General features: G+C 61.1%; 60 protein-coding genes and 5 pseudogenes (1 of these 65 cut by a window edge). 29 read left to right on the top strand and 36 right to left on the bottom strand.

Annotation, left to right across the window (positions count from 1 at the left end; all coding sequences use genetic code 11):
* From AC0L16_RS05685 to AC0L16_RS05670, 4 genes and pseudogenes are all read right to left on the bottom strand, one after another.
* Window positions 1-444, bottom strand: partial view of an alpha/beta fold hydrolase gene (locus AC0L16_RS05685; RefSeq protein ID WP_473619521.1) — the 5' portion only. The gene continues 387 nt to the left of window position 1, outside the view; 444 of the gene's 831 nt are visible here — the first part of the coding sequence; its start codon is at window positions 442-444; its stop codon lies off the left edge, out of view.
* 188 nt (window positions 445-632) lie between these two features.
* Window positions 633-1,403, bottom strand: a complete 771-nt coding sequence (locus tag AC0L16_RS05680; protein ID WP_473619520.1) for an SDR family oxidoreductase — start codon at window positions 1,401-1,403, stop codon at window positions 633-635.
* Window positions 1,404-1,739: 336 nt separating this feature from the next.
* Window positions 1,740-1,835: pseudogene (locus tag AC0L16_RS05675) on the bottom strand (NmrA family transcriptional regulator); the annotation flags it as partial.
* A gap of 60 nt (window positions 1,836-1,895) precedes the next feature.
* On the bottom strand, window positions 1,896-2,681 hold the full coding sequence (locus tag AC0L16_RS05670) for an alpha/beta fold hydrolase (protein ID WP_473619518.1): 786 nt from the start codon (window positions 2,679-2,681) through the stop codon (window positions 1,896-1,898).
* Between the two features lie 763 nt (window positions 2,682-3,444).
* On the opposite strand from AC0L16_RS05670, the gene AC0L16_RS05665 reads away from it, so the two are divergent.
* On the top strand, window positions 3,445-3,885 hold the full coding sequence (locus AC0L16_RS05665) for a sensor histidine kinase (protein ID WP_473619517.1): 441 nt from the start codon (window positions 3,445-3,447) through the stop codon (window positions 3,883-3,885).
* Between the two features lie 164 nt (window positions 3,886-4,049).
* On the opposite strand, the gene AC0L16_RS05660 is transcribed toward AC0L16_RS05665, so the two are convergent.
* The 5 genes and pseudogenes from AC0L16_RS05660 to AC0L16_RS05640 all read right to left on the bottom strand — a co-directional run bounded on the left by AC0L16_RS05660 (window position 4,050) and on the right by AC0L16_RS05640 (window position 8,772).
* Entirely contained in the window at window positions 4,050-5,606 is a 1,557-nt protein-coding gene (locus AC0L16_RS05660) for a mechanosensitive ion channel family protein (RefSeq protein ID WP_473619515.1), read from the bottom strand.
* 60 nt (window positions 5,607-5,666) lie between these two features.
* Window positions 5,667-6,919, bottom strand: a pseudogene (locus tag AC0L16_RS05655) (cytochrome b).
* Window positions 6,920-7,014: 95 nt separating this feature from the next.
* Window positions 7,015-7,173 (bottom strand): hypothetical protein, encoded by a 159-nt coding sequence (locus AC0L16_RS05650; RefSeq protein WP_292188157.1) that lies wholly within the window; start codon window positions 7,171-7,173, stop codon window positions 7,015-7,017.
* A 413-nt stretch (window positions 7,174-7,586) separates the two neighbouring features.
* Window positions 7,587-7,775: pseudogene (locus tag AC0L16_RS05645) on the bottom strand ((2Fe-2S)-binding protein); the annotation flags it as partial.
* Between the two features lie 40 nt (window positions 7,776-7,815).
* Entirely contained in the window at window positions 7,816-8,772 is a 957-nt protein-coding gene (locus AC0L16_RS05640; protein ID WP_413468574.1) for an MBL fold metallo-hydrolase, read from the bottom strand.
* A 1,083-nt stretch (window positions 8,773-9,855) separates the two neighbouring features.
* Here AC0L16_RS05640 and AC0L16_RS05635 point away from each other — a divergent pair.
* Together AC0L16_RS05635 and AC0L16_RS05630 are read left to right on the top strand one after the other, a co-directional pair.
* Window positions 9,856-10,272 (top strand): hypothetical protein, encoded by a 417-nt coding sequence (locus AC0L16_RS05635; RefSeq protein ID WP_473619513.1) that lies wholly within the window; start codon window positions 9,856-9,858, stop codon window positions 10,270-10,272.
* Between the two features lie 4 nt (window positions 10,273-10,276).
* Window positions 10,277-10,771 carry a glycosyltransferase gene (locus AC0L16_RS05630; RefSeq protein ID WP_473619756.1) on the top strand — a complete coding sequence of 165 codons (495 nt, stop codon included), beginning with the start codon at window positions 10,277-10,279 and terminating at the stop codon, window positions 10,769-10,771.
* A 2-nt stretch (window positions 10,772-10,773) separates the two neighbouring features.
* Here the strand turns inward: AC0L16_RS05630 and AC0L16_RS05625 are convergent.
* Window positions 10,774-10,911: pseudogene (locus AC0L16_RS05625) on the bottom strand (pyocin activator PrtN family protein); the annotation flags it as partial.
* Window positions 10,912-11,033: 122 nt separating this feature from the next.
* Between AC0L16_RS05625 and dusA the strand changes: the two are divergent.
* On the top strand, window positions 11,034-12,029 hold the full coding sequence (gene dusA / locus AC0L16_RS05620) for a tRNA dihydrouridine(20/20a) synthase DusA (protein ID WP_473619512.1): 996 nt from the start codon (window positions 11,034-11,036) through the stop codon (window positions 12,027-12,029).
* A 4-nt stretch (window positions 12,030-12,033) separates the two neighbouring features.
* Here the strand turns inward: dusA and AC0L16_RS05615 are convergent, their stop codons facing one another.
* Window positions 12,034-12,738 (bottom strand): TIGR02281 family clan AA aspartic protease, encoded by a 705-nt coding sequence (locus AC0L16_RS05615; protein WP_473619510.1) that lies wholly within the window; start codon window positions 12,736-12,738, stop codon window positions 12,034-12,036.
* Between the two features lie 7 nt (window positions 12,739-12,745).
* The gene (locus AC0L16_RS05610) at window positions 12,746-12,979 is read right to left on the bottom strand and encodes a DUF1289 domain-containing protein (RefSeq protein WP_027151770.1); all 234 of its coding nucleotides are present in this window, start codon (window positions 12,977-12,979) and stop codon (window positions 12,746-12,748) included.
* Window positions 12,980-13,160: 181 nt separating this feature from the next.
* On the opposite strand from AC0L16_RS05610, the gene AC0L16_RS05605 reads away from it, so the two are divergent.
* Window positions 13,161-14,156: a nicotinate-nucleotide--dimethylbenzimidazole phosphoribosyltransferase gene (locus AC0L16_RS05605; protein WP_473619509.1), complete on the top strand. Its 996-nt coding sequence runs from the start codon at window positions 13,161-13,163 to the stop codon at window positions 14,154-14,156.
* 5 nt (window positions 14,157-14,161) lie between these two features.
* Here the strand turns inward: AC0L16_RS05605 and AC0L16_RS05600 are convergent, their stop codons facing one another.
* Window positions 14,162-15,679, bottom strand: coding sequence for a sensor histidine kinase (locus AC0L16_RS05600; RefSeq protein WP_473619508.1), 1,518 nt, complete (start codon window positions 15,677-15,679; stop codon window positions 14,162-14,164).
* A gap of 75 nt (window positions 15,680-15,754) precedes the next feature.
* On the opposite strand from AC0L16_RS05600, the gene AC0L16_RS05595 reads away from it, so the two are divergent.
* The 4 genes from AC0L16_RS05595 (at window position 15,755) to AC0L16_RS05580 (ending at window position 18,389) form a co-directional block, all read left to right on the top strand.
* Entirely contained in the window at window positions 15,755-16,378 is a 624-nt protein-coding gene (locus tag AC0L16_RS05595; RefSeq protein WP_473619506.1) for a thermonuclease family protein, read from the top strand.
* A gap of 154 nt (window positions 16,379-16,532) precedes the next feature.
* On the top strand, window positions 16,533-17,144 hold the full coding sequence (locus AC0L16_RS05590) for a glutathione S-transferase (protein ID WP_473619505.1): 612 nt from the start codon (window positions 16,533-16,535) through the stop codon (window positions 17,142-17,144).
* Between the two features lie 15 nt (window positions 17,145-17,159).
* Complete coding sequence (locus AC0L16_RS05585; protein ID WP_473619503.1) at window positions 17,160-17,777, top strand: uracil-DNA glycosylase family protein; 618 nt, start codon at window positions 17,160-17,162, stop codon at window positions 17,775-17,777.
* A gap of 120 nt (window positions 17,778-17,897) precedes the next feature.
* On the top strand, window positions 17,898-18,389 hold the full coding sequence (locus tag AC0L16_RS05580) for an Lrp/AsnC family transcriptional regulator (protein WP_006333679.1): 492 nt from the start codon (window positions 17,898-17,900) through the stop codon (window positions 18,387-18,389).
* Between the two features lie 11 nt (window positions 18,390-18,400).
* Here AC0L16_RS05580 and AC0L16_RS05575 read toward each other — a convergent pair whose 3' ends face one another.
* Complete coding sequence (locus tag AC0L16_RS05575; RefSeq protein WP_473619740.1) at window positions 18,401-18,967, bottom strand: DUF3299 domain-containing protein; 567 nt, start codon at window positions 18,965-18,967, stop codon at window positions 18,401-18,403.
* A gap of 303 nt (window positions 18,968-19,270) precedes the next feature.
* On the opposite strand from AC0L16_RS05575, the gene AC0L16_RS05570 reads away from it, so the two are divergent.
* Window positions 19,271-20,626, top strand: a complete 1,356-nt coding sequence (locus AC0L16_RS05570; protein WP_473619501.1) for a DUF7986 domain-containing protein — start codon at window positions 19,271-19,273, stop codon at window positions 20,624-20,626.
* 12 nt (window positions 20,627-20,638) lie between these two features.
* Here the strand turns inward: AC0L16_RS05570 and AC0L16_RS05565 are convergent, their stop codons facing one another.
* The 9 genes and pseudogenes from AC0L16_RS05565 to moaA form a co-directional block, all read right to left on the bottom strand.
* Complete coding sequence (locus AC0L16_RS05565; RefSeq protein ID WP_473619499.1) at window positions 20,639-21,217, bottom strand: GNAT family N-acetyltransferase; 579 nt, start codon at window positions 21,215-21,217, stop codon at window positions 20,639-20,641.
* Window positions 21,180-21,881: a DNA alkylation repair protein gene (locus AC0L16_RS05560; protein ID WP_473619498.1), complete on the bottom strand. Its 702-nt coding sequence runs from the start codon at window positions 21,879-21,881 to the stop codon at window positions 21,180-21,182. The genes AC0L16_RS05565 and AC0L16_RS05560 overlap by 38 nt, the downstream gene beginning before the upstream one ends.
* Before the next feature lie 8 nt (window positions 21,882-21,889).
* Window positions 21,890-22,765 (bottom strand): annotated as a pseudogene (locus AC0L16_RS05555) (NAD(P)-dependent oxidoreductase); the annotation flags it as partial.
* Window positions 22,766-22,822: 57 nt separating this feature from the next.
* Window positions 22,823-23,656 carry an ABC transporter permease gene (locus AC0L16_RS05550; RefSeq protein ID WP_473619497.1) on the bottom strand — a complete coding sequence of 278 codons (834 nt, stop codon included), beginning with the start codon at window positions 23,654-23,656 and terminating at the stop codon, window positions 22,823-22,825.
* Entirely contained in the window at window positions 23,653-24,366 is a 714-nt protein-coding gene (locus AC0L16_RS05545; RefSeq protein ID WP_473619496.1) for an ABC transporter permease, read from the bottom strand. The genes AC0L16_RS05550 and AC0L16_RS05545 overlap by 4 nt, the downstream gene beginning before the upstream one ends.
* 113 nt (window positions 24,367-24,479) lie before the next feature.
* Window positions 24,480-25,262, bottom strand: coding sequence for an ABC transporter substrate-binding protein (locus AC0L16_RS05540; protein WP_473619494.1), 783 nt, complete (start codon window positions 25,260-25,262; stop codon window positions 24,480-24,482).
* A 233-nt stretch (window positions 25,263-25,495) separates the two neighbouring features.
* Complete coding sequence (gene mobB, locus AC0L16_RS05535) at window positions 25,496-26,005, bottom strand: molybdopterin-guanine dinucleotide biosynthesis protein B (RefSeq protein WP_077378075.1); 510 nt, start codon at window positions 26,003-26,005, stop codon at window positions 25,496-25,498.
* Window positions 26,006-26,110: 105 nt separating this feature from the next.
* Entirely contained in the window at window positions 26,111-27,031 is a 921-nt protein-coding gene (locus AC0L16_RS05530) for a DMT family transporter (protein ID WP_473619493.1), read from the bottom strand.
* 146 nt (window positions 27,032-27,177) lie between these two features.
* A complete protein-coding gene (moaA, locus tag AC0L16_RS05525; RefSeq protein WP_473619491.1) occupies window positions 27,178-28,173 on the bottom strand; it encodes a GTP 3',8-cyclase MoaA in 996 nt (331 codons plus the stop codon).
* A 195-nt stretch (window positions 28,174-28,368) separates the two neighbouring features.
* Here moaA and AC0L16_RS05520 point away from each other — a divergent pair, with 195 nt between their 5' ends.
* Window positions 28,369-28,722, top strand: a complete 354-nt coding sequence (locus AC0L16_RS05520) for a gamma-butyrobetaine hydroxylase family protein (protein ID WP_473619490.1) — start codon at window positions 28,369-28,371, stop codon at window positions 28,720-28,722.
* Between the two features lie 106 nt (window positions 28,723-28,828).
* Here the strand turns inward: AC0L16_RS05520 and AC0L16_RS05515 are convergent, their stop codons facing one another.
* Window positions 28,829-29,281 carry a MarR family winged helix-turn-helix transcriptional regulator gene (locus AC0L16_RS05515; protein ID WP_473619489.1) on the bottom strand — a complete coding sequence of 151 codons (453 nt, stop codon included), beginning with the start codon at window positions 29,279-29,281 and terminating at the stop codon, window positions 28,829-28,831.
* A 47-nt stretch (window positions 29,282-29,328) separates the two neighbouring features.
* Here AC0L16_RS05515 and AC0L16_RS05510 point away from each other — a divergent pair, with 47 nt between their 5' ends.
* Both AC0L16_RS05510 and AC0L16_RS05505 read left to right on the top strand, forming a co-directional pair.
* Window positions 29,329-30,240, top strand: coding sequence for an alpha/beta hydrolase (locus AC0L16_RS05510; protein WP_473619487.1), 912 nt, complete (start codon window positions 29,329-29,331; stop codon window positions 30,238-30,240).
* 336 nt (window positions 30,241-30,576) lie between these two features.
* Window positions 30,577-32,469, top strand: a complete 1,893-nt coding sequence (locus AC0L16_RS05505; RefSeq protein ID WP_473619486.1) for a L,D-transpeptidase family protein — start codon at window positions 30,577-30,579, stop codon at window positions 32,467-32,469.
* A 61-nt stretch (window positions 32,470-32,530) separates the two neighbouring features.
* Here the strand turns inward: AC0L16_RS05505 and AC0L16_RS05500 are convergent, their stop codons facing one another.
* The 5 genes from AC0L16_RS05500 to AC0L16_RS05480 all read right to left on the bottom strand — a co-directional run bounded on the left by AC0L16_RS05500 (window position 32,531) and on the right by AC0L16_RS05480 (window position 37,315).
* On the bottom strand, window positions 32,531-32,788 hold the full coding sequence (locus AC0L16_RS05500) for a PepSY domain-containing protein (protein WP_473619485.1): 258 nt from the start codon (window positions 32,786-32,788) through the stop codon (window positions 32,531-32,533).
* Between the two features lie 128 nt (window positions 32,789-32,916).
* Window positions 32,917-34,002, bottom strand: a complete 1,086-nt coding sequence (locus tag AC0L16_RS05495; protein ID WP_473619484.1) for an ABC transporter ATP-binding protein — start codon at window positions 34,000-34,002, stop codon at window positions 32,917-32,919.
* Window positions 34,003-34,038: 36 nt separating this feature from the next.
* Window positions 34,039-34,914 carry a carbohydrate ABC transporter permease gene (locus tag AC0L16_RS05490; protein ID WP_473619483.1) on the bottom strand — a complete coding sequence of 292 codons (876 nt, stop codon included), beginning with the start codon at window positions 34,912-34,914 and terminating at the stop codon, window positions 34,039-34,041.
* A 1-nt stretch (window position 34,915) separates the two neighbouring features.
* Window positions 34,916-35,983, bottom strand: a complete 1,068-nt coding sequence (locus AC0L16_RS05485; protein WP_473619481.1) for a carbohydrate ABC transporter permease — start codon at window positions 35,981-35,983, stop codon at window positions 34,916-34,918.
* Between the two features lie 69 nt (window positions 35,984-36,052).
* Window positions 36,053-37,315: an ABC transporter substrate-binding protein gene (locus AC0L16_RS05480; RefSeq protein WP_473619480.1), complete on the bottom strand. Its 1,263-nt coding sequence runs from the start codon at window positions 37,313-37,315 to the stop codon at window positions 36,053-36,055.
* A 506-nt stretch (window positions 37,316-37,821) separates the two neighbouring features.
* On the opposite strand from AC0L16_RS05480, the gene AC0L16_RS05475 reads away from it, so the two are divergent.
* The 3 genes from AC0L16_RS05475 (at window position 37,822) to AC0L16_RS05465 (ending at window position 39,245) form a co-directional block, all read left to right on the top strand.
* Window positions 37,822-38,178, top strand: coding sequence for a hypothetical protein (locus AC0L16_RS05475; RefSeq protein ID WP_473619479.1), 357 nt, complete (start codon window positions 37,822-37,824; stop codon window positions 38,176-38,178).
* A gap of 180 nt (window positions 38,179-38,358) precedes the next feature.
* A complete protein-coding gene (locus AC0L16_RS05470; RefSeq protein WP_473619477.1) occupies window positions 38,359-38,574 on the top strand; it encodes a hypothetical protein in 216 nt (71 codons plus the stop codon).
* Window positions 38,575-39,017: 443 nt separating this feature from the next.
* Window positions 39,018-39,245 (top strand): hypothetical protein, encoded by a 228-nt coding sequence (locus AC0L16_RS05465; RefSeq protein WP_023803181.1) that lies wholly within the window; start codon window positions 39,018-39,020, stop codon window positions 39,243-39,245.
* 581 nt (window positions 39,246-39,826) lie between these two features.
* On the opposite strand, the gene AC0L16_RS05460 is transcribed toward AC0L16_RS05465, so the two are convergent.
* Both AC0L16_RS05460 and AC0L16_RS05455 read right to left on the bottom strand, forming a co-directional pair.
* Window positions 39,827-40,192, bottom strand: a complete 366-nt coding sequence (locus AC0L16_RS05460; RefSeq protein ID WP_473619476.1) for a VOC family protein — start codon at window positions 40,190-40,192, stop codon at window positions 39,827-39,829.
* Between the two features lie 140 nt (window positions 40,193-40,332).
* Window positions 40,333-40,701 carry an HAD family hydrolase gene (locus AC0L16_RS05455; protein ID WP_473619475.1) on the bottom strand — a complete coding sequence of 123 codons (369 nt, stop codon included), beginning with the start codon at window positions 40,699-40,701 and terminating at the stop codon, window positions 40,333-40,335.
* A gap of 344 nt (window positions 40,702-41,045) precedes the next feature.
* Here AC0L16_RS05455 and AC0L16_RS05450 point away from each other — a divergent pair, with 344 nt between their 5' ends.
* Both AC0L16_RS05450 and AC0L16_RS05445 read left to right on the top strand, forming a co-directional pair.
* Window positions 41,046-42,320, top strand: a complete 1,275-nt coding sequence (locus tag AC0L16_RS05450) for a hypothetical protein (RefSeq protein WP_473619473.1) — start codon at window positions 41,046-41,048, stop codon at window positions 42,318-42,320.
* A gap of 53 nt (window positions 42,321-42,373) precedes the next feature.
* Window positions 42,374-42,700, top strand: coding sequence for a twin-arginine translocation signal domain-containing protein (locus AC0L16_RS05445; protein WP_473619472.1), 327 nt, complete (start codon window positions 42,374-42,376; stop codon window positions 42,698-42,700).
* A 354-nt stretch (window positions 42,701-43,054) separates the two neighbouring features.
* Here AC0L16_RS05445 and AC0L16_RS05440 read toward each other — a convergent pair whose 3' ends face one another.
* Together AC0L16_RS05440 and AC0L16_RS05435 are read right to left on the bottom strand one after the other, a co-directional pair.
* The gene (locus AC0L16_RS05440; protein ID WP_473619739.1) at window positions 43,055-43,216 is read right to left on the bottom strand and encodes an excalibur calcium-binding domain-containing protein; all 162 of its coding nucleotides are present in this window, start codon (window positions 43,214-43,216) and stop codon (window positions 43,055-43,057) included.
* A 90-nt stretch (window positions 43,217-43,306) separates the two neighbouring features.
* Window positions 43,307-43,603 (bottom strand): hypothetical protein, encoded by a 297-nt coding sequence (locus AC0L16_RS05435; protein ID WP_473619471.1) that lies wholly within the window; start codon window positions 43,601-43,603, stop codon window positions 43,307-43,309.
* Between the two features lie 216 nt (window positions 43,604-43,819).
* On the opposite strand from AC0L16_RS05435, the gene AC0L16_RS05430 reads away from it, so the two are divergent.
* The 4 genes from AC0L16_RS05430 to AC0L16_RS05415 all read left to right on the top strand — a co-directional run bounded on the left by AC0L16_RS05430 (window position 43,820) and on the right by AC0L16_RS05415 (window position 47,781).
* Window positions 43,820-44,041, top strand: a complete 222-nt coding sequence (locus AC0L16_RS05430; protein WP_473619470.1) for a hypothetical protein — start codon at window positions 43,820-43,822, stop codon at window positions 44,039-44,041.
* A 1,187-nt stretch (window positions 44,042-45,228) separates the two neighbouring features.
* Window positions 45,229-45,624, top strand: a complete 396-nt coding sequence (locus AC0L16_RS05425) for a hypothetical protein (protein WP_292408494.1) — start codon at window positions 45,229-45,231, stop codon at window positions 45,622-45,624.
* Between the two features lie 1,581 nt (window positions 45,625-47,205).
* On the top strand, window positions 47,206-47,505 hold the full coding sequence (locus AC0L16_RS05420; RefSeq protein ID WP_473619457.1) for a DUF1236 domain-containing protein: 300 nt from the start codon (window positions 47,206-47,208) through the stop codon (window positions 47,503-47,505).
* Between the two features lie 75 nt (window positions 47,506-47,580).
* Entirely contained in the window at window positions 47,581-47,781 is a 201-nt protein-coding gene (locus tag AC0L16_RS05415; RefSeq protein ID WP_473619469.1) for a hypothetical protein, read from the top strand.
* 334 nt (window positions 47,782-48,115) lie between these two features.
* On the opposite strand, the gene AC0L16_RS05410 is transcribed toward AC0L16_RS05415, so the two are convergent.
* The gene (locus tag AC0L16_RS05410; protein WP_473619467.1) at window positions 48,116-48,352 is read right to left on the bottom strand and encodes a hypothetical protein; all 237 of its coding nucleotides are present in this window, start codon (window positions 48,350-48,352) and stop codon (window positions 48,116-48,118) included.
* 263 nt (window positions 48,353-48,615) lie between these two features.
* On the opposite strand from AC0L16_RS05410, the gene AC0L16_RS05405 reads away from it, so the two are divergent.
* Both AC0L16_RS05405 and AC0L16_RS05400 read left to right on the top strand, forming a co-directional pair.
* Entirely contained in the window at window positions 48,616-48,906 is a 291-nt protein-coding gene (locus AC0L16_RS05405; RefSeq protein WP_473619466.1) for a hypothetical protein, read from the top strand.
* A 364-nt stretch (window positions 48,907-49,270) separates the two neighbouring features.
* Complete coding sequence (locus AC0L16_RS05400) at window positions 49,271-49,576, top strand: hypothetical protein (protein ID WP_473619464.1); 306 nt, start codon at window positions 49,271-49,273, stop codon at window positions 49,574-49,576.
* Window positions 49,577-49,649: 73 nt separating this feature from the next.
* Here AC0L16_RS05400 and AC0L16_RS05395 read toward each other — a convergent pair whose 3' ends face one another.
* On the bottom strand, window positions 49,650-49,817 hold the full coding sequence (locus AC0L16_RS05395; protein WP_473619463.1) for a DUF3606 domain-containing protein: 168 nt from the start codon (window positions 49,815-49,817) through the stop codon (window positions 49,650-49,652).
* Between the two features lie 270 nt (window positions 49,818-50,087).
* Between AC0L16_RS05395 and AC0L16_RS05390 the strand changes: the two genes are divergently transcribed.
* The 5 genes from AC0L16_RS05390 (at window position 50,088) to AC0L16_RS05370 (ending at window position 53,294) form a co-directional block, all read left to right on the top strand.
* Window positions 50,088-50,255: a hypothetical protein gene (locus AC0L16_RS05390; RefSeq protein ID WP_473619462.1), complete on the top strand. Its 168-nt coding sequence runs from the start codon at window positions 50,088-50,090 to the stop codon at window positions 50,253-50,255.
* A 207-nt stretch (window positions 50,256-50,462) separates the two neighbouring features.
* Window positions 50,463-50,945, top strand: coding sequence for an SRPBCC family protein (locus AC0L16_RS05385; protein WP_473619460.1), 483 nt, complete (start codon window positions 50,463-50,465; stop codon window positions 50,943-50,945).
* A gap of 763 nt (window positions 50,946-51,708) precedes the next feature.
* A complete protein-coding gene (locus AC0L16_RS05380; RefSeq protein WP_473619459.1) occupies window positions 51,709-52,245 on the top strand; it encodes a DUF982 domain-containing protein in 537 nt (178 codons plus the stop codon).
* Between the two features lie 473 nt (window positions 52,246-52,718).
* Window positions 52,719-53,018: a DUF1236 domain-containing protein gene (locus AC0L16_RS05375; protein ID WP_473619457.1), complete on the top strand. Its 300-nt coding sequence runs from the start codon at window positions 52,719-52,721 to the stop codon at window positions 53,016-53,018.
* Between the two features lie 75 nt (window positions 53,019-53,093).
* The gene (locus AC0L16_RS05370) at window positions 53,094-53,294 is read left to right on the top strand and encodes a hypothetical protein (RefSeq protein ID WP_473619737.1); all 201 of its coding nucleotides are present in this window, start codon (window positions 53,094-53,096) and stop codon (window positions 53,292-53,294) included.
* A gap of 350 nt (window positions 53,295-53,644) precedes the next feature.
* On the opposite strand, the gene AC0L16_RS05365 is transcribed toward AC0L16_RS05370, so the two are convergent.
* Window positions 53,645-53,881 (bottom strand): hypothetical protein, encoded by a 237-nt coding sequence (locus AC0L16_RS05365; RefSeq protein ID WP_473619456.1) that lies wholly within the window; start codon window positions 53,879-53,881, stop codon window positions 53,645-53,647.
* Window positions 53,882-54,070: the final 189 nt, after the last annotated feature.

The raw sequence follows: 54,070 nt of genomic DNA, 5'->3' as shown, positions 1-54,070 counted from the left end.
CTTGCGCAGCCCGTCGAACACTTCGATCGGAAGGCCGCCAGGATTGGCCGGCGTCTTCACCATGATTGGCGGCACCGCGCCGATGAGGACGAGCTTCGCGGTGCGTTCGTTGCCGTGGCGGGCGACGTAATGAGCGGCTTCGCCGCCGCCGGTCGAGTGGCCGATGTGGATTGCGTCGCTCAGGCCGAGATGCTCGACCACCGCCGCCGCGTCGGCGGCATAGTGATCCATGTCGTGGCCGTCGCTCACCTGCGCGGAACGGCCGTGCCCGCGCCGGTCATGGGCGATGGTGCGATATCCATGCCCGACGAAGAAAAGCATCTGCGTGTCCCAGTCGTCGGCGCTGAGCGGCCAGCCGTGGTGGAAGACGATCGGTTGGGCGTCCTTCGGACCCCAGTCCTTGTAGTAGATCTCGGTGCCGTCCTTGGTGGTGATAGTGCTCATATCCTTCGATCCTTCTTGAGAGATTGATGAGTTCGATTCCTGGCCGGCTGTCCCTTGCGCGAGCGCATATTTGGGCAGGCCGGTTGCAATGCCGGCGGCAGCCGCGCCGAGGAGGAGGGTCCGGCGACTTGCCTGAGGCGCAGTGGGCAGCTTATGGTCCATCGTCGTTTCCTCGTCAGATGACGCCGTTACGCCGCAACACCGCTTCGCCGAGGCGGGGCGTGGTCGAACCAGTCTTCGAACGACGTCGAACCGATCCGGGCGCCCGCGCCAGGGACAAGCGAGCGGTCGTCTAGCTCGGTCCCGAAATAGAGCGCATGAGGATCGCCGATCACCTTCCTGGAATCGTTGGCGAGCTGCAGAAAACGCGCGACCAGCTCGTTCATGCGGAAAGGCTCGGGGCCGCCGATCTCCATCACGCCGTTAATCGGCTGGGAGAGCGCCACGTCAGCCATGACATCCGCGACGTCGTCGGAGGCGATGGGCTGGAAGTAGGCCGACGATACCGAGGCGGTGTCGCCGACGGTTGCCGACTGCGCAATGCCGCCAAGGAACTCGAAGAACTGGGTCGAGTGAACGATCGTGTAGGGAATTCCCGACTCCCTGATCAGCTTCTCCTGAGCCATCTTGGCGCGCAGGTAGCCGCTGCGGGGCAGGCGCTCCGCCCCGACGATCGAGAGCGCAATGTGATGCTTCACGCCGGCGGCCTTCTCCGCCGCGAGCAGGTTCTTTCCGGCTGTTTCGAAGAACTCGAGAACGGCCTTGTCCTCGAACGACGGCGAATTGGCGAGGTCGATGACAACCTCTGCCCCGGCAAGAGCCTTATCCAATCCTTCACCGGTGAAGGTGTTGACGCCGCCACTTGGCGACGCCGCCAACACGTCGTGGCCCTTCACGCTCAGCCTTGCGACGGTCTTGGAGCCGATAAGCCCGGTGCCGCCGATGATTACGATTTTCATGTCATTCTCCTGTTCTGACTTCGAAAAGATCTACTTGGAACAACGCCGGCGGCTCTAACCGTGCCGGCCCTGAATTCCTCGATGAGAGCGACGCGCGTCCGCGACTCGCTCGACCGCCAGCAGAAGGGCTTGGCTCAAGCGACACTGTCTTCGCAGCCTTCCCTCGCTTGGCCCCGACCCACGACCTCCGAGGCGCTGCCGTAGTAGCCCAAGCCAAAGATCTCGGCCGTGCCATAGGTGGCGCAGGACGGAGGCGGTGTTCTCGAGGAATTCCCGAAGAGGTTTGCCAGCGTGGCCGGGATCACGAGGTGCCGCTGTTGTGAGGGCAGGACGTTGCGGCGACGCCGCCACGACGTCGTGCCCCTGTTGACGCAACCTTTCGACAGTCGCTAACCGGACGTACCGAGTGCCGCCAATGACCACGATTTTCATGTCGATGTCTCCTGGGGCTTGCACTTGCTGAATGCAGCCGGCGCGAGGCGGCCGGTTTCGTCACTGTGCCGATGCGGCTTCCTCTATGAGCAAGGCGATCGCTTCTGGACGCGAGACCATCAGCGCGTGCGACCCGCCCTCGACGACGATGGTCTTCACCGAATGCGCGCGCTCGGCCATGAACTTCATGACCGCCGGCGGGATATTCCGATCCGCCGAGCCGTAGATCGCGTAGGATGGAATTGTCTTCCAAGAAGGCGCGCCGGAGGGCTCTGCCAGGGCGGCGTCAGCCACCGGGCGTTGTGTCGCCGCCATCAGGCTGGCCTGCGCTGCCGGCACATCGGCCGCGAACTGCTCGTGAACCTTTTCCGGCTGGATGTAGAGGTCCTGTCCTCCATCCGGCCGCGCCACCGGCAGGAGCGCCTCGCCAAGCGTGCTGCCTGGGAACTTCCCCGAAAGCGTGAGACTGGACTCGCCTTTGTCCGGGGAGAATCCGGCCACATAGACCAGCGCTTTCACATTGTTCTTCCCGTTGGCTGCCTCGGTGATGACCGGCCCGCCATAAGAATGGCCTACCAGGACGACCGGTCCGCCGATGGATCCGATGACGGCCGATACGGCGGCCGCATCGCTTGCAACGCCGCGAAGTGGGTTGGCCGCGGCGATGGTCCGGAAACCGTCCCTGTTGAGCTCGGCGATGACGCCGTTCCAGCTCGACGATTCAGCAAAGGCCCCGTGCACCAGCACGATCGTCGGTTTTGCCTGATGGTCCGTGGCCTGCGCCGTCGGGCTGTCCGACACGCTACATGCGTAAACAAGGGCCAGAGCTCTGATGATCTTGTGCACGTGTCTTCTCCTGTGCGGCGGGTCGTCCGATACCGAGAAGAATGCGCCCACTTGGCGCGCGAAAATATTCGACGGACGGCTCGGTCAGGCGATCCGAAAGTCTAGGACGATGCACCCGGGGGAGTGGCAGCTGTAGCCGGTGGTCGGCGCACGGGTAAGTTCCCGACGTCGATCGAACGCATCGCCGGGGTAAGACCGCGCCGACGTTCTCAGGCAGCGCGCCCAAGGCTGGCAGGGAGTGCGCGGCCGACTGGCGTCGGCTGTCAGTGTCTCCCTTCACCGGTCTCGTGCCATGACGATCAATCGGGCGGAAACTGCAGCGAGACATATACCGCCGTATGGCTCACCCTCGTCCTCCATCCAATCGACCCGAAAATGCTCCTTAATATAGTGTCCTCACACGACCGGATTGCCAGGTGTCGACCGAACAAAAGAGGGCACGAAAATGTCAGGCGCGGAAACAAGATCAGGCACGGCCGACAATCATGTCTTTGACCGGACTACTGATGTTTTCCTGTCCGATCCGACGGCGGAGCAGTCGACGGCCGGCATTGTTCTTGATCTGGGCAATCTTATTCAGGTCGCTTCATCTGCACTGAATCGGGTCGCCCGCGACCCGAGCGTCTCGACGGCTCCAGCACTCGACCCCGTAATCGCCAGCACCAGGACCGCCCTGCAGCAAGCCGGCGCGCTCGTGAGGGAGACGGTCGGCCGGGCCGCGGCAAGTCATCGAGCGCCGGAACATGCAAGCGTGGGCGCCTGCTTGGCCGAGGTCGAAAACCTTGTCCGAAGCGCATGGGAGACGAACGTTCGTCTCGAAATTCGCGTTGGGCGCGATCTACCCGCTGCGAAATGCGATCCGCTGGGTTTGCAGAACGCGGTCTTGAATCTCGTATTCAACGCGCGCGACGCGATGCCGGACGGCGGGTTGATCTCGATAAACGCCGCCGCGGTGGTTCAGGACCCCGGCACTGTCGTCGAGCTCCGTATCGAAGACAGTGGAATCGGAATGACGCGAGAGACCGTGCTCCGCGCCTTCGATCCCTTTTTCACCACCAAGGGCACAGGCCTCGGCGGCGTCGGCCTGCCGATGGTGAAGCATTTTGCCGAGCGCCACGGCGGGCGCGTCGACATCGAGAGCGCCTTCGGGTCGGGCACAACGGTGATATTGCGGCTACCCGCCATGCAGGCCCGGCAGGATTAACTGCAAGCCAATAGGGTGCCGGCTCACAGCGCCCAGTCATTCATGCCTGCAACCGCCCTCTGCAGACAGACGCGGCACAGTCGAGGATCTAAAATGAACGCTCGCCGGTTCACTGGGCACCGGCAAAACGATATCTGTGACGCCGGATTGTCGGATGCTCATGGCTACCTCCCTTCTTGTGCGCCTGGTCTGCCGGCGCTCAAACCACGCCGGAACGGCACTGGGTGAAAGATCGTCTGCATGGCTTTGAGCAGCGCGAATTTCGAATTCGTGTGCTCTTGTCCGGCGCCATTGCTACCGCCGAGGGACACCTTGGCTGAGAGGACGGCCGCAAGATCTTCGGCCATTTCGGGCCGGTCGAGCAGCAGGGGCGCGAAGCTTTGCTGGTCAATCTCGTAGACAACGACGTGGCTCATTGCGCGCAAGGTCGAAGTCTCGCCAACGCCCGCGAGCAGACCCGTTTCTCCGAAAAAGTCGCCGGGAGCAAGGTGGCCGATCTCCTGCGCATGAGCGTCATCTTCGCCGCGCTCTCGGACAATGATGCCCGTCCGAACAATCATGAGGGACGGCAGCATCTCTCCCTGTCGTGCTATGATGTCGCCCTTGCGATAGGTGCGCACCGCAACAGTTGCCGCGAGGGCTTCTTTTTCGTTGTCCGTCAACGCCGAGAAGACTGGTATGGCATTTATAAGCTTGATCGGCGTGACTTCTGGGAGACTTCCCGTCTCATCGCTCGGCAAGTCATTCATGAGAATCGCAGAGGAGGGTGGCGGCGCCAGCCGCAAACCCGCGGACTTGGAATGACGGTAGACGAGATCGAAGATTTCATTCTTCGCTGGAATTCGCTGGCCAACATTTGCGACGCGAAAAAACAGATCGACCTCGATCGCCGTCGCATCCAGAGCTTTGATAGCGACCACCGGTGGGGGCTCCCTCAGTATTGTGTTGCTGCTTTGTAAGGCCGCGTTCATGACGTCCGCGACGATCGCCGGCATCTTGGTCGGCGCCAATCTTATCGTGACGGACAGCCCATGGCTCTCCTCAGGGCTGCTGACATTGGTCAGCCCGAGCTTCGCGAGGAAGCTGTTCGGCAGCGCCACCACGTTGTGGGCCAAAGTGAGAAGGTGGGTCGATCGCCAGTTGGTCTCGACAACGCGCCCTTCGGTTCCGTCGCTGAGGACGATCCAGTCCCCAAGCACATAAGGTCGGCCGAGGTTGAGCGCGATGCCCGAAAAGACGTCGCTCAGCGTATTCTGGAGCGCCAGTCCAAGTACGATGGCAAAGACGCCCGAGGTGGCGATCAGCGTTCCGATCGGCGCGCCGAAGACAAAGGCCAGGATCGACAGCAGCATCCCAACGTAGACGCCACCGACGACGAGGTCCTGCAGAAGGCGCGCCTCGCGCGGCTTTCGTTCGAACACGAGATAGATGCGGACAAACCCGATCAGCGCCCAGGCGAGGTGAACCCACCACAGCAACTTGGCCGAACCGACGAGGATTGCGCTAGCGGTTGTCTCGGTGCCCCGTGTCGGCTCGTAGGGGAGCACAGCTCCGTCAAGCAGCAGGACCGACATGGTAAGGAAGAATGCGATCTGGACAATCAGTCTGGTGGTGGAGAGCCGCCGAGGAATGACGTGCCAAACGACTATGCCGGCGAGACCGACCAGCACCATGTAGAGATGGGGAGAATTCCACCAGTTCATTACCGTATCCGGATCCATAAAAATCCTCACACAATCCTCGCCTCGGGGCACGGCGACCGGGCAGGCGATCCTTCGGTGTTATTCCTTGCCTTTCTCCAGGATCGCTTCGGTTATCGAGTTCGGCAGCCGGCGCGGCGTCTCGATCACGCCCAGCAGCGGCATGACGACCAGAATGAACGCGAAGTAGTAGAGGGTCGATGCCTGCATGGCGGGGATGTACCAGCCTTCCGCCGGCTTGGACCCCAGCCAGCCAAGGAAGAGGGCGTTGATGACAAAGAGCCAGAAAAAACGCCTGTACCAGGGCCGGTAGAGGGCCGAGCGCACCTTCGACGTGTCGAGCCAAGGCACGAAGAACAACACGGCGATGGCGCCGAACATGGCGAGCACGCCGCCGAGCTTCGAGTCGACCGGCCCGATGTTGAAGGTGACAGCGCGCAGGATCGCGTAGAAGGGCAGAAAGTACCACTCGGGCACGATATGCGCCGGCGTCTTCAGCGGGTCGGCGGCGGTGTAATTGTCTGGATGCCCGAGATAGTTCGGCACGTAGAAGACGAAGTACGCAAAGGCGAGCAGGAACACCACGGCCCCGAGCACGTCCTTCATCGTAGCATGGGGCGTGAAGTCCACGACGTCGGTTTGCGACTTCACGTCTATACCCGCCGGATTGGTCTGGCCGGCGACGTGAAGCGCCCAAATGTGCAGGATGACGACGCCGTCAGCATGAACGGCAGCAGGTAATGCAGCGCAAAGAAGCGGTTTAGAGTCGGATTGTCCACCGCAAAGCCGCCGAGCAGCAATTGCTGCACCCAGTTGCCGACCAGCGGAATGGCGCTGAAGAAGCCGGTGATGACGGTCGCGCCCCAGAACGACATTTGTCCCCAGGGCAGCACGTAACCCATGAACGCCGTCGCCGTCATCAACAGTAGGTTGGTGCGGCCGAGGACCCACAGCAGTTCGCGCGGCGCCTTGTAGGAGCCGTAATAGAGTCCACGGGAGACATGGACGTAGACCGCGATGAAGAAGAACGACGCGCCGTTGGAGTGCAGGTAGCGCAACAGCCAGCCGGAATTCACGTCGCGCATGATCTTGTCTACGGAATTGAAGGCCAGTGTCGTGTCGGCCGCGTAGTGCATGGCCAGCACGACGCCGGTCACGATCTGCGCGGCCAGCATCATCGACAGGATGCCGCCGAACGAATAGGCGTAGTTCAGGTTGCGTGGAACCGGATAGACGATGAACTGATCATGCACTAGGCGCGGCACCGGCAGGCGGGCGTCGAACCAGCGTCCGATCCTGGTCTTGGGAATATAGGTGGAATGCCCACCGCTCATCGGAGTGCCTCTGGTTTTGAAATTGCCGGTATCGATATCGGCCGGCGCTCCTTGGCCGGCCGCCCTTTAACACGGATGAGCGGGTTCACTCGCGGTCACGAACCTTCCTCGACGGGACAGCGTAAGTAGATCGGCCGGACCATCGCGCGAGCAAACCCGTTGCCGCCGCGCCTAACCGGCTGCGCCGTCGTGTCGACGGCCCAGACCCTCAGGAAGATCTGCAGCATCCTCGAAAGAACGAATCCGAGCGTCATTTCCGATGCTCCTTGGTTGGGTTGTGGAGGACCCAAGCATGCCAGCCTTTCCAGTGTTCGAACTATCATGCCGAGGACGCATGCGTCCGATACGTTGGTCTATGGGTTCCTGACTGAAAGGCTGCGCCGGACGGCCGAGGCGCAACCTTGCCGCCGCGCCTTCACGATTGGTAAAGCGCGCATGCGCGTGGGGGCGGACCGGTCGGCCTCCGGCCCCCAGCGCCGCGCGGCCGCTCGTCGTGAACTACTGCGCCTCTTCCATGGCCGTGCCTCGTTGACCGCGACCAATGACCCGAGGTCAAACGAATGCCGTGTGGGCGCGGTACCAAACCGGTCCAGGAAGGCCATGGAGGATGGCAAGCAGTCGGTGTTAGCCGGCGGGCGAATAAGGATTACAAGGACTGCCCGCGGGCGTTGCAGGATGCCGCACGGGCGCTGCCGAGCGCCTCGTCAATGATGCGGCGGATGGTGCGCGCGCAGCGGCCGCACTTCGGGCTGCAGCCGAGACAGCCATAGACCTGGCTGGTCGAGCGCGGCCGCTCCGCCTCGACGGCGGAGCGGACATCCTGATCGCTCAACACATTGCACGAACAGACGATCATGGCGCGATGGTCCTCGACTGCGACCTAACCCAACAAACGGTCAGTACTCCCAGGGACCTGGTACCCAACGAAAGACGTCGCCGTCGACCGCCACATGGCAGACGGACGGGAATGACAGGTGAGTGGCCAACAGCGACTCGCGGTTCGCCGCCATCTCCCGCAGGAGACTAACGCGGACGCGGGCCGCTTCCTCGGGGTCGTGCTCGAAGCCGTTGTACCAGTCGGGGTGCTCGAACCCGACTTGGAACACGGCGTCGCCGGCGAACGTCAGCCGGTCGCCGCCGGACGCCAGGCGGACCACGCTATGCCCGGGAGTGTGGCCGCCGGTGCGTTGGACGCGCACTCCCGGCGCCACCTCGTGCTCGTCCTCGAACGGCCGTAGCTGGTTGCGGTACTCCTTGAGGAACCGCTTGGCCGACTCCCGAAGCGCGTCCGGGAAGCCCGGCGGCATGGAGACGTGGGAGAAATCCGGCGCCTCCCAGAACTTGATCTCGGCGGCCGCCACGTGGATTCGCAGATCGGGACGCAGCACTTCCTTCACCCCGTCGACGAGCAGCCCGCCAATATGGTCCATGTGCAGGTGGGTCAGCACCACGTCGGTCACGGATGAGAGATCGATGCCGGCGTCGTCCAGTCGCCGGACCAACTGCCCGGCCCGCTTCAAATCCGGGAACTCCGCCCCTATGCCAGCGTCGACGAGTATCGTCCGGCCGCCGCTACGCACCACGACCACGTTCAGCGCCCATTCGAGCACGTCCGGCGGCAGAAACTTGTCCTCTAGCCAGGCCTCCCGGACGGCCGGGTCAGCATTGTGGCCTAGCATAGCGCCTGGCAGCGACAGCACCCCATCGCTGACCACCGTCACTTCAATCGTGCCGACCTTCAGCACGTAGCGCGACGGAACCAACTCGTGATCCGGCCTACCGTGAGTGTACCTCGCGTTCACCGTGTCAGTGCAGTGCTTGACCGAGGGGTGTGGGGTGTTGTCCAAGCTCATGCTTTTCGCCTGTTGCTCTGCTAGGCTCATGTTTATCTCCTGTTGATCGCCTTACACACGGCCGTATCGGCCACCTCCGCCGCTGGCGCCCGTGGATTTGGCATGCGCCTCCATGGACCGCCACCTGGCGTCGGCGGAGGAGATTGCACCGCCTCCGCCCAGGCGGCCATCGAACGGAAGCGTCGGTCAGGCAATACGAAGGTCTATGGCAGACCCGTTGTGCGCAGGGGGTGATCTGGCGCGAACGTCGAAGGCGCCGCTTCGAGCAGCGGACTGCGACCGTGCTCCTTGACTGTCGGCGGTCCGCCCTGCGTGTGAAAGGTCCTGTACTGCGGTATCAGTCGTTCACGGCTTTCATGCAGTCGACGGCACGCGCGCCCTCAGCATAGCGTTCTGCGCATGTCTTTGGTCGGCACGCTGGTCGAACGAATAGAAGTTAGCTGTGCCGAACATATCCACGAGCAAGTGACCGTCCTCCCCGCTGGTGACGGGGCAGGGCGCTTGCATATGCCGCTGCGGCGACGAAGCACGCATTAGTGGCAAGTTCCGATCGACTGAGCAATACAACGCACGACCGGATCGACCGGAAAGGAAAAAGCATCAATGAGCCGGATAGCTATATTTGTTGCAATGGGCCTTCTCGCCAGTCACGCAGCAGCAATCGAGAGGCACAACGTATCGCAAATGTCGGGCGAGGCGGTCGGTAGAGCCCTTCAATCGGAGCACCGATCCATCCTCCGATACCACTCAGCACGCGTAGATAAATTGATGCTCTACGACATTTATGTGCGTGATCATCGCTGTGGGGCCGATTTCAGGGGATAGTTGCCTTTGGGCAACCACCTCAACTTAGGTGTGCTCGTTGTGGCTATCTTGGTCTTAGCCGTCGCAGGAGACCAGGCCGAGCGTCCTACAGGGAGATCATAGTCCCCATACTTCGGCATCGTCCAACCAATCCTTCCGTTTGATAGGCTCGCGCTCCGGGATCCACGAACATTGCCTGCATCGGGAGGTGGTCCTTGCCGGATTGGCAGGCGAGGTGTGTCCAGCCCCCGCCTTGAACCGACCACCCGGAGGCCGTCGATGAGCACCGTCTCGTTCCTCAACATCGGCATGCACGGGTACATCAACCCGACGCTCCCGGTCGTGGCAGAGCTCGCCCGGCGTGGTCACACGGTGACCTACCACACCTCCCGCGCGTTTGCGGCCCAGATTGAGGCCGCCGGTGCGAAGGTCCACCTCTACTCCGGGGCCGACCTGCCCCTGCCGGATCCGCCGATCCCCCTAGCGATGCTGGAAGAGCTCGCGCGGGCCGCCCTCGGCTTGCTGCCCGGCGTGCTCTCAGACCTCCGCGGCATCAGGCCCGACCTGATCGTGCACGGGGCGGCCTGTCCATGGGGCGCGGTGGCCGCGCATGAGCTCGGTGTGCCGGCGGCCGCCACGTTCACCACGTTCGCGTTCAACGGGCAGGTGCCCCAGCCCCACCGGCCTCTCGCGTGAGTTGGTGGCCGCCGCGGCCGCCCGTCCTCGCATCGGCTGGAGCTACGTTTGCGCGCGCTGGGCGCTGCAATGCGGCTACGACACCGGCGGGCTGCCCCTGATCGACCTGATGAACGCGCGCGAGCCACTGAACCTGGTCTTCACCTCTAGCGCGTTCCAGCCTGGAGCCGACGCGTTCGACCCCTCGTACCGGTTCGTCGGGGCGAGCGTCGGTTCCCGCCTGACCGATCCGGGATTCGACACGGTCCGGCTGGAGGACCCCGTGCTGTACGCGTCGCTGGGCACGGTGTTCGATACGCGGCCCGCCCTGCTGCGGACCTTCGCGACCGCGCTGGCACCGCTGGGCGGCACCGTTGTCGTCTCGACTGGGCACACGGAACCGTCAGATCTGGGTCCGCTGCCAGCCAACGTGCTGGCCCGCCGATCCGTACCTCTGGGCCACCTGTTATCAAGGCAGTCTGCCAAATCCTGCAAATGGACACCCTTGGCACATTTCTGACTTGTTTCTATTCGCATGAGCGGCAGGGCAATGGCGTCTGAACTGAGCTTGCGAAGAAATTTCGGGAGCGTCAGGTGCGAAAAGAAATCGCGACGGACCTCATCGAGCGGAATGATGGCCTTACCATTATATTGTGCCATGAGCAGAAAGCGGTGTTGAGTGAAATCGATGGTTACGCTTTGAAAAATGGGATGAAATGAGTCACATATCGGCCGGCAATGTCCGTCCGTCCAATCTCAGTGTGGTTTAAAACCGTGTATAAATGATTGAAAAATATAGTAAATTCGCCATCGCACCCATGATGGATTGGACGGACCGGCATTGCCGGTTCCTGCATCGCCAGTTGACGCGCCGGGCCTTCCTCTACACCGAGATGGTCGTCGCCGACGCGGTCATCCACGGCGAGCGCGAGCGCTTGCTCGGCTTCGATGATACGGAACATCCGGTCGCGTTGCAGCTCGGCGGCTCCGATGCGCAGAAGCTTGCCGAGGCGGCGCGCATCGGCGAAGTCTTTGGCTATAATGAGATCAACCTCAATGTCGGCTGCCCGTCCGACCGCGTCCAGTCGGGTACGTTCGGGGCCTGCCTGATGAAAGCACCGGACCTAGTCGCCGATTGCGTCGCGGCGATGAAGGCTTCTGTCGGCATTCCGGTTACCGTCAAATGCCGCATCGGCGTCGACGAGCAGGATCCTGAGCCGGCGCTCGATGCGTTGGCGGACGGCGTTTTCGCGGCCGGCGCAGACGCACTGTGGGTGCATGCTCGCAGGGCGTGGCTGGAAGGGCTGAGCCCGAAGGAAAACCGCGACATCCCGCCACTCGACTACAACAGGGTCTATCGGCTGAAGGCCAAAAATCAAAACAAATTCATTGGCATCAACGGCGGTATTCAATCTCTTGATGAGGCGATTGACCACATTGATCATGTCGACGGCGCCATGCTCGGCCGCGCCGCCTATCACACGCCGGGCATTCTGGCAGGCGTCGACGCGGTGTTTTACGGCGACAAACCCCAAACGTTCGATTTTGCCGCGCTGATCGATGCCATGGCGGATTATGCGGCACGCCATATCGAGCGGGGCGGGCGGCTTGGCCACGTCACCCGTCACATGGTCGGCCTCTTCCACGGTCTGCCTGGTGCGCGCCGTTACCGGCAAATCCTTTCGACCGATGCGACAAGGCCCGGCGCCGGACCCGATGTGCTGAAGGCGGCCTTCGCCGCCGTCGATTTTAGCGGGACGGACGCCGAAGCAGCCTGACTGTTCAATCGCGCAAGATCATGCGGTCGCCGCGCACGTCGAAACCGGACAGTGAGCCGATGAAATTCATGCCGAGCAGGCTCTGGCCGAGCATGCCGGGCGCGGCGATCATGACCGGCATGTCCTTGCGCACGATCCCGCCGATCGCCAGTTCGTCGGTTCTCACGGCGGCGGCGCGCGCCATGCCGTTGGCAGTGGAAACCGGTATGCTGAAGTTGAGAACGGCTGGATTGAAGCCGGCCGCTTGCGCGTCCTGCGCGGTCAAGACGGTGCTGGTTGCGCCGGTATCGACCACAGCCCGGACCGGCGTGCCGTTGACCATGATGCGCGCCTCGAAATGGCCATTGCCGGCCTTGTCCAGGGTCACCGTGGCATGGCCGTCCTCAAGGCCCAACGCCAGCGGACTGCCGGGAACAAGGCCGGCCGTCACCCGGCTGGCGAAATCCTGCAATTCATAGCGGTACTGGTAGCCGGCGATCAATGCGAGCACGATGGCGGCCCAGGCGCCCAGGCTGCGGGCCATCGTGCCCAAGGGTCTGCCTGATCTGAGCAGGCCGGCGCCGATGAGCGCGACCAGGGCGCCAAGCCAGACCAGCCGGCTGAAATCGTAATTCTCGACGCCGAATGTGCTGCCGGCGGAATCGTTAGGCATGAGCAGGATAACGCCTGCCCCGATCAGGATCATCAAAAACCAGAAAAACCGGTTCATATGGGGCTCACGAGAGAGCGTCGCGTTCGCGCGCGAGGCGGGTGCGGCGGGTTTCGCGGCGCGGTCTGCGCTCAACCGTTTCCAGCCGGGCCGGCAGCTCGGCCATGACGCTGCGGCGGATTTCAGGGGTCATCTCGATCCAGGCGCCGATTTCCTCGCGCGTGCGGCCGCAACCGAAGCAGAAGCCGGTTTTCATATCGATCGAACAGACCAGGACGCATGGGGATTCGATGGCCGTCATAGTGTTCTCTCAGGGTTCCGTCAGGATCCCTTGTCTCGCTTCCACATGGTGTAACGGCAAAGCCAATGCAAGCCCTCCGGAATGCGCCGCCGGCCGCCGCTTTCGCGTCAATGCAGGCAGTTGTGCCGGCCGAGCAAGGCGGCTATGCCGCTCACCAACTCCGGGAACGATCATCAACGACATGACCAGCGCGCTGCCCTTCGACGATTTTCGCAATCTTCTGGCGACCCTGCCGCGAGCCAACACGGCAGCCGAAGCCCGCGTCCGTGCGCTGTTTGCCAGGGCCGACAAACCCCAGGGTTCGCTCGGCCGCATCGAGGACATCGCCGCCTGGCTGGCCGCCTGGAGCGGCCGCGCGCCGCCGGCAGTGAACCGGCCTCTGGTGGCGATCTTCGCCGGCAATCACGGCGTCGCTCGCCACGGCATTTCGCCACGGCCTGTCGCTGCCACGGCGAACGCCGTCGAGCTTTGCGCCGCCGGGGGTGCGGCGATCAATCAGATCTGCATCGCCAATAATCTCGGGCTGAAAGTGTTCGATCTTGCGCTGCACATTGCAACCGCCGACATCACCGAGGATTCGGCACTTGACGAGCGCGGCTGTGCCGCCACCATGGCCTTCGGCATGGAGGCGATCGCCGGCGGCGCCGATCTGCTTTGCCTTGGCGACCTCGGCGTCGGCAATTCCACCGTTGCCGCGGCCCTGTTTGCCGCACTGTTCGGCGGCAGGGGCGCAGATTGGGTCGGATCCGGATCGGGTGCCGATGCATCGATGCGGACGCGCAAGGCGGACGTGGTCGATGCCGCGCTAGCCTTCCACGGCACAGGTCTCAGGGACCCGCTGGAAGCGTTGCGCCGGGTTGGCGGCCGTGAGTTCGCAGCGATTGCCGGCGCCATTCTCGCCGCCCGGACGCAGAAGATCCCCGTCCTGCTCGATGGATTGGTGGCGACAGCCGCTGCGGCGGCGCTGCATGCCGCCGAACCCACTGCGCTCGACCATTGCCTGCTTGCCAACCTGTCGCCAGAGCCTGCGCACGCTCGGGCTGCCGAGCGGCTCGGCTTGCGCCCGCTGCTTGATCTCGGCGTCAGCCACGGTGAGGGGGCAGGGGCGGCACTTGCGGCCGGCCTGGTCAAAGCCGCTGCGCTCACCGCCTCGGGCATGGCGGCGGCGGTTCATTAAAGCGTCTATCGCCGGCGTGCAGCAACGGCCCTGGTCGGCAGCGCCGGCAACTCTTCCATCACCCGGCTCAACGGAAAGATGGCGATCGCCTCGGTGCCTTCGCGCAGTTTGGAATGGAGTTCGAACTCGCCGCCATGCATGGCGAGCAGGCTTTGGACGATCGGCAGGCCAAGCCCGGTGCCTTGTTCGGCGCTCTTGATGGCGATGGAGCCCTGGCCGAAGGCGGACAGCACGACCGGAATCTCCTCTTCCGGTATGCCGGGCCCATTGTCCTTGACGGAGAAGTATTGGCCGCCGCCTGCCGTCCAGCCGACGCGCACGCGGATCTCGCCGCCAGTTCCGGTGAACTTGATGGCGTTCGACAGAAGATTGAGCGCGATCTGTCGCACCGCGCGTTCGTCGGCGAACAGGCGCGGCAAGGCGTTTTCGAAATCCTGGACGATACGGATGTCCTTGTTGCGCGCCTTCAACTCCATCATGTGGCAGCAATCCTCGACGACGGAAAGCAGCATCATCGGCTCTTCGTTGAGCTGGTAACGGCCTGCTTCGATGCGCGACAGGTCGAGGATTTCGTTGATCAGGTCGAGCAGGTGCTGGCCAGAGGCATGGACGTCGCGAGCATAGTCGCGATAGGTCGGATTGCTCATTGGTCCGAGCACCTCGTTCGCCATCACCTCGGAGAAACCGAGAATGGCGTTGAGCGGCGTCCGCAACTCATGGCTCATCGAGGCCAAAAACCGCGACTTTGCCAGATTGGCGTCCTCCGCGCGTCGGCGCGCTTCGTCCGACATCGATTTCGCCGTGTCCAATTCGGCTACCAGCGCGTCCTTTTCGGAGCGGAACGAGAGCAGCATCAAGGACGAGCGATTGAGGCGGCGCGCCACATAGGCGAAGAACGGCAGCGCGACAATCAGCAGCCCGGCCATGATCTCGATCGGCATCCACTGCCTGGCGCCGGCATAGGCATAGGCGGCCACCGGAACGGCGAAAGTCGCCAGCAACGCACCGCGCAACGATGACGCCGTGATCGCGGTCGCTGCCATGGCAAGCAGCAGCACCACCGCCTTGATCAACTGGAACTGGTCGACCTGGCAAGCGTCGCAACCGAGCCAGGCAAACCAGGCCCAGCCCAGGCCGCAAAGGAAATGGCCTATCAGGAAATCTCGGTGCGTTTGCAGCGGGTTGAGTTCGGCAGCTTCCGTTCGGTCGACGCGTCTCGCCATGAACACGACTGTGGCGTAGCAGATGAGTATGAAAAGCGCCCAGACGCCAATTGCCTTGCCGACGCCAGCAAACAGACCGGTCGCGGCGGTCGCCAGGACGAGAAGCGGAACAATGATCGCGCCGTCGATCATCGCACGGGCGTGGAGTTTCAACAGCTCGCGGTCGAAATCGGGATTTCCGGCCTGCTGCGAGAGACGGTCGCGCGTCTTGCGCACCGCGCGCGCCACATCGCTGTTGCGATGGGGTTTCCGGCGGTCCACAATAAACTTGTCCGCTGTGGTCGAGCGTTGCGAGGGCATGGAGACTTCAATTTATGCGGGCAGCGGTTTCAAATCGTTAAGCTACGGTCGAATGATTAACCAACGGTTTGCCATATGAGCCGATCGTGGTCGCGGCGGCCGCGACAGCAATACGTCCCGCCGCGGCCGCGAAGCCTTTGGCGCCGGCTGCTGGACTACGCACTGGCCGTGCTTGTCCTCGGTCTGCTGATCCTGCTGGCGGCGCGGCTTGACCGGATCGAGACGCGCAAGACCGAGGGTGCCGCCGTCGTCAATGATGGCGATACGATCACGCTCGGCACCGAGCGCATCCGCATGCGCGGCATTGATGCGCCAGAATATTCGCAAATCTGCCGCAGGGACGGCGCCGACTATCCCTGCGGCAAGCTGGCGCGGCAGTCGCTGGTACGTCTGATATCAGGCAAACCCGTCTCCTCCACCGGCTGGCAGCGCGACCGATACCGCCGGCTGCTCGGCGATTGCAACGCCGGCGGCAAGGATCTCAACCGAGCCCAGGTCGAGGCCGGCTGGGCAGTTGCCTATGGCGATTTCGAAACCGAGCAGGCCGCTGCCCGCATAGGCAAGGCCGGCATCTGGGCCGGCACTTTCGACGAGCCGCACGATTGGCGCGAGAGCCACGATCACGAAGTGGTCGAACGAAGGCACGGTCGTCTGGCTTCGATCGGCGATGGCTTGCGAGAAATTTTTCGCTTCTGGTGATGGTCGACCCGACCCTATAGTTGTTGCAACAGACCTGATCAGAGCGACGTGCGTCCATGCGGACGCACAAGCCATGCGCTAGGTTTTTTGATTCTCGCATCGTGCTTTCCGGAAATCGATTCCGGTTGTCGGGCCGATGCGAAAGGAGGATGGGATGAAACTCTTCGACGGCGGCCGGGCGCCCAATCCACGGCGAGTTCGCGTCTTCCTCGCCGAAAAGCGGCTTGAGGTTCCGCTGGTGCCCGTCGACATGGGCGCGATGGAGCACAGAGAGCAGCCGGTCAGTTCGCGCAACCCGCTGCAGCGTCTGCCGGTGCTCGAACTCGACGACGGCACAGTCATCACCGAATCCGTCGCCATCTGCCGCTATTTCGAGGAACTGCACCCGGAACCGGCGTTGTTCGGCCGCGGCGCGCTCGGCAAAGCGCTGGTCGAGATGTGGCAAAGACGGATGGAGCTCAACTTGCTCAATTGCGTCAGCGCTGCGTTCCGACACGTCCATCCGGCGATGAAGGAATGGGAGATTCCACAGATCCCCGAATGGGGCGAGGCCAACAAGCCGAAAGCTATTGGATTCCTGAGACTCCTAGACGACGAGTTGGCGAACCGCGAATTCGTTGCCGGCGACGCCTATTCGATCGCCGACATCACCGGGCTGATTGCCATCGACTTCATGAAGCCGGCGCGCATCAAGGTGCCGGAAGACTGCGCGAACGTGCTGCGCTGGCATCAGGCGATCTCCAGCCGGCCGAGCGCCGCTGCCTGAGGACGAGCCCCAGGCATGAGCGAAGAGCTGGAAAACTTCGCGGCGAGGGTACGCGCCTGCCGTATCTGCGTCGAAAACCCGGTCGGCCCGCCGCTGCCGCACGAGCCGCGCCCTGTGCTCAGGCCGTCTTCGAGCGCCCGTATCCTGATTGCCAGCCAGGCACCGGGCACCAAGGTGCATATGTCAGGCATGCCGTTCACCGACGCCTCCGGCGATCGGTTACGGAACTGGCTGGGGGTCAGCGCGGAAGAATTCTACGACACGACAAAATTCGCCATCGTGCCGATGGGCTTCTGCTTTCCCGGCCAGGATGCCAAGGGCGGCGACCTGCCGCCGCGCCGCGAATGTGCAGCGGCCTGGCGTGCGCCGCTGATGGCGCTGATGCCGCATATCGACCTGGTGCTGACGATCGGGCTCTATGCGCAATCCTGGCACATGGGCGCCGCGCGCCGCCCCTCGCTGACCGAGACGGTGATGGATTGGCGCACCATCTGGGATGCGCCCAGCGCCCCGAAAGTGCTGCCGCTACCGCATCCGTCATGGCGCAACACCGGCTGGCTGAAGCGCAATCCGTGGTTTGAAATGGATTTGCTGCCGTTTCTGAGATCGGAAATCCGCTATCGCCTCGGCTGACGCGTAAGCAAGAAATCACTCGCTTTTGTGCTATCTCACAGAATTTCTTTCTTGTGAATGGCCCAAATAAGAAGGACTATAGCCAATCTATTCCTGATCTATCCCCGTGGGAGCACCCAAATGGACCGCCTTGACAGAAAAATCCTTCGCCTCTTGCAGGAGGACGCGACGCTCGCGGTCGCCGATGTCGCCAAGAAAGTCGGACTGTCGACCACGCCCTGCTGGCGGCGCATTCAGAAGCTCGAGGAGGAAGGCGTCATCAAGCGGCGCGTCGCCATCCTCGATCATGAAAAGGTCAATGTGCGCGTCACCGTGTTCGTGTCGATCCGCACCAATTCGCACAGCCATGAATGGCTGCGGCGCTTTTCGGAGGTCATCCAGGAATTTCCGGAAGTCGTCGAGTTCTACCGGATGAGCGGCGACGTCGACTATCTCTTGCGTGTGGTGGTGCCCGACATCGCTGCTTACGACGCCTTCTACAAGCGGCTGATCGCCAAGATCGAGATCCGCGACGTCTCGTCGTCGTTTGCCATGGAACAGATCAAATACACGACCGAAATGCCGCTCGACTACATGGTTCTGGACAAGGAATCGGGTGCCAACGCTGCCTGAGGATTTTTTGCTTAATTGTTCTTTTTGTTGAGGAAAATCCAAGGCGAGTTTGCCGGTAGCGTGATCGTGTCCGGCACGCGATCGACATCCGCCACCTCCGCCTTGCGCACTGTGTAACCCGACTGGATCACGCTGACACCGTCGAGGATGAAGAGCTGACTTTTCTCCATGCCCGGCTGCAGCGCACCGGTCACGGAAACCGGCTGATAGGCTTGCGACATCCTGTAGGGGCGGGCGGGCGTGACGAGGACGATCTGATTGGGCGGCGGCGTCGGCATGTGGCTGCACGCACCTGTCCACGGCACCAGCAGGAACTGATAGACGAGATCGCCGTCCCGATCGAGCGGCAGCGCATATCCCGCCAGTTGGACGGCCTTGTCTCGCAAATTGAGAGACAGCGTCTCGCCACGGTCAGGCATTTTTGCCGCGACCATCGGCAATCCGACACTTTCGGCAGCGGGCTGGGTCGCCGGGCGCAGGTCCTTCCAGAATATGCGCGCGGTTTCGGCGGAAGCGGTGGCAATGGAGAGGCCCAGTGCCACAGCCAAGGCCGAGCCTGATTTGAGACGATTGTTCATTGGCGTCATCCTTCGCCAGTCCGTGGCTGGATGGGTAAACCCGTCGTGAAGTATCGGTAACGGAGTGATCCACTTGTTATCGCAGAATGCAACATCGAGTGCCATGCCCATGGGGCTGACCGGGGCAAACCGTCGTTGAGGCTTCAGGCCGCACTGAAGGGCAGAGCGGCGCCGGAGCGAGGAGTTCGATCCCAAGAAAGGCGAGGAAATCGCCGAAAGCGTCTTGCCCAGTCGGCTCGGCGACGCAGAATAAGCGAAGACAGAACCCTATCCTCGAATATCGCCTGGACTTGGAGAAGTTAAATGCCGACCAGCCATGATCTCAGCGGGCTGATGAAATTCCTCAGCCGTGACGAATGGAGCGAATGTTTCGCGGAAGTGTTCGAGGATCATTTTGGCCCGATCCTCGGCGACGGGGACATGGACTTCGAAGAGCTCGCCGAGGTCCTGGGTGAAGACAGAGTCATGAACCTTTGGGGCTGCGCCTTCGAGGATTTCCTGACCCAGGATTTCGAGCGCGAACCCAGCAACATCGTCGACGAGTATCTCAAGCGCAGAGGCTGGAAGGAAAATGCGCAAACGAGAGCCTATATCGGCGCGCTGCGCACCTCCATCATGAGCTTGTATGAGGTGAGCGACGTCGTTCCGGGACAATCGCTCATGGCGCGCGATCTTCTCCGCGGTGGCGAACCGATCGCCGTCGAAGAGGGCACCGCCACCAAGACATTGAAGCAGTGGGACAAGATCGCGGCGAGAATCGTGTCCGTCCGCGGAAAGAATATCCTTACCAGCGGCATTCTTCCCTTCACCCGAGAGGCCACCCAATCCTTGTTCGATGCCCTGTTGGACGTGTTCGGCAAAAAGAACGCAAAAAAGCTGCCGGCCATAAGGGATCAAGACCTGCCGGCGGTGGCGTTCACGTTCACGCTCGTATGGGTATCCGACGCCCTCGACAAGGTGATGAACATGCCGAGGGTCCAAAATGCCGAAGGCGACGAATTCATGTTTCATGATGTCCGCTTTCCCTTGGCCGCCGGCGCGTCGCAGGAGGACATCACCGCCCGGCTGAACGGCATAGCGGGCATGTCGCAGGAAAATGCGCAGTTCTGGAACTGGCTGGAATACTCGCCGCAAGGCGAGGACAGACCCAAGCAGGCGGGCACGCTTTCCCTGGACACCACAATGGACAGCGGTTGGCGCGTGTTGGGCAATGTCGAGTTGAAAGGCGGTTTCCTGTGTCTATTCGCCAATTCCGCCGCGCGGGCGGAAAAAGGAACGGCCCTGATCCGGCGAGCCCTCGGCGATCTGGTCCGAACACCTCTTACCGAAATCCGTACCGTAAAGCAGATGATGGCTGAACGGCCAGCCAGGGAGGGCAGGACGCCCTCATCGAAGATTCCTCCGGAAGTCACTGAACAGGTCATTCACGAATACCTGGATCAACACTATCGGGATACCCTCGATCAGCCGGTCCAAGTACTTGGTGGCAAGACACCGCGTCAGGCCGTCAAGACCCAAACAGGCCGGCAAAAGGTCGCCGAATGGCTCAAACATCTGGAAAACCAGACCGCCAAGCAGCCTGACCGCGACCATCCTATGGCCGCTTACAGTTTTGAGTGGATGTGGACGGAGCTTGGCGTTCGCGACCTACGCCGCTAGCGTCTGGCGTCCTCAACGCTCCAGGCGCATCACATGCCGGCGCGAGCCGGCCATGCCGATCTCGTGGAATCCGCGGGCCACGAACATCTGTCGAAATCCCATGAAACGGTAACTCGGCGATGCCTGGTCGACCGGATAGGCCTCGATGGTCCTGGCGCCTTTGGCGAAGGCGTGATCGATGGCCGCGTCGAGCAGGGCGCTTGCCAGTCCACGGCCGCGCGACGCCTTCGGCACATAGAAGCAGACGATCGACCATACACCCGCCTCGCTGTCGTCCTGCTCCTGCGACAGCTTGCGATAGGTCTCGCGTGGCGCCACGGAGCACCAGCCGACGATCTTGCCTTCGGCATGGGCGACGATACCGACCGGCGTGCCGGCTTCGATGAGCGCCAGCATGGCCCGTCTCCTCTCATCGTTGGACGCGCTTTCGCGGTTTTCGAGGTGGCGCCAGGCCATGCACCAGCAATATTTCGGGCCGCCAGGCTGCTCGAACAGGTTCTCGAAATCGGCGCGCGTCGATCGCGTCACCTCGGTAAAGCGGATTTGACTCCGGTCAGCCTTTCCTGGCGAGCCGCTCGAGCGTTTTGGCATCGGAAAGCTCCCGTGCAGCGTCCTTGCCGATCCAGCGCGCCGTCTTGTCGGTCGATCCGGCCAGCTTCTGTGCCAGGGCAAGGGCAGCGCCGTGCAAATTCATCGATCGCTTGCCGATAGAGCGAAGCGCCCAGTTCACCGCCTTCCTCACAAAATTACGGCCATCGCTGGCGTGCGCTTCGATGATCGACAGGAAGTCGAGGAAGGTCGCCTCTGGCTCCTTCTTCCGGTGGACGACCGACCAGGCCATCATGGCAAAAGCCGTGCGTCGAACGAACTCCCGTTCGTCGGCCGCGAACTCTCCTATCAGTTCCTTCCAACAATCCGTATCGACAAAGAGATCGGAGACGCCGTCGACGATATCCCACGAGTCGAAGGTCGCCGCCCATCGTCTTGCATCCGCAGCAGAAAACCGCTTCGGATCCGCTGTGACGGAAGCGATGAACTGCGCTTCCATGATGCCCGACTCCCATAGTTCGAAGGCACGCTCATGGTTGCGCTTGATTGTCTTGGCGATCTGCCGCTGCACGCCATGCGGGATTCCGAGCGCACGTTTGATCTTGATGCCGTAGCGCAGCATGCCAAGGCGATTCTCCTGCGAGCCGATCAAGCGCAGATGGGCGACAATCTCCTCGGCGCTGAATTGAGGCGAAAGCTCGGCCACGACAAAACCTAATTCTCCAATCGCGCCAGCAGCGAAGACGTGTCCCAGCGTTTGCCGCCCATCCCCTGCACATCTTTGTAGAATTGGTCGACAAGTGCCGTCACCGGCAGCTTGGCGCCGTTGCGGTCGGCCTCCGCCAGGCAGATGCCGAGATCCTTGCGCATCCAGTCGACAGCGAAGCCGAAATCATATTTGCCGGCATTCATCGTCTTGTGGCGGTTCTCCATCTGCCATGAGCCGGCAGCTCCCTTGGAGATCACCTCGATGACTTTTTCGATGTCGAGCCCGGCCTTCTTGCCGAAATGGATGCCTTCGGCCAGCCCCTGGACAAGGCCGGCGATGCAGATCTGGTTGACCATCTTGGTGAGTTGGCCCGAGCCGGCCGGACCCATCAGCCCGACCATGCGGGCATAGGCATCGATGACAGGCTTCGCCTGCTCGAAGGCTTTCTGTTCGCCGCCGACCATGACGGTCAGGATGCCGTTTTCGGCGCCGGCCTGGCCGCCGGAAACCGGTGCGTCGAGGAACGAAAAACCGCGAACTTGCGCCTTCTCCGCCAGTTCGCGCGCGACTTCAGCCGAGGCCGTGGTGTTGTCGATGAAGATGGCTCCCTTCTTCATCGACTGGAACGCACCCTCGGCTCCGATCGTCACCGCGCGCAAATCGTCGTCATTGCCAACGCAGCAAAAGACAAAATCCTTGCCGTCGGCGGCCTCAGCCGGCGTGTTGGCAACACTGCCGCCATGCTGGGCAACCCATTGCTCGGCCTTTTCTTTGGTGCGGTTGTAGACGGTAACGTCGTGGCCGCCCTTGTTCCTGAGATGTCCGGCCATTGGATAGCCCATGACGCCAAGACCGAGAAATGCCACCGATGCCATGTTTTCGAATCCCTTAGAAGCCTGTTTCCGGCCTTCTTAGCGGATCAGGCAAAGCGATGGGAGTCAGCGTTGCAGATGGATCGTAATGCGCCGTTCGATCCATTCGACTGCGTGGCGCAGCGTTTCGACAATGATCAGATAGATGATCGCCGCCCAGACATAGGACTGGAAGTCGAAAGTCCGCGAATAGGTGAGCTTGGTGATGCCCATCAGATCATAGACGGTGATGATGGCGACGATCGCCGAGCCCTTGATCATCAGGATGATCTCGTTGCCGTAGGGACGCAGCGCCACGATCAGTGCCTGCGGCAGGATGATCTTCCACATCGTCTGCAATTTGTGCAGGCCGAGCGAGGCGGCGCCCTCCCACTGGCCCCTGGGCACGCTCTCGATCGCGCCGCGCAGGATTTCGGCCTGATAGGCGGCAGTGTTGAGCGAGAAGGCGAAGATTGCGCAGTTGAACGCCTCGCGGAAAAAGCCCCAGAGGCCAATCATGTCGAGTTGCGGCCGGAAGGAGCCTACGCCGTAATAGACAAGGAAAGTCTGGGCCAGCAGCGGCGTGCCGCGGAAGAAATAGACATAGGCATAGGCGAGACCCGAAAGAAACCGGTTGTTCGACATGCGGGCATAGGCGATCGGCACCGAAAGGATCGCGCCAAGCACGATCGAGATGGCGACCAGCAAAAGGGTCACACCCAGGCCTGTCACATAGGATGGCGCATATTTCGCGAAAAGCTCGCCGTTCCAGGCGACAATGAGGTACGCAGCAATCCCGGCGAGAAAAGCCATCCACATGCAGACCAGCGCGTAGCCGAGAATACGCTGGCGCGGCCAGCCGCGTGGCAGAGCCGGCGGTTTTTCGACCTTCGTCCCCACGTCGGCTGCTGCCGCACTCATCGTTGCACCTGCTGGCGGCCGACCGTACGTTCGATCGCATTGATGCCGAAGGACGATATGATGGCGAGGAGCAGGTAGATAAGCGCGGCAACACCGAAAAACAGGAAGGCGTGCTTGGTGACGCGGGCGGCGACGCCCGCTTGCCGCAATATGTCGGTAAGGCCGATGGCGGAAACCAGGGCGGTATCCTTGAGCAGGATGAGCCACAGATTGGCAAGACCCGGCAGCGCGATACGGATAAGCTGCGGCAGCACCACAAGGCGCATCGTCTGCCAGCCAGACAAGCCAACCGAATAGCCGCCCTCATATTGTCCCTTCGGGATGGCGCGGAACGCCGAGAGGAAGACCTCGCTGGCGTAGGACGAGAAAACGACGCCGAGCGCGATCATGCCGGAAACAAAAGCATTCACTTCGACCGCGGCGGTCGGGTCATACAGGCGCATCAATTGCTGGATGCCGATTTGCGCGCCGTAAAAGATCATGAACAGGGTCAGCAGCTCGGGCAATCCACGAAAGATCGTGGTGTAGATATTGCCGGCTAGCCGCAGCGACGGCTCGTTGGATTGCTTGGCCAGCGCAACCAGAAAGCCGATCACCAGACCGAGAGGCAGGGTCGCGGCTGCAAGCGAAACGGTGATGAAAACACCATAGGCGATGTCGTCGAGCCAGCCTTCGGGTCCCCAACTGAGCAGCGTCCAAACGCTTTGCATCCGCCTGCCTGTTCTCCTCTATGGCTTTTTTTGAGAGCGCGGCGTCAGCCTCGCGCGCCGCTGCTTGCGCAAACGGCGGGGATGTCCCGCCGTTCGCCGTCAATCCGGAAGGATCAGGACTCGCCGCCGTAGACGTCGTACTTGAAGTACTTGTCGTTGATTTCCTTGTACTTTCCGTTGGCGCGGATGGCGTCGATCGCCTTATTGAACTGATTGACCAACTCGGTATCGCCCTTGCGTACGGCGATGCCGGCGCCCGGACCATGGATCTCGACGTCGGGCGTGATCGCACCGATCAGCTTGCAGCAGGCGCCGTCCGGCGTGGCAAGCCAGCCTTCGAGAACCGTGATATCGTCGTTGACCGCATCAACGCGGCCATTGGCGAGATCGAGCTGGTATTCCTGCGCGGTCGGATACGGCTTGATCGTGCTGTCGGCATAGGTCTTGGTTGAATAATTGAAGTGGGTGGTGGCCGCCTGCACGCCGATCGTCTTGCCGGCCAGGTCCTCCTTGGTCACGCCCTTGATATCGCTGTCCTTGGGCGCGGCGATCGCCGGCGGCGTGTTGTAGTATTTGTTGGTGAAGTCGACCTTCTCGGCACGCTCCGGCGTGATCGACATCGAGGCGACGATGGCGTCGAACTTGCCGGCCTGAAGCGCCGGGATGATGCCATCCCAATCCTGCGCGACGAAAGTGCACTTCACCTTCATCTCGTCGCAAAGCGCCTTGGCGATATCGATGTCGAAGCCCACGAGCTGGCCATCAGCGGTCAGGTTGTTGAACGGCGGATAGGCTCCCTCCGAGCCGATCCTCAAGGTTTTCTCCTGAGCCTGGGCAACGCCCAATGTCAGCAGCGCCGCCGATGCGGCGAGCGCTATACGCAGTGCAGTACGCATGATAGTCCTCTCTGTATGTTCCCGGCCGTCGTTGCGAACGGCTCTTTGGGCGGTTCTGTTGACCGCCCGCTGGCGCGATACTCCCATTCTTTCCCAAGAAAAAGCAACTGTAAAACCGTTGCTTGCGGGTTTCGCATTGCCGGACAATGCTGACGTTGCGGCAGGCATATCAACGAGGAAAACAGGGGGCAACGAGGAAACAGCGGGCGGCCGATGCTGCTTCGGCAGGACCCTCAGCGCGTCAAACCTGTCGCGCGCTCGATGAAGTCGGCTATCGATCTGGTGTCGTCGAGATCGAAGACAGGCAGGCTTTCGTCGGCTATGGCGAAGTCGGCGGCGATGGCGACGATATGCGGATCGTTTGCCGAAAGCGGCGCCCGGTCCTTGGCTTCCAGCCGCCGCGTCTCGATCTTGCTGTGCGCTTCGCGCTTGTAGCCTTCGACCAGCACGATGTCGGAGGCGCCGAGCCGCGACAGGATCGCATCCAGCGTCGGCTCGTCCTCGCCGCGCAATTCGTGCATAAGCGCCCAGCGCCTGTCCGACACGATGGCGACTTCAGTGGCCCCGGCCTGCCTATGGCGAAAACTGTCCGCCCCCGGTTTGTCGATGTCGAAGGCATGATGGGCGTGTTTTACCGTCGACACTTTCCAGCCACGCCGGACGAGCTCGGCGACCAGCTTTTCGGTCAGTGTCGTCTTGCCGGAATTCTTCCAGCCAGTGATGCCGAAGACGCGTCTCATCATGGCTTCATGCTCTGCAACAGACCCTCGGCCCCGGGCAAGGTCGTGCCGGCAATCTCTTTAGTCATCGTCCATCGTCCATGCGGTGACGCGTCTCGAACGGCAAGCCTATATGCCGTCCGGCGCCATATCAGGTCCAGCGCTTTCGGCGGCGGTCTTTCGCCGGCCGACGATGCGTTCGCGGTAAAGTGCGTAGAGGCCGGAGCCGACGATGACGCTGGCGCCGAGGATCATCGGCAGGTCGGGAACGTCGCCGAAGATGAACAGGCCAAGCAGGATCGACCAGAGCAGGGCCGTGTAGCGAAATGGCGCGATGAACGAGATGTCGCCCATCCGCATCGCCATGATGATGAACTGGTAACCGATGACCACGAGCACTGCCGCCAATGCCAGGAACGCCGTGCTTTCTCCCGTCATCGGTGTCCAGCCGCCCATTGGCAAAAGCAGCGCCGCGCCGAGCATCGTCATGGCGAGTGCCGTGGTGGTCGACACCAGCAATGTCGGAATGGCTTGCGGTATCCGCCTGGTGGCGAGGTCACGCACCGCACAACAGCCGACACAGGCCAGCGCCAGCAGCGAATAGATGCTGAACCCCTCGAAGCCGGGCCGCACGATGATCAGCACGCCGGCAAAACCGATGGCGATGGCCAGCCAGCGCCGCCAGCCGACGCCTTCGTTGAACACAAGTGCTGCGCCCATCGTCACCGCCAGCGGCAGCGCCTGCAGCACGGCCGAGACATTGGCAATCGGCAGATGGGCAAGGGCGATGAGAAACGACACGGTAGCACCGGCTTCGCCGGCGACACGCACCGCAACCATCGGTTGCAGCATCGAGCCGGGCAGGGCAAGCGCACCGCGCTGCCAGGCAAGCAGGCTCACGAAAAGCGAGGCGAAGGCGCCGCGGATCAGCATGACCTGCGCCATGTTCATGGATTCCGACGCGACTTTGGTGATCGCGTCGTTGAGGGTGAAACCGCTCATGGCCACCACCATGAACAGCGCGCCCCGGAGATTTGGGGAAAGAAGCAAAGGCGTTACCACTGTGGTTCTGCATCAAGCCTCTACCAGCCGGCGGCGAGACAGCAACGTCAAAGGGCTGGTCCACGGCTTCGGCGGCTCGTTACAACCTCCTCGCAAGCGCGGCAGGATCTATTTCGGCAGTGCGGCCAGGAAGATCAGCCGCCGGTGACGCTCATGTGCCGCGATACGGATGGACGGTTGGTGCGGCGGTCGATGATGAAATCATGGCCCTTCGGCTTGCGGCCAATGGCTTCATCGATGGCGTCGGCGACCAGTTCGTTGCCTTCGGATGCACGCAACGGTGCGCGCAGGTCGGCGGCATCTTCCTGGCCGAGGCACATATAGAGCGTGCCGGTGCAGGTCAGCCGGACGCGGTTGCAGCTTTCGCAGAAATTATGTGTCATCGGCGTGATGAAGCCGAGCCTGCCGCCGGTCTCGGCGACGTGGACGTAGCGGGCCGGACCACCGGTCTTGTAGGGGATGTCGGTCAGCGTGAACTGCCGCTCCAGTGCTGCGCGCAGCAGCGACAGCGGCAGATACTGGTCGGTTCGGTCGGCGTCGATCTCGCCCATCGGCATGGTTTCGATGACCGTCAACTCCATGCCGCGGCCGTGCGCCCAGCGCAGCATCTCGGGCAGCTCGGCGTCGTTGAAATCCTTCAGCGCCACCGCATTGAGCTTCACCTTCAGCCCCGCTGCCTGCGCGGCGTCGATGCCATCCATGACCTTGTCGAGGTTGCCCCAGCGGGTAATCTGACGGAATTTTTCCCGGTCCAGCGTGTCCAGCGAGACGTTGATGCGCTTGACCCCGTAATCGGCGAGCTCAGCGGCAAAGCGCGAAAGCTGCGAGCCGTTGGTGGTCAGCGTCAATTCTTCCAGAGCGCCGCTTTCGAGATGACGCGAAATCTGTCGCACCAGATGCATGATGTTCTTGCGCACCAGCGGCTCGCCGCCGGTAAGACGCAATTTCCTTACGCCCTTTTCGATGAAAACCGTGCATAGCCGGTCGAGCTCTTCCAGCGACAGCAGATCCTTCTTGGGAAGGAACGCCATGTCCTCGGCCATGCAATAGGTGCAGCGGAAGTCGCAGCGGTCAGTGACCGACACGCGCAGATAGCTGATCGTGCGACCAAAAGGATCGATCATGTCCATGCTGGTGCGTTTCCCGTGGCTGCGAACGGCATCGTTATATATGGCTATGTGATACGATCCAACCTGTCATTCAAGATAAGATGCTCCGATCCCTGGCAACATCGTGCCGCCGACAGTTTGTGCCAGAAGTTTCGAAGCAGCCTTTTCCCGCTGCGCGAAGCGGCGTAGGAAAGGACAGATGAGGAACCTATCACCATGACGGCGCCGAAGGAACTCAGGGTCTCGAAGGATCGCAGGCTGCTTACCGTGACGTTCCCTGGCCATCAGCCGTTCGAACTGCCGGCGGAGCTGCTGCGGGTGGCCTCACCATCGGCCGAAGTGCAGGGCCATTCGCCCGAACAGCGCGTGACCGTTCCCGGCAAGCGCAACGTTGCGATCCTGAAGATCGAACCGATCGGCAACTATGCCGTCCGCATCACGTTCGACGATTTCCACGATACCGGCATCTTCACCTGGAACTATTTGCATACGCTGGGTCATGAGAAGGACGCACGCTGGGCCGCCTATCTCGCCGAGCTGGAAGAGAAGGGGCTAAGCCGCGATCGGTAGCTCGGTGCCCCGGCCCGGAGCGCGCAAAGAAGTCGATGTGGTGAGCGGATCGCTTTTCCACCCCCGGGTCGGGCCCGAGGGCGGGCTTTTGGGCCCGATGCTCCAGTCACGCTTCCCTAAGCACGTCGGCAATCTTGCGCATCTGCTCGCCGATCATGTCGCATTGCTCCGGCGTCGACTGGCTCATCGCTTTCTCGATCAGCGCCATATGGACCTTCAGCGCTTGCATCAGCAGTTCCGTGCCGGCTTCGGTCAGGGTCAGGCGCAGCACGCGCTTGTCCTTTTGATCGCCTTCGCGGCGCAGCAGGCCGCGTGCCTCGAATTGCGGCAACAGCATGGTGATGTTGGAGCGGCCGACCAGCAGCCGGCGGGCGAGATCGTGCTGCGACATGCCGGGATGGCGATAAAGGTTCATCAGCACGTCGAGCTGCGCCGGCTTCAGGTCCAGCGGCGCAAGCTTCACTGCCAGCGTGCGCTCCAGCACATGGCAGGCGCGCGCCACCGCGACCCAGTTGCGAAAACGCGGGTTGTCCCAGGGCAGATCTTGTTTAATGTTCATGTTTGAACTATTATGTTCATGCTTGAACGAATGGATGGATCGCCACTATGGCATCATTTGGATTGAAGGTCATCCGGGGCGTGTTTGCCACCGCCGAACATGTGGCTCCCCGCCTGACCGGGCGCGCGGCATTCGAACTGTTCTGCCGCACGCCGAACGCCAAAATTCTCAGCGACCGCGAGCGACGCGCCGTCGACCGCGCCGCCGGCTTCATGGCCGAGGCGCGCCATCATCGGCTGAAGACCAAAAACGGCTGCGTCATGGTGCATGAATTCAGGACAGAGCCGGGCAGGCGGGCCGCCGGGACGGTGCTCGTCATCCATGGCTGGCGTTCGCGCACCGAATATATGCGCACGCTGATCGAAGCCTATCGTGACGCCGGTTACAAGGTTGTCTCGCTCGATCTGCCGGGCCACGGCCAATCGCAGGGCCGGCGGCTCACATTGGTCAGCGCTGTCGAAGCCGCACGGCTGACCGGCGAATGGTTCGGCCCGTTCGTGGCGGTCGTCGGCCATTCCTTCGGCGGTGCCGTCGCCGCCAATGCCGTCTCCGGTTCGGTCAAGGACATTCCGCCGCTGGCGGCCGGGCGGCTGGTGCTGATCGCGGCACCGAGTTCGCTGCCGGCTATCTTCAACGATTTCAGCCGCATGCTCAGTGTCGGCCCACGCTCGCAGGCCGCCATGGCCGACCGGGTCGAACGCATCGCCGGCCGGCCGCTGCACGAATTCACCGGCGACCGCCAGCTTGCCAGCACGCCGGTGCCAACGCTGGTCATCCATGCTCCGGACGACCGCGAAGTGTCCGCCGACCATGCAAGGCTCTATGCCGGCGCCGGCGACCATGTGCGGCTGTACTGGGCCGACGGGCTCGGCCACCGCCGCATCCTTGCCGACAAGGGCGTGGTCGAGCGTGCGGTCGGTTTCGTTGCCGAACACCGGGAGCCGGTATCGCTGCATTGAACAGCGACGGCTTCGACCTGTGTGCAGAGATCGACCGCTTCGAGGAAGAACGCTTCCTTGCAGCCGAATGCGGCGTAGAGGCTGGTCGAGTTGATTCCCATCGCCGGCGGCGCCAACGCCCGACCTGAGCGCTGTTTTCTGGAGCCGGAGCGGGCCCAATTCGCTTCGGCTGCTACCGTTGTGAAACTGTTCTGCAACAGAGACCTTCTGAAATTTATGAAAGCTTAACGAAATCAGTATGAATCAGTGTAGTCGCGCCCTACATCCATGATGCGGTGGGCGAGACCGTCAAGCGATGCGGAACGGGAGCCGGTTGCAGCCGGAACGGGTGATTCCATGAAATTCCTCGGAAACAAAGCAACCGTGATGCCGCTTGCGGCGGTCGCGGCAATGCTGGCCCTCGGCGTGCCGCAGGCAGACGCGCAAGGGTTTTTTGAGAGGCTTTTCGGCGGTGGTGTCAGGCATTCGCCGCGAGGCGATTTCCCCCTGCCGCCGTCGAGGCAGAGGCCGAAATACAAGCCAAGTGCAACGGCGCCCGCTGCCTCTCGGATCAGCAGCCCGTCCTATTACACCTACAAGATCGATCCGCTCGTGCGCGTCGACTTCTCGGCGCTGACGGCAGTGCCGGAACCGGCAATGCCACAGGACGCCGCCTTCCAGCCATCGTCCGCCACCGGCGCCGCCTTCCGCGAAGCCATTGCCGGACTCGATGACTACGAACTCTACGCCGAGAAGGACATCGCCAAGGCGCTCGTCGCCTACTACTCGGCCAATCCGGATTTCGTCTGGGTGACGGGAGCCAATGCCAACAGCCGCGCGCAAGATGCGGTGCGGGTGCTTGGCGAGGCGACGAGCTATGGCCTCACGCCGGCCGACTATACGGTTGAAGTGCCTGCCGCCGGCGCATCGACCGGCAGCGCCGATGCGCGGCTGAAGCAGCTCGTCCGCTTCGAGATGGCGCTGTCAGCGCGCGTCTTGCGCTATGTCCACGACGCGCAAAGCGGCCGTGTCGATCCCAATCGCATCACCGGCTACTATGATTTCCCGGTCAAGCCGCTCGACATGGAAGGCGTGCTGAAAACGCTGACACGCACCCAGCAAGTGCGCACCTATCTCGAATCGCGGCATCCGCAGAACGCCGAATATCAGGCGCTGCGTGTCGAACTGGAATCACTTCAGGCCAGCGCCGACGACGAGATCGTCGTCGATCCCAAGCTGTTGCTGAAGCCGGAGGAGAGCAGCCCCGAACTGCCGAAGCTTCTGACGAAGATCGCGCGTAATCTCGACGACGAGATGGGCGGCGCCTATGGCGAGATATTGGCCAGGCTCGCCACCAGCGAGGTCTATGCCCCGGAACTGGTGCCGGTCATCAAGGCGGTTCAGAAAAAGGCTGGCATGAAGGGCGACGGCGTCATCGGTCCGCGCACCGTCGCGGCGCTGGTCGGGACGTCCAAGGCCGACAAGATTCAAAAGGTGCAGGTCGCGCTGGAAGAGTTGCGCTGGCTGCCATCCGATCTCGGCAGCCCGCGTGTCTTCATCAACCAGCCGGCCTTTACCGCGAGCTACATCGAGAATGGCGAGGAGAAGCTGAAGACCCGCGTCGTCATCGGCAAGACCACCAACCAGACTTCCTTCTTCTACGATCAGCTCGAGCAGGTCGATTTCCATCCCTATTGGGGCGTGCCGCAGTCGATCCTCGTCAACGAGATGCTGCCTCGGCTGCGCAGGGATCCCGGCTATCTCGACCGCGCCGGCTACGAAGTGGTCACCGCGCGTGGCAAACGCATTCCCTCCTCCTCGGTCAATTGGGGCGCCTATGGCGCAAAAATACCTTATGGCGTGCGCCAGCTGCCGAGCGAGGCCAATGCGCTGGGCGAACTGAAGATCCTGTTCCCCAACAAGCACGCCATCTACATGCACGACACGCCGCAAAAGACGTTTTTCCAGCGTGACATGCGCGCGCTCAGCCATGGCTGCGTTCGCCTGCAGGATCCGCGCGGCATGGCGGCCGCCGTGCTCGGCACCTCGGTCGACGATATCGTGGAGAAGCTGAAGCACGGACATGCGACCGAAAAGGTAGCGCGCAGGATCCCGGTCTATGTCGCCTATTTCACTGCCTGGCCTGATATGTCCGGCAAAGTCGAATATTTCAGCGACGTCTACGACCGCGACACGCGGCTGCAGCAGGCACTCGACAGCACGGAAGCAGTGCGCTCGCCGGCGATCTGAGGACGCTAACGCAGGGAGAGCGGGCGCCGGAACCGGCCGCGCCGCCAGGGGATGCGGCGATCTATTTGGGCTCGGCTGTCACCGGATCATAGTTGATTTCGACCTTCGCCTTGTCGGTCGTGTAATAAATAACGGTGTAGGCGCCGCTGTCCCAGGCGACCTCGTCGACGTAGCGAAAGTCGTCGCGCTGCTCGACCTTGGCGATTATTTCCGACAGTTTCTTGGCATTCTGCGGCGGCAACGGACTTCCGTCTGCGGCAAAGGCCGGTTCACCGAAAAAGAGAACTACGACGCCTGTCGCCAAAACAAGTCTGAACATGGCTTTCCCTCACTTCTCGCAAAAGTAGAAACTCGCGGCCATGCAGGTTTGTTCCGGGCAGGTTTGTTCCGGGTTCCGGAATCGACACCCGCGAATTGCGCCGACGCATCTTGTTGTCGTTGCTCATGCTAGTGCGTCTGCAACTCAACTTCGTCGGGGAAGAGGTGGGCCAAGGCCGTGTCGAACGTGAGCTCGAGTGCGTCGCCTGGTTCAAAGACCTTGTCTTCATTGAAGGCCGCAATGAGTTCGCCGTTATCGCGAAGCGTCAGGTCCACGACCGTCTCGCTGCCCAATCGCTCGGCATGTGCCACGATGCCATGCAGCAAGCCTTTTCCAGACTGCACCGCCCGCAGGTACTGCGGACGGACACCCAGGATGGCCTTGCCGTCTTTGCGGAAGGAGCGCCTTCTGGTCGCTACCCTAATCGGCTCCAGGGATTGGTTGCCAACCATTGCCGCTTCGCCATCGAGGTCGAGGACGTCGACGTTGAGGAAATTCATCGACGGGGCTCCCAGAAAGCCGGCTACGAACCTGTTGGCCGGCTCGTGATAGAGCTCCATCGGCGCTCCGATCTGCATGACTTGACCGTCCTTGAGCACGACGATCCTGTCAGCCAGCGTCATCGCCTCGACCTGGTCGTGGGTGACATAGATCATCGTTGTGCCCAGTTGCCTGCGCAGTCGGCCGATTTCCATGCGCATGTCCATGCGCAGTGCGGCATCGAGGTTGGAGAGCGGCTCGTCAAACAGGAATACGGCCGGTTTCCGGGTGATTGCGCGCCCAATGGCAACGCGCTGGCGCTGGCCGCCCGAAAGCTGACTTGGGCGGCGGTCGAGCAAATGTTCCATCTGCAGGATGCGTGCGGCCTCGGCGACCTTCTGCTGCTTTTCCTGCCTGGAAGCGCCCGCGGTTGTAAGGCCGAATGCGATATTCTCGCGCACGGTCATGTGCGGAAAGATGGCATAGTTCTGGAACACCATCGCAACACCGCGTTGCTTGGGCTGGAGCTGGTTGACCACCCGGCCGCCGATCTCGAGGGTGCCTTCGGTTATGTCCTCGAGTCCGGCGATCATGCGCAGCAAGGTGGATTTTCCGCAGCCCGACGGTCCGACAAAGACGACGAATTCGCCGTCGTTGATGTGGATATCGACGCCTTTGATGATTTCGACGCGACCGAAGGATTTCTTGACGCCCTTGAGTGAGACCTCAGCCATGTGCGATGGCTCCCGTTTCCTGATTCATGTGCGGCGTCAGCCCTTCACGCCGGTCGAGGCGATCGACGCGATGAAGGCGCGCTGCAGCAACAGGTAGAAGACCAGCACCGGGACGGTGATAAGGGTGAGATAAGCCATGACTTCGCCCCAGGCGACGTTGAGTTGAAAGAAGTAGCCGAGGCCGACCATGACCGGGCGATAGCTTTCCTGCTGCACCACGATGAGCGGCCAGAGATATTGGTTGTACATGACGAGGAATTTCAGGATGGCGGCAGTCGCCAGAACCGGCCCTGAAAGCGGCATGACGACGCGATAGTAGACCTGCCACCAATTGGCGCCCTCCACCCTGCTTGCCTCGATCAGCTCGCCCGGCAGCGCTTTGAAATACTGCACGAACAGGAAGATCGTCAGCCCGTCGGCGATCCACGGGATGATCTGCACCCGGTAGCTATTGAGCCAGCCCCAATGCAGCCCATCAAGCCCGATCCAGGGCAGTTTCGAGACCAGGAGCAGGAGCGGGATAGCGATGGTCTCGAAAGGGATGATCAGCGTCGCGATGACGATCGAGAGCAGGACATCGCGCCCCTTCCACCGCAGGAAAGCAAAGGAGAATGCGGCCAGCGAACAGATCAGCAACGAGAGAAGGACGGTCGCCCCGGTGACCAGAACCGAGTTCAGGACGAACAGGCCGACCGGCGCCCGCCGGAACGCTCCGAAATAGTTGTTGAGGCTGATGTCGCCGACGGGCAGGAAGGCACGCAGGCTGGAAGTGTCCGCGAGAAGCTGATTGTCCGGCTTGAAGCTCGAGTTGATCATGAACACGAGCGGAAAGATGAAGATCAGCGCGATCAGGCACAGCACCAGATAGCGGACGAACAGCCTGAGGCCGTAATTGTCGGGATTGAAGGCCATCTTAACGCTCCCGTGTCAGCCAGCGCTGGATGAGTGAGATCGCCAGCACGATCGCGAACAGGATGACCGAGATGGTCGAGCCGCCGGAGATGTCCTGCTTGCCGTAGCCGCGCTCGACCGCCTGGAAGACGAGGGTCTGGGTGCTGTCGAGCGGACCGCCATTGGTCATCACGTCGATCTGGGCGAAAAGCGCGAAGCCTTGCATGGTGATCACGACAAGGACAAGCACGGCGGTGTTGCGCAGGCCCGGCCAGGTGACATAGCGGAAGGTCTGCCAGCTCGAAGCCCCTTCGATGGCGGCGGCCTCGTAGAGCGTCGGGCTGATCGTCTGCAACCCCGCCAGCCAGATGACCATATGGAAGCCGACGGCCTGCCAGATCGACATGGCCATGACTGCGGGCAGCGCGGTCGAGGGATTGCCGAGCCAGTCGACGGGCTGGAAGAGGCCGAAGGTGAGGGCCTGGAGGATGCTGTTCAACAGCCCGTTCTGGCCGTCATAGATGAACCGCCAGAGGAGCGAGACCACGACGATGGAGACCACCACCGGCATGAAGTAGATGGTGCGGAACAGGTTGATGCCCCTGACCTTGTGGTTGATCAGCAAAGCAATCATCAGCGCGAGGCTGCCCTGTACCGGCGCCACGACCAGGACGAACAGGAAGGTGTTTACCAGCGCCTTCATGAACACAACGTCGCTGGCGATGACGATCATGACTTTTTCGCCGGACTGCCAGCGAAACCACTCGCGCATGCCGCGATACTGAGGATAGTCGTCGCCACGGGTGATCGCACGCAGGCGGGGATACTGGATTTCGCCAGCCTCGTTTCGGATCATTTCGCCAGCATCGTCGCGCTCTGGCTCGAGGGTCACCACCGCAAGGCCCAGGAGCTGCTGATAGTTTTCCAACCCGACGAACTGGGTGGGGTTCGGTGACAGCAGCCGCTGATTTGTCAATGACAGACCGATCGCGAAGAAAAACGGCAGGACGATGAATGTGAAGATGAGTGCGAAGCCCGGCAGGGCGAATGTCCAGCCCGCCCGGTTCGACAGGGTTAGTTTCGACGCCATTTGCGGTATCCGCCTAGCAAGCCAGAGAGGGTGGAGTCCGCGGCTGGCGAGGACCCCGGCGCGACAGAACTAGCGGTGACCGTAGCCACCATTGCTTTCGATGTCGGCGTCGATCTCGTCGACCGCCGCGTCAAGCGTGTCGGCCACGTCAGCACCATTGGCGATATCGGCCAGTGCCTTGGTGAAGACCTTGGCCTGGACCACGTAGCCCGGGGTGACCGGGCGCACCAGAGCTTGTGCCTTGGAGAGGTCGAAGAACATCGCGAGCGGGCCGCCATCCCTGTAGTTCTTCGTCATCTGCGCCGCCGAGGGGGTCGGCGGGATCAGGCCGATGCCGTCGGAGAAGGCGGCCAGGTACTTGTCCTGCGCGGCGAACTTGATGAACTCGGCAGCACCTTCCGGATGCCTGGACTTGGCCGACACGCCGAACTGCCAGGATCCCGCGCCGATCTTGTTGCCGGCGCCGAAATCGGGGGCTGGAAGGAAGACAACGTCATCCACGGCTTCCATCGTCTCCACCGCGCGCCAATTGCCGTTCCACTGGAAGGCGAACTTGCCGCCGATGAAACCGGTCTGCTGATCGGCCGGGTCCTCGCTGGTGCCAGGCGCATAGCCTCCGGTAAACAGCGATTGCCACCACTTGCCAAACGCCTGCGCAGCTTCGCCGTTCAGCGCGCCTTCCGCGGTCTTGTAGGTCGAACGGTCGACAATGTCGCCGCCGAAGCTCTGCAGGAACGGCGAGAAGGCATAGGAATACCACTCGGCCTGGTCGTTCATGCCGAGATCGAGGGCAAATTCATACTTGCCGGAGGCCTTGGCGGCATCGAGCGCGGCCATGAATTCCTCGCGCGACCAGGGCTTGTCGAGGGTCGGAGTGCGCAAGCCCAATTCATCCAGCGTCGATTGGCGTGCAAAAAGCGCCACCGCCGCCTCCCACAAACCGACCGAATAGAGCTTGCCGTCCCACACGCCTTTGGCGCCGGGCAGGAAGTCGGCGAACTCGCTCTCGTCGATCGGCAGCGGCTGCAGATAGCCGGCCCAGGCCCAATTGGGCATGACGGGACCGTCCACATCCAGGATGTCGGGCAGGTTGCCCGCCAGGGCTGCCGCCGCGACGGAATCGTTGTAGCTCTTCTCGGGGAAGCTCTCGATGGTCACCGTCCAGTCGGACTGGCTGGTGTTGAAGTCGGAGATGATCTGCTTGAGGATTCGCGACTCCACCTCATTGCCGGCGCCGTGATACCACATGGTCAACTTGGTCTGCGCCAGCGCGGGCGCACACAGACAGGTCGACGCGATCACCACACCGGCAAGGTGTTTTGTCAGGTTCATCGGTTATTCCTCCCTTTCGACTTTAAGGTCGCTGGCTGGATCCAAGGCGAGGCCGCCAGGACAGCGGGCCGGGAAGCCAGCGCTCAGTTTCGGGTCGGCCGCTACGGGCCCTTGATGGGGTCCAGCAATGTTCGCGGAAGCCGGACGCATTTGCAATTGCGCAGTTTCACCTTGGTCGGAGCTGGAGGTCGACGGCGATTTCCCCTCGTCAGTTCGCGGGCCACTGAGATAGCAGCTCACCTAGGACGATTTTGTTGTCCGTCAACTTTCTCCCGGCCGCGTTCAGGCGAGCGGAGTTAAACCGTTGCGGCAAATCGCGGCGGCACTCAATCGCCGTGGCATCGCCGGCGCGTGGGGCGGGACATGGACAGCGGTTCATGTGACGCCGCTGCGGGAGCGGATACTTTTTGTCAGCAGACAATGCGGTCGCGTCCCAGAGCACCTCTCCGAACTATTGCGCCGGTGCTATGGTGTGGGGGCATGATCAGACAGCAGGGATATGAGGCATGCCCGAAATCACCCGCCGTACACTTTTTGCGTTCATCGCCGTAGCCTCGGTCGTTGAGCCGACGTCTGCTGAAGGGGAAGGTGCCTCACCCGAATTGCAGGCGCTGTTCGGAGCCCATGAGGCCGCCTATGACGCGCTCCACAGGGTCCTTCATCGAGCGGGCAGCAACAGCCACGACCGCAAGACGGCAGACCGGATTGAAGAGGAAGCATTACTGGCCATCTGCTCCTATCCTGCGATCAGCCGAAGCGACCGCCGGGCCAAGGCCGAGTACCTGCTGACTGTTGAGGCGCGGGGCGAACTCGACCTGGAAGAGCATATGCAGGCCATCCTGCAGTCGATGACGCGGGGCTGACGCCGTGTACGATGACTATGGCGGAAACCGGCGGCGCTCGGCGTGCGGCTCATTGTGAGGCCGTGGGGTGCTCTAGGCGGTCGATGACCCTCGCGATGCGTTCCACGTGGTAGTGGATGTCGTCCCGGGGGGCAGATTGCCGAAGGCGGGGGTGTGGTCGAATGTGGGGCCCCACCCGATATGCAGGCGGCTGGTTTCAGCGGCAGGCAGCAAGACAGCGCCGAACGTGCTTTCAACAAGCTCACCAGGACATTCGCGGCCCAGGTCGAAGCCCTAAAGAAATACCGCACGGGCGGCCAGCAGCACGTCACCGTGAAGCACGTCACGGTGAACGAAGGCGGCCAAGCTATTGTCGGCAACGTCTCGCATGGGGGGCAGGGTGACGGAAAAAAATAACGTCAACCTCATGAACCTAGCGCCTCGGTGTCATGCTCGGTCGAAGCGGACGGGTTGCCAGTGTCGATCGCCAGCGGTGAGGGGCAGCGCAGTCTGTCGCATGCACGGTGCGGGCGGTGGCGCACCTGAAGGCAAGCGGAACGGCAACTATCGCAACGGAGGCAGGACGAAACGCACAATGGCAGCCTTGGCGGTTGTCCAGGCAATGGCGCGGATATGTCGGCAGACGATCGATGATCTACCGGATTAACTGGGAACTAGTCGCGATGCTGCTCGCCGGTTGCGAAGGGGCGCCGTCCTTCATCATGAGGGGGATGTGAAACGTCCGGCTCTTCTGCAGGACGTCGTTGCCGATCGCCCCGCAATCGCAGCGGCCGGCGAAGCAGGCCGAAGTGCACTTGTCAAACCAGGGAACGATATCGGCCCCCATGTGTTAGAAATCCATGGACACTTTGGAACCCCAGGGCCACGGGACGGTGGCCGACATTTTGACATCGGAAGTTGCCAATGCCAGGCAGCGCATCCACCGGACCGAGCTCGCGCTTCAACGCACTGAAGAAATGCTGGCCGAGAACCTCGCGCTGCGCAACAGGATACGAACTGCGGTCGAGGCCGCAGACCGCTTGGTGAAGATCGATCCCCCCAGCTTTGAAGGACGTCGCGCGGGTTGAACAGAGCCGGCGATTTCATTCGTCGCGACCTTCAGGCCACCGGCGCCACCACTCTCGCTCCAGAACTGTGCCAACCACATCAACGTCTGGGCTGCACGCTCGCGAACAGCCGGAACCAACGGCGACCACAAGCGGTTTACCAATCGAAGGGACCGCAATGGATTTGGAATAATGGAACTTTTAGATATGGGACTGGCGCGAGCACGACAGCGGCTTAATCGGGCCGAGCGTTCCCTTGAGCGTGCGAACGAGATGCTGGATGATGACTGCGGTGTCGGCATCAATATCGCGCTGTGCAGCAGGATACGGGCTGCGCAACAGCGCGTAATTGAGGCCAGATCGCGGTTGACGAAGATCGATCCCCCCAGCGCTGACGGAGTTCGCACGGTTGAACTTACGCCACCCTCATTCTTTATGACTTGAATGAGAGGCTCGAAGGCGCCGACAAGATCTCTAATGATTGTCTGTGGGGGCGCCAGCGCGCATACCGGCCAAAAATTTGCCGTCGGTGGCGGAACGCGACACACGACCAAAGCAGACGTATCAAAACCAACAGCCGCGATCAGCTTTACGTCAGGCTCTCAGTCCTTCTTGAACTCGAATAGCTCGATGACGTTGCCCGACGGGTCTTCGAGCAAGATGGCGCGTCCGGCACCGCCGTCGCTGATTTCGCCGCGGAATCTTGCATCAGCCCGGCGCAACCGCTCAATGAGGACATCGATCTCGTTCGTAACGATCATAAATCGGTTCCACCCGCCCGGCTTCGGATTGCCGCCCGCCTGACCACCGCTCCCCGCACCGGGGGCACTGAGATACAGCGTCAAGTCGTCGCGCAGCAGCGCGGCGAACTTGCCCGGATTGTGCTTGTCGATCTTGAAAGCGAGATTGTCTCGATAGAACGCGACCGCCTCGTTAACGTCCGCAACGATGTACCGGACGGATGCCATTCAACCTTCTCCTCTGTCTTGTGGCCACAACGGTCAACTCGTGCAAAAGGTTTCCTGTCGGTGGCGCTGAGTGCAGAAGCGGGCTGTCTGCGTGCCAGCCGAAGTAGTCGGATTGAGGGTTTTTGGACGTTTATGACACCCTAAACGACCGAGATTGGGTCGTTAGCTGAATGGCTGCTTTTGCCAACTGGATGCTCGAAAGCTTCCGATCTGCTTACGGCCCCAACTGGAACAGCCGAATCGACAGGGGATGATGGCGCAGATTGCTCGGAGAAGCCGGCCAGAATAGCTTGGAGAGGCGACTCGCCCGTCCAGTGAGCAGCTTTCCAGCCCGCATTTTCTGCCGCGGCGACGATCGCAAGAGTGTCATCAACGAGCGAGATTTTGTTCGGAACGCGGCCCGTGCGCAGGCCGATCTTCTGGAAGAAATGCCCTTCGGGTTTTCGGCAGCCCATCTCTGCGGGGTAGAAGATCCCGTCAACGTGCTCGGCGAGCCCAAGAACCTGCAATCAGGTAGATGGCTCTCATATGCTCCTGGTTCGTCGCCAGGGTCGACGTCGCGTTCTGCGGGACAAGACCGCGCACGCTGGGGCGCGGTATCGGATGGTCTGGATTCATCCCAACTGTTACTGGAGACGCCCAGCGATCCGGGTGACGGAATTTTTTGATCGCCTGCAACGTTTATATTCATTCGGCTGCATTCCGTTTCGCGCGGCCAGAACCCGCGAACCCGAGATGACCGCCGATTGGCAATCGTCTTTGGGAGGGACGTGTCATGCCTAAGCGTTTTAAGGGTACAGGGATAATTTTCGCCCTTCTGCTCTCTTCAACCTTGATCCCCGCCGCGGCTCAAATGAGCTCGAAAGGAAAAATAAGCGGGAAGGATTTCGACAATGCTGCCGCCGAGCAGGCCAAGCGATATCTCGAGGAAGGCCGCGAGACATTCCGCTTCGACACCTTCGGCAGCGAGGATTTCTGGGGCGGCAAGCTCAAGCTCCATGAGGCGATCGCCGGGGAGAAACTGGGCGGGGTCGGACTTGGCCTCAGCCCGGAAAAGGCTCTCGAACTTGGCCTCAAGGTCGACGTCAACGCCGTTCCGAAAGACGTGGCCGCAGCGCTCGACAAGGGTGAGGTCGACCTTACCGATCCTGCAAGCACGCTTCTCCTACTCAAAGCCAATGCCGTTGTCGGCGTGACCGGGTTCTTCTCCGAGGACGGAAAGACGCTGACTTCGGTCGGCATACAATGTGCCCTGTGCCATTCGACGGTCGACGATGCATATGCGCCGGGCATCGGGCATAGGCTGGACGGCTGGCCCAACCGCGACCTCAACATAGGGGCGATCGTCGCCTTCGCGCCTGATCTCACTGCGTTCACCGAGATGCTGCAGATATCCGAAGCGGAGGTGAAGAAGGCGGTTGAGGCATGGGGGCCCGGGAAATTCGATGCTGAACTGAACCTCGACGGCAAGGCGTTCCGTCCGGACGGCAAGACGGCCGCCACGCTCAATCCGCCGGCATTCGGATTGGCCGGCGTGAACAACCACACATGGACCGGAGCCTGGGGCACGGTGAGCTACTGGAACGCGTATGTCGGCAATCGCGAAATGCACGGGAAAGGCGTGTTTTACGATCCGCGCCTTGATGACGCCGAGAAGTATCCGGTCGCAGCACGAACGAAGCAGGGCCACAAGCAGGACAAGCAGGACCGGATTACAGCCAAGTTGCCGGCGCTCCATTTCTATCAGCTCTCGCTGCCGACACCGAAACCGCCGGAGGGCGCCTTCAACAGCGCGGCCGCGGAAAAAGGTGAGGCACTTTTCAACGATAAGGCCAAATGCGGCACTTGCCACGTCCCGCCGCTCTTCACGGAACCGGGCTGGAACCTGCATACGGCCGACGAGATAGGGATTGACGACTTCCAGGCGATGCGGTCCCCAGACGAGCGTTACCGGACGGCATCGCTGCGAGCCCTTTGGGACATCGAGAAGATCCACAAAGGCGGCTTTTACCACGACGGGCGGTTCGCCACGCTCAACGATGTTGTCGAACACTATGACGGCCATCTGGGCCTTGATCTGACCGATCAGGAAAAGAGTGAACTGATCGAGTACCTCAAATCGATCTGACCCGGCACTTGACGGCACCGGCGCTTCTTTGGGTTGCTAAGGGAGGAAAGATCATGAAAGACGATCGTGGTGCGGCAAACGGCGGGTCGGCACACGGTGAGCCAAGCCAAACGCTGTCTCGCCGGAAATTTCTGAAGGTGTCGATGACCGGCGCGGCGATTGCCGGTGCAGGTGGGCTTGCTTCCTGCATGACGGGCCAGCCTACGGCGCGAGGCGCGGGAACAACGCCAAAGCCTGTGGTGCTTTATCAGGATTCTCCAAACAAGGGTCGCCGGTGCGGCGGCTGCAAGCATTTCCTTGAGCCGAACGCATGTGAGATCGTCGCTGGTGAAATCAGTCCGGATGGCTGGTGCCGCTTTTATAAGGCGCGGCCGGCCTGATCGGTCGAGCGGTTCCATGGCCGCTTGGACGGCGTACGGCTACCTGTAGGGTGCCTGGCCACTGGGGTGATCAAGGGGGTGCGGGCGATGATCGCCTCCGGCGCTGGCATGGTAAATCGCTGCTCGGGCTTTGCGGGCGAGCGCCCCTGCGTGATGGGTGGCCAGCGCAAGGCCGGCGACAAGGACGCTGATGACGTCTGCTGGACTGATTTGTTTCGGATGCGCCGTTGTTTTGGGTCGTCTCTGCCGCTGCCACTGCAGCCTCGCTAGATGTCGGCCCAGCAGTCAGTTGGGGACGAGCAAGCGTATTTCGTTCTGCGGGACGCCGCGTAGGCACGTTAGGTGCTGCGCATTTCAGCAAAGGGTTTCACAGGCTATGCCGTCTTTGTCGCGGTCTAGCTTCCCACCCCACGAGCAGTTGCCGAGATACCATCGGGCTTCGTCGCAAGAGCTTATCTGAGAGCACGTTCGGCGAAGCTGGCAGGTCCAGCTTTGAACAAGAGCACTAGGCGACACCAGGGCGCCTTGATAACGGTGGTCTTTGCCCACGCCCGCTCTCCCCGATGAGAGAATGCCGCCATTCCGGGCCAGAGTCCAGAAGCTGGCCTAGCCGGTCGGCAGCGGCGTTGTGCCTTTCGGTCGGCGGAACTTTTTCACCAGTTCGACCGAGCTGGCATCGACCGTGATCCGCCCGAGCACCTGCACCGTTACGCGGCGCAACTCCTCGTCAACGTGTACGACCTCGCCTTCAAGCCTGATCTTGTCGCCTGGCTTGGCCTTCGGATCGATGGTTGAATAGGACTGATTTGCCGTCCAGATATGCAGGGTCACGCGATCCTCGATACGCTTGCCCACCGTGGCCATGATCGCCACCTTGTCGCCGATATTAATCTCCCGCGGCATGGATAGGATTTTGGAGCGGGTGGGATCTTAGTCAAGAGATTGATAATATCCGAGACAGCGCGCTCCGCTCTAGCGGGGACGGCCCCGCGGCTTGGTTGCGAGGTGGGGACTTCCCCGGCACAGTCAGATCGCTCCGTCCCGGCGCTGCGCCGCGTGCGGTCGGAACAAATGGGATCGAAGCCGGTTAACAATCGAAGGGACCGCAAACGAAGCGGTATGATGATGATCGATATTTTTAGCTTCGAATTGGCCAATGCCAGGCTGCGCGTAAAACGAGCCGAGCGCTCGCTTAAGCATGCGAAGTTGGCGGACGATGGCTGCGTCGCCGTCAATCTCGCGTTGTGCGACCGCATACGGTCCGAGCAAAGGCGCGTGAGCGAGGCGAGGGAACGCATGACGAAGATCGATGCCAACACCCCCGCCAGCAATCATATGTAAGTGTTTTGCCTCACCTGATATTGCCCCGGCTACGTTGCCCCGCCACACCCCACACCCCTAAAGGGGTGGTGGTGAGGCAGTGCAGTTGCCACGGGCGCCACACCTTGCCACACCCGCAGGTGAGGCAGTCTGGCAGATGCCGGCGAAGAAGAGGCCTTCGTCTTCATGCCGGCTCACCGCAGACATAAAATGCGAGCGGGTTCCGCTTGCTGTCGAGGCGTTCCTAGTGCAAACAATACTTGGTCTTCATGCGGCAGGCGTGCCCGCATCGGCTCCGCCCGGCTGTTTATCATTGGGCCAGGGTGGCGGTGCTGCACGACTTCCACAGTAGGAACCGCTACAGCGCTTTAAGGAAACGAGGACATTCTCACGCCCGTGCACTGAGGTCCGTCGGCAGCCGTCTGATCGGCGTTGCCTGTGCCATATTGCAAACCGGTGAGCTCTTTGACGAAGACCGCACGCCGCAGGCGGCTGCCGCGTGAATGTTGTCGTCGAGGCGCGAAGCTCCCAAATCGCGCAGCGTCTCGACGACGACAAGGGAGCCTGAGCGGTGACCGGCGTAGTAAAATTGAAAGTGGCGATGCGACGGCTTTCGATGATTTCCTGCGTATCGTTCGCTGCAACGAGCAGGCTGCGCGCCAAATGCAGACTTCACGTGGTGGTGTAGTGGATACCCGTTTTCGACCACTTCGTAGCCATTCCCAGGCCGAATATCTGTACTCGAAAAGCTCTCCTCTTATCGTGTACCGTGGGAAGGCTCCAGCTACGCACTCTGGCGCGCCGTGCTAGACACGGGATGGACTCCGAAGCTCGAATCCAGTGAGAGGAAGCTTTAAGGCGACTGCTGGATCGCGACGGCCGCATCGAAGAAAGAACTATATGTCCATGCCCGCCTTCGATCGCGCGCCCTGCGAACCCAAGACGTCCAAAGCTGACGGGCTCGACTGCGCCGGAACAAACTGCTCAGTAACCTGACAGTCCCAGCTTCGCGGCACGGGGATTGAAAACCACCAATGTGAAGACGAGACTATCGGGCCTCAGGCCGGCGTGTTCGGCGTTGTGGCTTTTGAGGCAGCAGGTCCTGACCGTAGCTGTAGATGGACCGCCACAAGGAACCCTTCGTGTCTGTGACCGTTTCCCGTCTACCCCTTATTTCGAACAGGAACAATCTCAGATTGGAGGTTCACATGTCCATACGCATCGCATTGGCATCGGCACTCGCCCTTGTGCTCGCTTCGCCGGCATTTGCTGACTGCAGCCAAGAACTGGAAGTGCTCGAACAGAAGGTCGTCTCCGCAGAGACGGGCGCAAGCACCAGCAAATCAGGCGCGCCGGTAACCAAGCACCAGGAGGAGCTTCTGCCCGGCAAGCAACAGGGCGGCGCCCCTGAAATCACCGGATCAACGGCCGGGAAAGTGGAAGCTACTTCGCCTCATCAGGAGCAGGTGACGGGCAAGACTCGTACTCAAAGCGCGGATCCCAGCCAAATGATGGCCGACGCCCGCAAGATGTCCGAGGCTGGCGACGAACAAGGGTGCATGAAGAAGGTGGCAGAACTCAAGGAGATCCTGGGAGCCAAGTGAGGCGCCGGACTAGTTCCCGCCCTTGATCGATGTACCCATTGGGACCAAGGCGTTTGTGCTTCTCGCCTATGGCGTGGACGCAAGCGGGTCGAAGACCCCGAAGTTAATGTCGCGATCCGAACCGGCGTCAGCCTGGACGGACCGGCAGACGTGCAGGGTGACACGCAGTTCGTCCTGGCTGACGGGCGAATTTTCATTCGGGATCCGGACACCTATGAGATTGTCGTGATCTTGGCTTAAAGCTATCAGTCAGCCGGTATTTGGGCGGCGCAAGCCGGTATTTGGGCGGCGCTCGGCGCCGCCCGTCGGGGCACCAACTACTCGCATTGAATGGAAGCGAGCATCATACAGCAAAGGAAGGACCGACTTACGGAAGAAGTCCTTCCACCTGTCACGTTGTATGAGCGTTGGCAGGGAGATAACGCCTATCCAAACAACGCAATTTCCTTAGGAAATGTTCCTCGAAGGTCGATCGCCGTCCCGGCGTTCCTCGCCAATATCGCGCTTCAAGATTTCGCCCAGCACGCTCGCTGCCTCGCGTAGGAGAGTTCTGATTTCGCGGGGTGTCAGACGCTCAACGTGGTCTGATGCGCCCAGGAGATCGACGACGAGGTCAACGCCACGCGCGTGTAGCTGAGGCATCGCTGTGGCCCTCCGCAAAGGCCGAAATCAAGTATACTCTGCTGAAGCCAACCGCGCTTCAAATAAACCTTGACGCAGTGCGAGCGCGCCGCCAGGACATTCTTAGGCTTCGCAGAGCATGCTGTGCGAGGCTAGCACAGCGCGGCATGTGCCGGCGTGGATGTTGGCGTTTCGCCTGGCGTCCATCTCTACCATGGGATGAACTGGCCACACCTGTCTTGGGAACGCCCGGTTTTCGCCCCGTTTCGGAAGGTTAGCCCGCGCTCTTCAAATGACGGCTCAGGGTCACAACTTCGCGGCGGTCCGAGAAGATGGAAGGTTGTCCTTTGAGTTGAAGCATTGATGGGCTTAGGGCTCCGCCCTCGGCGCGCTTCGGAGCGCCTTCCGCCCAGCTTCGGTCGCTTCGCTCCCTGCAGCCGGTTCCCCGCGAAGGCGCCCACTCCGCTTGCACACCCGCTGCTCGCCGCGAGGCAGGGCTGCAGCGCAGTGCTGCGCCGCAACCCGACCTCAAAGGCCGGCATGGATGAGAGTGGTAGCTGGGTAAAAATTAGCCTTGCAAAAGGTGGGGAGTCCCTTATCTGCGCAGGAAGGGACTTAGCTGCGCAGATCTCAAATCGGGCGACCCCTAGCTAACGATTATTCCAATCGCCAGGAACGTGATCGATACGGCGAACACCGGAGCGAGTAGCCAGCGAGCTTGGTGGACACTATTCTCCATGGTCTCCTCCTGTGCACATGGCGAGCAACGAGTGGCTGGCAGTCGCGGTTCCGGGCTGCACGCCGTCCTCGTCCTTTGCGATCAGCAATGTCAGACTTAGGTCCCACCTTTGAGGGGACCGAAGCCCAATCAAGGAACGTTTGCGGCCGCTCGAGGTTGGGTGGGGGCTGGCGCGAAGACGATGCCGTTCAGCGCAACAGAACTCACGCAAGGAGGCAATTATGAGAATGCGTCTTTCAACTTTCGCCGCGGGATTTCTGCTGCTGGCAGGTATCGGCGCCGCTGCCGCTCAGGACGTTGTCATCGCGCCTGAACAGGAAACGGTCATCAGGGAATATGTGAAGAAGCAGCCGCTCGCGTCGGTGAAAATCCCTGGAGTAGAACTCAATATCGGCTCAACCTTGCCCGAGACGGTCGAGCTTCATGAAGTCCCCGACACCGAATACCGCTACGTGGTCGTCGACAACCGGACCGTTGTCGTTGACCCAGGCACGCGCAAGATCATCAAAATCATCGAATGACCAAAGCGACTGGGAGGACAGCCCGCCGTGCCGAAAGGTGCGGCGGGTAGCCAGCAAGGGAGGAATGTGATCACCATGTCGAACCGTGAGATTGGAGCGTCGCAGGCGCTGCGAATGCGCGTGGCCGACCTCAACGAGAGGATGCGCGGCGCTCGGATTACCGACAACGAACTGAAGACCTTTCGAAAGGTCGCAGCCGTCATGGAGGACGGCAAGGGCAGAATCAATGCCGACGATTTGATTGCCGCATCCTTCGTCATCGAGCCGCTGGACTAGCCAAACCGCCTACAAGCTCCCCAGAATGCGAGGCGCTGCAATGTCCCTCTCTCCCAACCTATTCTCTGTTGGCCTGACCTTCCAATGTCCGCAATGCAACTTCGCCGTCATCAAGAACGGCAGCTGGTTTCAGGTCGTTTCCCATTACAAGTGCGAGGGGTGCGGCCGCGAGATTCGGATTACCTACCCCGACAAAATTGCGATCTTCCAGAAGCACGCGCACTTGGCCACGACCCCGCCGGGAGCTGCAGAATCACGCTCAGTTCACTCGGGCTAATGGAAGGCGGCCGAATTAGCGCGTAAATTGGGAGTTACTGGCGTCAATCGGGACTTCTCAGATCCCATACGTCAGAGAAATGAAGATCACCGGTGCAAAGATCAGGAAGATCGCCATTACGATAATCACGGCAAGGGCCAGGCGCTCTGTGCGCCTGACGATTGCAGCGACGTCGTCGTCGCTCGACGAAACAAGATCAACCACCGAGAAATCTGTTGGGTCAGGAGTGTGATTGTCATTTGCGGGTCGGCTTGCGACCTCATCGACATTCTGTCTGCTCTGGATAAGGGTCACAGTTCTTTCCGCCGTTAGGGTGTCATATCGGGTGCCCGCCGAAAAGGACAAACAGCAGGCACCCGGTGAACCACCGATGAAGGGACTTTGCTCGGCGGCCCAATACCAATCCGTTGCTAAGATCTTGGTTGCCAGCCTCAGCCCTCTGTCTCTGACGCAAAGACTTCAGTCTTACTGCGTCATGGACCAAAGCCCGGCGGCGGAACTAAGTGCCCGCCGGTCCCGTTGCCGACCAGTGATAATTCAGGATAGGAGAGGTAGTCATGGCTGACGGTCCCACTGTTGTTAACTCAGGCGGAAATGGCGCCGGCACCGCTGTCGCCGTCGTTCTCGCAATTCTCGCTATCGTGATCCTGCTGTTGTTCACCGGCGTTATTAACATCAACGGCGGAGGCAACGGAAAGGACGTCGACGTTAGGGTTCAAGTGCCCAGGGTTGAAGCGCCTACGGTGGAAGCGCCCAAGGTCGAAGCGCCAGCCGCGCCCGCTCCGGCAGAGCCGGCCGCACCTGCTCCAGCCGCGCCCGCTCCGGCAGCACCTGCTAACGGCGGCTGATTGTGACATCGGGACATCAGGCCCGGCGGGGGATAACCGGTGAGCAGCTGCATTTCGACAGCGGCCCAGCGGCTTGTGGGGGGATGGGCCGCTGGGCCTGACCAGCGAGCCTTCGGGGGGCGCTCACCTGGCTGGCGGAATGCGTGCGCTCAAGCTAATGGAGCCGAAACATTCGAACGAAGTACATGGCGCCAATTCCGCTGCGTAGAAGCCATAAGGTGCCCCGCAATGGGTCAATGCGTCTGGCACCGCAATTGCATGGCCCAGTATGGGGGAATGGGGTAGGAGGCCCGTCGCTTCGCAAATGTAGCGGCGGGTCCTCTACATAGGAACGTAAGTGAGGCAGGAACACATTGTTGGCGCCATGGACAAAAAGGATGGCGAGAATCTTCCTGAGTGGCTTCCGGGCAACCTGCCAGAGGATCCAGTGATCCGAGCCGATATCGCGAAAAGAATTTCGAGAGAAACCGAGAGTAAAATTGGGCCGGACGGTTTATTGGTCACGAAGGCCAAGCGGGATCGCAATCTGGTCGAGGAACTGGAAAAAGCTGACGCCGCCCTCGACAGCCAGCCGTCCGTGGTTCCGTTGTTCCTGGTTCTGTATGCGCTCTGTATGTTGGGCTTGGCAGGCTACGCCCTCGCTCGTTGGTACTTTCTATGGCGTGCTTGAGTCCTTCTCTCATTTAACTCACAAGTCGTGGTCCTTGCCTCATATCCCGTGCCTTCGTTGTTGGTCCGGTATCTCACTTCTGCTCTCGAAGCGCCCTTGCGGCTTTTGTCAGGGCAGACCGATCATTACCGTTCTTTTTGATCAGCCTGTTGACCTGGCTTGGCGAGATGCCATTCTCTCGCGCAAAATGTTCTACCTCGTAATATTCGTCGACCGACAAACGATTCTGATTGTCTTCCATTTCCGTATTCCTACCAGGGTTCAAGCGAAGGGCACGTTGAAAGGACCCTAGCAACGACTGCGCGCAGCCGCGGTTCCGAGTGGCGATGCGCCTTTGCCCGTTTTGCGAACAGATTAGACTTAGGTCCGGTGGAGGATCGGACCGAATCCCCTCATGGGCTGGCTTCGTCGTGCACAGTGAGAGGAGCCCGCCGATAGCTCGGTGCTTTTTTAGTCACGCGCTCGGGAACAAGCGCCAGATGGAGATGTTAGCAGCGTAAGGAGTTCTCCTATGGCTGAGGAACAGGATAGAGCGCCGAACAACATTGAAATAGCCGTTCGACGGTTGGTCAAAGAAACCGGCATTGCCGAAGAACAGGCCCGAGAGCTTATCTTCTTCCTTGGGCTTCAATGGGCATCGCTGCTCCGGGAAGCAAAGGTCCTAGCTACCAAGCGGTAGTGGTGAAAATCTGACGCTTGGTACCCGAAAGGGAATACCGCTTTGGGTGGAAACTTGCCGTACGGGGGAGGCTGTTGGAACGAGCAAGGTGCGCGTACATCCGGACCTTCGCGCCATCGTTGTATTCGGGCATGAGTCTCTATCGGGAAGCCGACATTCATGAGAAAATAGATGGTGGCGGGGGCTATCGTAGGGAGGAACCCGCAGATGAAAACAAGAACTCCAAGAACCTTGGTTTCCATTATTGCTGCGATGGGTCTTCTGGTCGGGTCCGCCGCCGCGCTGGAAGTCGCCAGTTCCGCCACCGTGGCGGGCAAACCGGATACAGTCTGGCAGAAGATCGGCGACTTCTGCGCTATTCAGATCTGGCATCCCGCCGTATCGAAGTGCGAGCAGAGCGAAGAAGGTGGCGCGACCTATCGCACGCTCACGACCACTGACGGCGGCGCAATCAAAGAGAAACTCGTCGAGCAGACGGATACCAGTTACACCTATGACATCATCGACTCTCCGCTTCCCGTCGAGAATTACCGCGCCACGATTAGCGTCTCGGCAGAAGGAGATGGGACCAGGGTGGACTGGAAAAGCAGCTTTGACTCAAAGGGCCAGTCGGATGACGAGGCCAAGAACGTGATCAGCGGCATTTACAAAGCCGGCCTCGACGAGATCGCCAAAATGAGCGGCAACTGATCCGGCTGTCGATGAACAGGCAACGCGACAAGGACAAAGAATTCTTGTGCTAGGCTGTGCTTCAGCAGCTATTGATCTCGTGCAGAAAAAAGCCCGGCTGTCGTGCCGGGCTTTATTCTCGGAATGGGGAAAGCGTGGCCCCTGAGATATCCACAGTGTCGTGCGACGATGGGCATTGAACGACCGGAACTTGCCCGTCAACATCTCCGCGGCAAGGTCCGAGAAGGGCCATGGGCGTGAATTCGTCCGAGGGCGAATGAACTTCCGCAAAGGGTCGGTAGCGGGAATTTAGCGTCGGTACCAAGCGTCAGAATTTAACCGCTAGGCGGGCTTTCTGTCAGATATATAATTGGCACCTGATGAAGGCGTCTAGCCCGCTGTGCCTAAAAGGTGCGGCCCGCTTTTTTGTTGTCCGAGATGTCCTGAATCGTATTATTTGCGCAGAACGTTTGCCGGAGGGGGTGGTATGCCGATTTATCGAAAAGCTAATGAATTAGGCGTCTTCAGTGCATCCGAAGTAGCTATGCTGGGCCGTGTGTTCGACCGGCTCAAGCGTGAGGGCGACTCCGAACAGCTACGTGAGGCTCTCGCGTCCCGGATCCTCGCAAATTATACGGCCGGTATCACTGACGAGGACGAGCTTGTCTCAGCGTCAAAACTGCCGTTGGGTCGTTAGACGCAACCCAAATAGGTCCTGCTTTCACCGCCTTTTTTCGACCTTCGCTGGAACATATGTTCAAGCCGGAAGTTCGGAGCGTTCTGCATGGTCTTGGTCCCTCTGAAGATTTGCTGCCGGTCGGGTGATGCTCCGATCAGCCCGCGCCCTCCCTCCGTGAGGCGCGGGCCTCTCCGTTCAGGGAACCGAAACGATCAAGGGCTCTTCGGACGTCCAGCCTCTGGCACCGAGCAACGCGGCACTGGCCGGCGAATTAAGAGCACCACTCCCCGACGAACATTCATGCAACCCTCGCCATATCTTCGCGTTTATCCACTTCAATTCTGGAGAGCGACAAAGATGCCGGCGTTTATACCGATTACGATCTACCTGAATGACAGATCGATGGCGATCGCGTCGATAGCCGACGCTGCGAAAGCGCTTCAGCAACCATGGCCATTCATGGACAAGCCGTCCCGACTTGAGGCAATCCGAATGGTCGAGGAATGCTTGGCCGGACATTGCAGTCACCAAGCTGCGTTCGCTGCCTTCGAGGCGGCCGCATCTGAACAGGGCCTTCTCAAGCAAAAGCCTCCAAGCGTAGGCCTTAGGAAATTCGACGGGGTTGCCGAAGACCTGCTGTGAGGTGATGCCGCCCTCGCGACCTTGAACGGCTGACAGGCCTCGCCCGGGCGGACTTGGCCAGCCGATTGTGGACCACCCGCCAAATCGAGGAATGGCGGGTGGTCCGTTATCAGCGCAGGAAGGGACTTAGCTGCGCAGATCGCAAATCGGGTGGCGGCCCCTAGCTAACGATGATTCCTATCGTCAGGAACGTAATCGATACGGCGAACACCGGAGCAAGTAACCAGCGAGCTTGGTGGACACTATTCTCCATGGTCTCCTCCTATGAGCACATGGCGAGCAACGAGTGCCGGCAGTCGCGGTTCCGGGCTGCACCCCGTCCTCGTCCTTTTCGACAGCAAGGTCAGACTTAGGTCCTACTTTTGAGAAGACCGAAGCCCAATCAAGGAACATTTGCGGCCGCCCGAGGTTGGGTGGGGCTGGCCTAAGACGATGCCGTGCAGCGCAACAGAACTCACGCAAGGAGGCAATTTATGAGAATGCGTCTTTCAACTTTCGCCGCGGGATTTCTGCTGCTGGCAGGTATCGGCGCCGCTGCCGCTCAGGACGTTGTCATCGCGCCTGAACAGGAAACGGTCATCAGGGAATATGTGAAGAAGCAGCCGCTCGCGTCGGTGAAAATCCCTGGAGTAGAACTCAATATCGGCTCAACCTTGCCCGAGACGGTCGAGCTTCATGAAGTCCCCGACACCGAATACCGCTACGTGGTCGTCGACAACCGGACCGTTGTCGTTGACCCAGGCACGCGCAAGATCATCAAAATCATCGAATGACCAAAGCGACTGGGAGGACAGCCCGCCGTGCCGAAAGGTGCGGCGGGTAGCCAGCAAGGGAGGAATGTGATCACCATGTCGAACCGTGAGATTGGAGCGTCGCAGGCGCTGCGAATGCGCGTGGCTGGCCTCAATGAGAGGATGCGCGGCGCTCGGATTACCGAGAGCGAACTGAAGACCTTTCAAAAGGTCGCAGCCGTTCTGGAGGACGGCAAGGGCAGAATCGATGCCGACGATTTAATTGCTGCATCCTTCGTCGTCGAGCCGGTGGACTAACCAAGCTGCCTTAATGTCAGAAAGCGAAGCGCTGCAATGTCCTCTCTCAAAGCCTATCCTCGGTTGGTCTGACCTTCCAATCCGGCAGTGCGACTTCGCCGTTATCAAGAAACGGCAGCTGGTTTCAGGTCGTTGCCCACTACAGATGCGAGGGATGCGGACGCGAGATCCGGCTTACCTATCCCGACAAGATTGCCATCTTCCAGAAGCACCGCACTTGGCCACGACCCCGCCGGGAGCCGCGGAACCCCGTTCCGTTCACTCTGGCTAATGTAAGCCTGCCGCTAGAACCGAATTAGCGCGCAAAATCGGGAGTTACTGGCGCTAATCGGGACATCTCAGATCCCATCCTAGATCCCATACCTCAGAGCAATGAAGACCACCGGTGCAAGGATCAGGAAGATCGCCATTACTATAATAACGGCAAGGGCCAGGTTCTCTGTTCGCCTGACAAGGGCAGCAACCTCATCGTCGCTCGACGAAATGAGATCAAGCACCGAGAAATCTGTCGGGTCAGGGGTTTGATTGTCGTTTGCGGGTCGCCCTGCGACATCATCGACGTTCTGTCTGCTTTGGATAAGGGTCACAGTTCTCTCCATGATTTCGGGTGCCCGCTGTTCGGGGGGCAAACCGCGGGCACCCGGTGAACCACCGATGAAGGGACTTTGCTCGGCGGCCGAATACCAATGCAGTGGTAAGGTCCTGGTTGCCGGCCCTCAGCCCTATGTCCATGACGCAGGGACTTCAGTCTTACCGCTTGTCGACCATAGCCCAGC

It is taken from the genome of Mesorhizobium sp. WSM4848, assembly GCF_055811375.1.
Note: the sequence above shows the minus strand (reverse complement) of the source record. Positions and strands in the feature narration are given on the sequence as shown.

Excerpts from the sequence above, each read along its gene's own strand:
- AC0L16_RS05680 (WP_473619520.1), bottom strand. The coding sequence starts at position 1,403 with ATGAAAATCGTAATCATCGGCGGCACCGGGCTTATCGGCTCCAAGACC.
- AC0L16_RS05660 (WP_473619515.1), bottom strand. The coding sequence starts at position 5,606 with ATGGATCCGGATACGGTAATGAACTGGTGGAATTCTCCCCATCTCTAC.
- AC0L16_RS05650 (WP_292188157.1), bottom strand. The coding sequence starts at position 7,173 with ATGACGCTCGGATTCGTTCTTTCGAGGATGCTGCAGATCTTCCTGAGG.
- AC0L16_RS05640 (WP_413468574.1), bottom strand. The coding sequence starts at position 8,772 with ATGAGCTTGGACAACACCCCACACCCCTCGGTCAAGCACTGCACTGAC.
- AC0L16_RS05635 (WP_473619513.1), top strand. The coding sequence starts at position 9,856 with ATGAGCACCGTCTCGTTCCTCAACATCGGCATGCACGGGTACATCAAC.
- dusA (WP_473619512.1), top strand. The coding sequence starts at position 11,034 with ATGATTGAAAAATATAGTAAATTCGCCATCGCACCCATGATGGATTGG.
- AC0L16_RS05615 (WP_473619510.1), bottom strand. The coding sequence starts at position 12,738 with ATGAACCGGTTTTTCTGGTTTTTGATGATCCTGATCGGGGCAGGCGTT.
- AC0L16_RS05610 (WP_027151770.1), bottom strand. The coding sequence starts at position 12,979 with ATGACGGCCATCGAATCCCCATGCGTCCTGGTCTGTTCGATCGATATG.
- AC0L16_RS05605 (WP_473619509.1), top strand. The coding sequence starts at position 13,161 with ATGACCAGCGCGCTGCCCTTCGACGATTTTCGCAATCTTCTGGCGACC.
- AC0L16_RS05600 (WP_473619508.1), bottom strand. The coding sequence starts at position 15,679 with ATGCCCTCGCAACGCTCGACCACAGCGGACAAGTTTATTGTGGACCGC.
- AC0L16_RS05595 (WP_473619506.1), top strand. The coding sequence starts at position 15,755 with ATGAGCCGATCGTGGTCGCGGCGGCCGCGACAGCAATACGTCCCGCCG.
- AC0L16_RS05590 (WP_473619505.1), top strand. The coding sequence starts at position 16,533 with ATGAAACTCTTCGACGGCGGCCGGGCGCCCAATCCACGGCGAGTTCGC.
- AC0L16_RS05585 (WP_473619503.1), top strand. The coding sequence starts at position 17,160 with ATGAGCGAAGAGCTGGAAAACTTCGCGGCGAGGGTACGCGCCTGCCGT.
- AC0L16_RS05580 (WP_006333679.1), top strand. The coding sequence starts at position 17,898 with ATGGACCGCCTTGACAGAAAAATCCTTCGCCTCTTGCAGGAGGACGCG.
- AC0L16_RS05575 (WP_473619740.1), bottom strand. The coding sequence starts at position 18,967 with ATGAACAATCGTCTCAAATCAGGCTCGGCCTTGGCTGTGGCACTGGGC.
- AC0L16_RS05570 (WP_473619501.1), top strand. The coding sequence starts at position 19,271 with ATGCCGACCAGCCATGATCTCAGCGGGCTGATGAAATTCCTCAGCCGT.
- AC0L16_RS05565 (WP_473619499.1), bottom strand. The coding sequence starts at position 21,217 with ATGCCAAAACGCTCGAGCGGCTCGCCAGGAAAGGCTGACCGGAGTCAA.
- AC0L16_RS05550 (WP_473619497.1), bottom strand. The coding sequence starts at position 23,656 with ATGAGTGCGGCAGCAGCCGACGTGGGGACGAAGGTCGAAAAACCGCCG.
- AC0L16_RS05545 (WP_473619496.1), bottom strand. The coding sequence starts at position 24,366 with ATGCAAAGCGTTTGGACGCTGCTCAGTTGGGGACCCGAAGGCTGGCTC.
- AC0L16_RS05540 (WP_473619494.1), bottom strand. The coding sequence starts at position 25,262 with ATGCGTACTGCACTGCGTATAGCGCTCGCCGCATCGGCGGCGCTGCTG.
- mobB (WP_077378075.1), bottom strand. The coding sequence starts at position 26,005 with ATGATGAGACGCGTCTTCGGCATCACTGGCTGGAAGAATTCCGGCAAG.
- moaA (WP_473619491.1), bottom strand. The coding sequence starts at position 28,173 with ATGGACATGATCGATCCTTTTGGTCGCACGATCAGCTATCTGCGCGTG.
- AC0L16_RS05520 (WP_473619490.1), top strand. The coding sequence starts at position 28,369 with ATGACGGCGCCGAAGGAACTCAGGGTCTCGAAGGATCGCAGGCTGCTT.
- AC0L16_RS05515 (WP_473619489.1), bottom strand. The coding sequence starts at position 29,281 with ATGAACATTAAACAAGATCTGCCCTGGGACAACCCGCGTTTTCGCAAC.
- AC0L16_RS05510 (WP_473619487.1), top strand. The coding sequence starts at position 29,329 with ATGGCATCATTTGGATTGAAGGTCATCCGGGGCGTGTTTGCCACCGCC.
- AC0L16_RS05505 (WP_473619486.1), top strand. The coding sequence starts at position 30,577 with ATGAAATTCCTCGGAAACAAAGCAACCGTGATGCCGCTTGCGGCGGTC.
- AC0L16_RS05500 (WP_473619485.1), bottom strand. The coding sequence starts at position 32,788 with ATGTTCAGACTTGTTTTGGCGACAGGCGTCGTAGTTCTCTTTTTCGGT.
- AC0L16_RS05495 (WP_473619484.1), bottom strand. The coding sequence starts at position 34,002 with ATGGCTGAGGTCTCACTCAAGGGCGTCAAGAAATCCTTCGGTCGCGTC.
- AC0L16_RS05490 (WP_473619483.1), bottom strand. The coding sequence starts at position 34,914 with ATGGCCTTCAATCCCGACAATTACGGCCTCAGGCTGTTCGTCCGCTAT.
- AC0L16_RS05485 (WP_473619481.1), bottom strand. The coding sequence starts at position 35,983 with ATGGCGTCGAAACTAACCCTGTCGAACCGGGCGGGCTGGACATTCGCC.
- AC0L16_RS05480 (WP_473619480.1), bottom strand. The coding sequence starts at position 37,315 with ATGAACCTGACAAAACACCTTGCCGGTGTGGTGATCGCGTCGACCTGT.
- AC0L16_RS05475 (WP_473619479.1), top strand. The coding sequence starts at position 37,822 with ATGCCCGAAATCACCCGCCGTACACTTTTTGCGTTCATCGCCGTAGCC.
- AC0L16_RS05470 (WP_473619477.1), top strand. The coding sequence starts at position 38,359 with ATGCAGGCGGCTGGTTTCAGCGGCAGGCAGCAAGACAGCGCCGAACGT.
- AC0L16_RS05465 (WP_023803181.1), top strand. The coding sequence starts at position 39,018 with ATGGACACTTTGGAACCCCAGGGCCACGGGACGGTGGCCGACATTTTG.
- AC0L16_RS05460 (WP_473619476.1), bottom strand. The coding sequence starts at position 40,192 with ATGGCATCCGTCCGGTACATCGTTGCGGACGTTAACGAGGCGGTCGCG.
- AC0L16_RS05450 (WP_473619473.1), top strand. The coding sequence starts at position 41,046 with ATGAGCTCGAAAGGAAAAATAAGCGGGAAGGATTTCGACAATGCTGCC.
- AC0L16_RS05445 (WP_473619472.1), top strand. The coding sequence starts at position 42,374 with ATGAAAGACGATCGTGGTGCGGCAAACGGCGGGTCGGCACACGGTGAG.
- AC0L16_RS05435 (WP_473619471.1), bottom strand. The coding sequence starts at position 43,603 with ATGCCGCGGGAGATTAATATCGGCGACAAGGTGGCGATCATGGCCACG.
- AC0L16_RS05430 (WP_473619470.1), top strand. The coding sequence starts at position 43,820 with ATGATGATGATCGATATTTTTAGCTTCGAATTGGCCAATGCCAGGCTG.
- AC0L16_RS05425 (WP_292408494.1), top strand. The coding sequence starts at position 45,229 with ATGTCCATACGCATCGCATTGGCATCGGCACTCGCCCTTGTGCTCGCT.
- AC0L16_RS05420 (WP_473619457.1), top strand. The coding sequence starts at position 47,206 with ATGAGAATGCGTCTTTCAACTTTCGCCGCGGGATTTCTGCTGCTGGCA.
- AC0L16_RS05415 (WP_473619469.1), top strand. The coding sequence starts at position 47,581 with ATGTCGAACCGTGAGATTGGAGCGTCGCAGGCGCTGCGAATGCGCGTG.
- AC0L16_RS05405 (WP_473619466.1), top strand. The coding sequence starts at position 48,616 with ATGGCTGACGGTCCCACTGTTGTTAACTCAGGCGGAAATGGCGCCGGC.
- AC0L16_RS05400 (WP_473619464.1), top strand. The coding sequence starts at position 49,271 with ATGGACAAAAAGGATGGCGAGAATCTTCCTGAGTGGCTTCCGGGCAAC.
- AC0L16_RS05395 (WP_473619463.1), bottom strand. The coding sequence starts at position 49,817 with ATGGAAGACAATCAGAATCGTTTGTCGGTCGACGAATATTACGAGGTA.
- AC0L16_RS05390 (WP_473619462.1), top strand. The coding sequence starts at position 50,088 with ATGGCTGAGGAACAGGATAGAGCGCCGAACAACATTGAAATAGCCGTT.
- AC0L16_RS05385 (WP_473619460.1), top strand. The coding sequence starts at position 50,463 with ATGAAAACAAGAACTCCAAGAACCTTGGTTTCCATTATTGCTGCGATG.
- AC0L16_RS05380 (WP_473619459.1), top strand. The coding sequence starts at position 51,709 with ATGGTCTTGGTCCCTCTGAAGATTTGCTGCCGGTCGGGTGATGCTCCG.
- AC0L16_RS05375 (WP_473619457.1), top strand. The coding sequence starts at position 52,719 with ATGAGAATGCGTCTTTCAACTTTCGCCGCGGGATTTCTGCTGCTGGCA.
- AC0L16_RS05370 (WP_473619737.1), top strand. The coding sequence starts at position 53,094 with ATGTCGAACCGTGAGATTGGAGCGTCGCAGGCGCTGCGAATGCGCGTG.